This is a genomic window from Nonomuraea sp. NPDC049637, from assembly GCF_040675235.1.
In the GTDB taxonomy this organism is placed as follows: Bacteria; Actinomycetota; Actinomycetes; order Streptosporangiales; family Streptosporangiaceae; genus Nonomuraea.
Map to the genome: position 1 here is coordinate 1 of NZ_JBFAOM010000046.1, position 53,620 is coordinate 53,620.

The 53,620-nt window shown below is 72.9% G+C and carries 59 protein-coding genes and 3 tRNA genes; 32 read left to right on the top strand and 30 right to left on the bottom strand.

What is annotated here, in order from left to right; genetic code table 11:
- Window positions 1-125 precede the first annotated feature (125 nt).
- Window positions 126-755, bottom strand: a complete 630-nt coding sequence (locus AB0J71_RS40250) for a DUF305 domain-containing protein (protein ID WP_364419379.1) — start codon at window positions 753-755, stop codon at window positions 126-128.
- Between the two features lie 241 nt (window positions 756-996).
- Between AB0J71_RS40250 and AB0J71_RS40255 the strand changes: the two genes are divergently transcribed.
- Complete coding sequence (locus AB0J71_RS40255) at window positions 997-2,223, top strand: hypothetical protein (RefSeq protein ID WP_364419381.1); 1,227 nt, start codon at window positions 997-999, stop codon at window positions 2,221-2,223.
- Window positions 2,224-2,271: 48 nt separating this feature from the next.
- Here the strand turns inward: AB0J71_RS40255 and AB0J71_RS40260 are convergent, their stop codons facing one another.
- The 3 genes from AB0J71_RS40260 to AB0J71_RS40270 are packed head-to-tail and all read right to left on the bottom strand — an operon-like array spanning window position 2,272 to window position 4,996.
- Window positions 2,272-3,102, bottom strand: coding sequence for an aminotransferase class IV (locus AB0J71_RS40260; RefSeq protein WP_352329206.1), 831 nt, complete (start codon window positions 3,100-3,102; stop codon window positions 2,272-2,274).
- On the bottom strand, window positions 3,099-4,049 hold the full coding sequence (locus AB0J71_RS40265; protein ID WP_352329204.1) for a chorismate-binding protein: 951 nt from the start codon (window positions 4,047-4,049) through the stop codon (window positions 3,099-3,101). Before AB0J71_RS40265 ends, AB0J71_RS40260 begins: the two co-directional genes overlap by 4 nt.
- A 29-nt stretch (window positions 4,050-4,078) precedes the next feature.
- Window positions 4,079-4,996 (bottom strand): LysR family transcriptional regulator, encoded by a 918-nt coding sequence (locus AB0J71_RS40270; protein ID WP_352329202.1) that lies wholly within the window; start codon window positions 4,994-4,996, stop codon window positions 4,079-4,081.
- Between the two features lie 57 nt (window positions 4,997-5,053).
- Here AB0J71_RS40270 and AB0J71_RS40275 point away from each other — a divergent pair, with 57 nt between their 5' ends.
- Window positions 5,054-6,241: an NAD(P)-binding domain-containing protein gene (locus AB0J71_RS40275; protein WP_364419383.1), complete on the top strand. Its 1,188-nt coding sequence runs from the start codon at window positions 5,054-5,056 to the stop codon at window positions 6,239-6,241.
- 10 nt (window positions 6,242-6,251) lie between these two features.
- On the opposite strand, the gene hutH is transcribed toward AB0J71_RS40275, so the two are convergent.
- Genes hutH through AB0J71_RS40290 form a run of 3 tightly spaced genes read right to left on the bottom strand, consistent with a single transcriptional unit; the run spans window position 6,252 to window position 9,122 of the window.
- Complete coding sequence (gene hutH, locus AB0J71_RS40280; RefSeq protein ID WP_352329198.1) at window positions 6,252-7,802, bottom strand: histidine ammonia-lyase; 1,551 nt, start codon at window positions 7,800-7,802, stop codon at window positions 6,252-6,254.
- 16 nt (window positions 7,803-7,818) lie between these two features.
- A complete protein-coding gene (locus AB0J71_RS40285; RefSeq protein WP_364390102.1) occupies window positions 7,819-8,526 on the bottom strand; it encodes a helix-turn-helix transcriptional regulator in 708 nt (235 codons plus the stop codon).
- A 44-nt stretch (window positions 8,527-8,570) separates the two neighbouring features.
- The gene (locus AB0J71_RS40290) at window positions 8,571-9,122 is read right to left on the bottom strand and encodes a hemerythrin domain-containing protein (RefSeq protein WP_352331522.1); all 552 of its coding nucleotides are present in this window, start codon (window positions 9,120-9,122) and stop codon (window positions 8,571-8,573) included.
- Window positions 9,123-9,234: 112 nt separating this feature from the next.
- On the opposite strand from AB0J71_RS40290, the gene AB0J71_RS40295 reads away from it, so the two are divergent.
- From AB0J71_RS40295 to AB0J71_RS40315, 5 genes are all read left to right on the top strand, one after another.
- The gene (locus AB0J71_RS40295; RefSeq protein WP_364390100.1) at window positions 9,235-10,434 is read left to right on the top strand and encodes a hypothetical protein; all 1,200 of its coding nucleotides are present in this window, start codon (window positions 9,235-9,237) and stop codon (window positions 10,432-10,434) included.
- Between the two features lie 143 nt (window positions 10,435-10,577).
- Window positions 10,578-10,649 (top strand) — tRNA-Gly (locus AB0J71_RS40300).
- Between the two features lie 15 nt (window positions 10,650-10,664).
- A tRNA-Cys gene (locus tag AB0J71_RS40305) sits at window positions 10,665-10,735 on the top strand.
- Between the two features lie 7 nt (window positions 10,736-10,742).
- Window positions 10,743-10,817: transfer RNA gene (locus tag AB0J71_RS40310), tRNA-Val, on the top strand.
- Between the two features lie 146 nt (window positions 10,818-10,963).
- The gene (locus AB0J71_RS40315; protein ID WP_352326708.1) at window positions 10,964-11,395 is read left to right on the top strand and encodes a nuclear transport factor 2 family protein; all 432 of its coding nucleotides are present in this window, start codon (window positions 10,964-10,966) and stop codon (window positions 11,393-11,395) included.
- Window positions 11,396-11,443: 48 nt separating this feature from the next.
- On the opposite strand, the gene AB0J71_RS40320 is transcribed toward AB0J71_RS40315, so the two are convergent.
- From AB0J71_RS40320 to AB0J71_RS40330, 3 genes are all read right to left on the bottom strand, one after another.
- Window positions 11,444-12,277, bottom strand: coding sequence for an alpha/beta hydrolase (locus tag AB0J71_RS40320; protein WP_364419385.1), 834 nt, complete (start codon window positions 12,275-12,277; stop codon window positions 11,444-11,446).
- 67 nt (window positions 12,278-12,344) lie between these two features.
- Window positions 12,345-12,668: a hypothetical protein gene (locus tag AB0J71_RS40325; protein WP_364419387.1), complete on the bottom strand. Its 324-nt coding sequence runs from the start codon at window positions 12,666-12,668 to the stop codon at window positions 12,345-12,347.
- Window positions 12,669-12,971: 303 nt separating this feature from the next.
- Entirely contained in the window at window positions 12,972-13,580 is a 609-nt protein-coding gene (locus tag AB0J71_RS40330; protein ID WP_364419388.1) for a TetR/AcrR family transcriptional regulator, read from the bottom strand.
- 103 nt (window positions 13,581-13,683) lie between these two features.
- Between AB0J71_RS40330 and AB0J71_RS40335 the strand changes: the two genes are divergently transcribed.
- Window positions 13,684-15,057, top strand: a complete 1,374-nt coding sequence (locus tag AB0J71_RS40335; protein ID WP_364419390.1) for an APC family permease — start codon at window positions 13,684-13,686, stop codon at window positions 15,055-15,057.
- Entirely contained in the window at window positions 15,054-15,704 is a 651-nt protein-coding gene (locus AB0J71_RS40340; protein WP_364419392.1) for an NAD(P)H-binding protein, read from the top strand. Before AB0J71_RS40335 ends, AB0J71_RS40340 begins: the two co-directional genes overlap by 4 nt.
- On the opposite strand, the gene AB0J71_RS40345 is transcribed toward AB0J71_RS40340, so the two are convergent.
- On the bottom strand, window positions 15,691-16,935 hold the full coding sequence (locus tag AB0J71_RS40345) for an MFS transporter (protein WP_364419395.1): 1,245 nt from the start codon (window positions 16,933-16,935) through the stop codon (window positions 15,691-15,693). The two genes, AB0J71_RS40340 and AB0J71_RS40345, sit on opposite strands and share 14 nt — an antisense overlap.
- Before the next feature lie 85 nt (window positions 16,936-17,020).
- On the opposite strand from AB0J71_RS40345, the gene AB0J71_RS40350 reads away from it, so the two are divergent.
- From AB0J71_RS40350 to AB0J71_RS40390, 9 genes are all read left to right on the top strand, one after another.
- Window positions 17,021-17,557 (top strand): CGNR zinc finger domain-containing protein, encoded by a 537-nt coding sequence (locus tag AB0J71_RS40350; protein WP_364419397.1) that lies wholly within the window; start codon window positions 17,021-17,023, stop codon window positions 17,555-17,557.
- Between the two features lie 79 nt (window positions 17,558-17,636).
- On the top strand, window positions 17,637-18,728 hold the full coding sequence (locus AB0J71_RS40355) for an LLM class flavin-dependent oxidoreductase (protein ID WP_352326722.1): 1,092 nt from the start codon (window positions 17,637-17,639) through the stop codon (window positions 18,726-18,728).
- A 25-nt stretch (window positions 18,729-18,753) separates the two neighbouring features.
- Window positions 18,754-19,464 carry an FMN reductase gene (locus tag AB0J71_RS40360; protein WP_364419399.1) on the top strand — a complete coding sequence of 237 codons (711 nt, stop codon included), beginning with the start codon at window positions 18,754-18,756 and terminating at the stop codon, window positions 19,462-19,464.
- A gap of 9 nt (window positions 19,465-19,473) precedes the next feature.
- Entirely contained in the window at window positions 19,474-20,238 is a 765-nt protein-coding gene (locus tag AB0J71_RS40365) for a chitosanase (protein WP_352326725.1), read from the top strand.
- Window positions 20,239-20,288: 50 nt separating this feature from the next.
- Window positions 20,289-20,810 carry a hypothetical protein gene (locus tag AB0J71_RS40370; RefSeq protein ID WP_364419401.1) on the top strand — a complete coding sequence of 174 codons (522 nt, stop codon included), beginning with the start codon at window positions 20,289-20,291 and terminating at the stop codon, window positions 20,808-20,810.
- A gap of 28 nt (window positions 20,811-20,838) precedes the next feature.
- Window positions 20,839-21,444, top strand: coding sequence for a cyclodeaminase/cyclohydrolase family protein (locus AB0J71_RS40375; RefSeq protein WP_364419403.1), 606 nt, complete (start codon window positions 20,839-20,841; stop codon window positions 21,442-21,444).
- On the top strand, window positions 21,441-22,268 hold the full coding sequence (locus AB0J71_RS40380; RefSeq protein ID WP_364419406.1) for a bifunctional 5,10-methylenetetrahydrofolate dehydrogenase/5,10-methenyltetrahydrofolate cyclohydrolase: 828 nt from the start codon (window positions 21,441-21,443) through the stop codon (window positions 22,266-22,268). Before AB0J71_RS40375 ends, AB0J71_RS40380 begins: the two co-directional genes overlap by 4 nt.
- Window positions 22,269-22,297: 29 nt before the next feature.
- Complete coding sequence (locus AB0J71_RS40385) at window positions 22,298-22,984, top strand: type 1 glutamine amidotransferase (RefSeq protein ID WP_364419408.1); 687 nt, start codon at window positions 22,298-22,300, stop codon at window positions 22,982-22,984.
- A gap of 111 nt (window positions 22,985-23,095) precedes the next feature.
- A complete protein-coding gene (locus tag AB0J71_RS40390; RefSeq protein ID WP_364419410.1) occupies window positions 23,096-23,761 on the top strand; it encodes an endonuclease V in 666 nt (221 codons plus the stop codon).
- A gap of 42 nt (window positions 23,762-23,803) precedes the next feature.
- Here the strand turns inward: AB0J71_RS40390 and AB0J71_RS40395 are convergent, their stop codons facing one another.
- Both AB0J71_RS40395 and AB0J71_RS40400 read right to left on the bottom strand, forming a co-directional pair.
- A complete protein-coding gene (locus AB0J71_RS40395) occupies window positions 23,804-24,175 on the bottom strand; it encodes a hypothetical protein (RefSeq protein ID WP_364419412.1) in 372 nt (123 codons plus the stop codon).
- 105 nt (window positions 24,176-24,280) lie between these two features.
- Entirely contained in the window at window positions 24,281-24,934 is a 654-nt protein-coding gene (locus AB0J71_RS40400) for an NAD(P)-binding domain-containing protein (protein WP_352326736.1), read from the bottom strand.
- 89 nt (window positions 24,935-25,023) lie between these two features.
- Between AB0J71_RS40400 and AB0J71_RS40405 the strand changes: the two genes are divergently transcribed.
- The 4 genes from AB0J71_RS40405 to AB0J71_RS40420 all read left to right on the top strand — a co-directional run bounded on the left by AB0J71_RS40405 (window position 25,024) and on the right by AB0J71_RS40420 (window position 26,856).
- Window positions 25,024-25,380 carry a helix-turn-helix domain-containing protein gene (locus AB0J71_RS40405; protein ID WP_352326738.1) on the top strand — a complete coding sequence of 119 codons (357 nt, stop codon included), beginning with the start codon at window positions 25,024-25,026 and terminating at the stop codon, window positions 25,378-25,380.
- Window positions 25,381-25,461: 81 nt separating this feature from the next.
- A complete protein-coding gene (locus AB0J71_RS40410) occupies window positions 25,462-25,680 on the top strand; it encodes a hypothetical protein (RefSeq protein WP_352326739.1) in 219 nt (72 codons plus the stop codon).
- A gap of 325 nt (window positions 25,681-26,005) precedes the next feature.
- Complete coding sequence (locus AB0J71_RS40415) at window positions 26,006-26,614, top strand: TIGR00645 family protein (protein WP_352331531.1); 609 nt, start codon at window positions 26,006-26,008, stop codon at window positions 26,612-26,614.
- Window positions 26,615-26,652: 38 nt separating this feature from the next.
- Complete coding sequence (locus tag AB0J71_RS40420; protein ID WP_364390092.1) at window positions 26,653-26,856, top strand: hypothetical protein; 204 nt, start codon at window positions 26,653-26,655, stop codon at window positions 26,854-26,856.
- A 119-nt stretch (window positions 26,857-26,975) separates the two neighbouring features.
- Here the strand turns inward: AB0J71_RS40420 and AB0J71_RS40425 are convergent, their stop codons facing one another.
- A complete protein-coding gene (locus AB0J71_RS40425) occupies window positions 26,976-27,779 on the bottom strand; it encodes an HAD hydrolase family protein (protein ID WP_364419414.1) in 804 nt (267 codons plus the stop codon).
- Window positions 27,780-27,829: 50 nt separating this feature from the next.
- Between AB0J71_RS40425 and AB0J71_RS40430 the strand changes: the two genes are divergently transcribed.
- The gene (locus tag AB0J71_RS40430) at window positions 27,830-28,213 is read left to right on the top strand and encodes a hypothetical protein (RefSeq protein WP_352329808.1); all 384 of its coding nucleotides are present in this window, start codon (window positions 27,830-27,832) and stop codon (window positions 28,211-28,213) included.
- 81 nt (window positions 28,214-28,294) lie between these two features.
- Here the strand turns inward: AB0J71_RS40430 and AB0J71_RS40435 are convergent, their stop codons facing one another.
- A complete protein-coding gene (locus tag AB0J71_RS40435; protein WP_352329810.1) occupies window positions 28,295-28,771 on the bottom strand; it encodes a DUF2283 domain-containing protein in 477 nt (158 codons plus the stop codon).
- A 126-nt stretch (window positions 28,772-28,897) separates the two neighbouring features.
- Between AB0J71_RS40435 and pyrF the strand changes: the two genes are divergently transcribed.
- Complete coding sequence (pyrF, locus tag AB0J71_RS40440; RefSeq protein ID WP_352329812.1) at window positions 28,898-29,704, top strand: orotidine-5'-phosphate decarboxylase; 807 nt, start codon at window positions 28,898-28,900, stop codon at window positions 29,702-29,704.
- Here pyrF and AB0J71_RS40445 read toward each other — a convergent pair.
- On the bottom strand, window positions 29,685-31,361 hold the full coding sequence (locus AB0J71_RS40445; protein WP_364419449.1) for a 2-isopropylmalate synthase: 1,677 nt from the start codon (window positions 31,359-31,361) through the stop codon (window positions 29,685-29,687). The two genes, pyrF and AB0J71_RS40445, sit on opposite strands and share 20 nt — an antisense overlap.
- A 202-nt stretch (window positions 31,362-31,563) precedes the next feature.
- On the opposite strand from AB0J71_RS40445, the gene AB0J71_RS40450 reads away from it, so the two are divergent.
- The gene (locus tag AB0J71_RS40450; protein WP_364419416.1) at window positions 31,564-32,262 is read left to right on the top strand and encodes an FCD domain-containing protein; all 699 of its coding nucleotides are present in this window, start codon (window positions 31,564-31,566) and stop codon (window positions 32,260-32,262) included.
- Between the two features lie 111 nt (window positions 32,263-32,373).
- On the opposite strand, the gene AB0J71_RS40455 is transcribed toward AB0J71_RS40450, so the two are convergent.
- The 11 genes from AB0J71_RS40455 to AB0J71_RS40505 form a co-directional block, all read right to left on the bottom strand.
- On the bottom strand, window positions 32,374-32,592 hold the full coding sequence (locus AB0J71_RS40455; protein WP_364390089.1) for a hypothetical protein: 219 nt from the start codon (window positions 32,590-32,592) through the stop codon (window positions 32,374-32,376).
- A 58-nt stretch (window positions 32,593-32,650) separates the two neighbouring features.
- Window positions 32,651-33,544, bottom strand: coding sequence for a ribokinase (rbsK, locus tag AB0J71_RS40460; RefSeq protein WP_364390088.1), 894 nt, complete (start codon window positions 33,542-33,544; stop codon window positions 32,651-32,653).
- Entirely contained in the window at window positions 33,541-34,881 is a 1,341-nt protein-coding gene (locus AB0J71_RS40465) for an ADP-ribosylglycohydrolase family protein (RefSeq protein ID WP_364419418.1), read from the bottom strand. Before AB0J71_RS40465 ends, rbsK begins: the two co-directional genes overlap by 4 nt.
- Window positions 34,878-36,017, bottom strand: coding sequence for an ADP-ribosylglycohydrolase family protein (locus tag AB0J71_RS40470; protein WP_352328141.1), 1,140 nt, complete (start codon window positions 36,015-36,017; stop codon window positions 34,878-34,880). The genes AB0J71_RS40465 and AB0J71_RS40470 overlap by 4 nt, the downstream gene beginning before the upstream one ends.
- Window positions 36,014-36,973 carry an ADP-ribosylglycohydrolase family protein gene (locus tag AB0J71_RS40475; protein ID WP_364419420.1) on the bottom strand — a complete coding sequence of 320 codons (960 nt, stop codon included), beginning with the start codon at window positions 36,971-36,973 and terminating at the stop codon, window positions 36,014-36,016. The genes AB0J71_RS40470 and AB0J71_RS40475 overlap by 4 nt, the downstream gene beginning before the upstream one ends.
- A 6-nt stretch (window positions 36,974-36,979) precedes the next feature.
- Window positions 36,980-37,945, bottom strand: coding sequence for an ADP-ribosylglycohydrolase family protein (locus AB0J71_RS40480; protein WP_364419422.1), 966 nt, complete (start codon window positions 37,943-37,945; stop codon window positions 36,980-36,982).
- Window positions 37,942-39,252 carry a sugar ABC transporter substrate-binding protein gene (locus AB0J71_RS40485; RefSeq protein WP_352328138.1) on the bottom strand — a complete coding sequence of 437 codons (1,311 nt, stop codon included), beginning with the start codon at window positions 39,250-39,252 and terminating at the stop codon, window positions 37,942-37,944. Before AB0J71_RS40485 ends, AB0J71_RS40480 begins: the two co-directional genes overlap by 4 nt.
- A 12-nt stretch (window positions 39,253-39,264) precedes the next feature.
- On the bottom strand, window positions 39,265-40,083 hold the full coding sequence (locus tag AB0J71_RS40490) for a carbohydrate ABC transporter permease (RefSeq protein ID WP_352328137.1): 819 nt from the start codon (window positions 40,081-40,083) through the stop codon (window positions 39,265-39,267).
- Entirely contained in the window at window positions 40,080-40,994 is a 915-nt protein-coding gene (locus AB0J71_RS40495) for a sugar ABC transporter permease (protein ID WP_352328136.1), read from the bottom strand. Before AB0J71_RS40495 ends, AB0J71_RS40490 begins: the two co-directional genes overlap by 4 nt.
- The gene (locus AB0J71_RS40500; RefSeq protein ID WP_364419424.1) at window positions 40,991-42,022 is read right to left on the bottom strand and encodes a LacI family DNA-binding transcriptional regulator; all 1,032 of its coding nucleotides are present in this window, start codon (window positions 42,020-42,022) and stop codon (window positions 40,991-40,993) included. Before AB0J71_RS40500 ends, AB0J71_RS40495 begins: the two co-directional genes overlap by 4 nt.
- A 253-nt stretch (window positions 42,023-42,275) precedes the next feature.
- Window positions 42,276-43,502, bottom strand: a complete 1,227-nt coding sequence (locus AB0J71_RS40505; RefSeq protein ID WP_352325179.1) for an MFS transporter — start codon at window positions 43,500-43,502, stop codon at window positions 42,276-42,278.
- Window positions 43,503-43,525: 23 nt separating this feature from the next.
- Here AB0J71_RS40505 and AB0J71_RS40510 point away from each other — a divergent pair, with 23 nt between their 5' ends.
- From AB0J71_RS40510 to mihF, 3 genes are all read left to right on the top strand, one after another.
- Window positions 43,526-44,773 carry an ROK family protein gene (locus tag AB0J71_RS40510; protein WP_352325178.1) on the top strand — a complete coding sequence of 416 codons (1,248 nt, stop codon included), beginning with the start codon at window positions 43,526-43,528 and terminating at the stop codon, window positions 44,771-44,773.
- 108 nt (window positions 44,774-44,881) lie between these two features.
- Window positions 44,882-45,286, top strand: coding sequence for a heme-binding protein (locus tag AB0J71_RS40515; protein WP_352325177.1), 405 nt, complete (start codon window positions 44,882-44,884; stop codon window positions 45,284-45,286).
- A gap of 101 nt (window positions 45,287-45,387) precedes the next feature.
- Window positions 45,388-45,693, top strand: a complete 306-nt coding sequence (gene mihF, locus AB0J71_RS40520) for an integration host factor, actinobacterial type (RefSeq protein WP_043641121.1) — start codon at window positions 45,388-45,390, stop codon at window positions 45,691-45,693.
- Between the two features lie 182 nt (window positions 45,694-45,875).
- Here the strand turns inward: mihF and AB0J71_RS40525 are convergent, their stop codons facing one another.
- Together AB0J71_RS40525 and AB0J71_RS40530 are read right to left on the bottom strand one after the other, a co-directional pair.
- Entirely contained in the window at window positions 45,876-46,523 is a 648-nt protein-coding gene (locus AB0J71_RS40525) for a response regulator transcription factor (RefSeq protein WP_352325176.1), read from the bottom strand.
- Window positions 46,514-47,761, bottom strand: coding sequence for a sensor domain-containing protein (locus tag AB0J71_RS40530; RefSeq protein ID WP_364390085.1), 1,248 nt, complete (start codon window positions 47,759-47,761; stop codon window positions 46,514-46,516). The genes AB0J71_RS40525 and AB0J71_RS40530 overlap by 10 nt, the downstream gene beginning before the upstream one ends.
- A 187-nt stretch (window positions 47,762-47,948) precedes the next feature.
- Between AB0J71_RS40530 and AB0J71_RS40535 the strand changes: the two genes are divergently transcribed.
- The 3 genes from AB0J71_RS40535 to AB0J71_RS40545 are packed head-to-tail and all read left to right on the top strand — an operon-like array spanning window position 47,949 to window position 52,316.
- Window positions 47,949-49,202 (top strand): acyltransferase, encoded by a 1,254-nt coding sequence (locus AB0J71_RS40535; protein ID WP_364419426.1) that lies wholly within the window; start codon window positions 47,949-47,951, stop codon window positions 49,200-49,202.
- A gap of 36 nt (window positions 49,203-49,238) precedes the next feature.
- On the top strand, window positions 49,239-49,772 hold the full coding sequence (locus AB0J71_RS40540; protein WP_352325173.1) for an N-acetyltransferase family protein: 534 nt from the start codon (window positions 49,239-49,241) through the stop codon (window positions 49,770-49,772).
- 45 nt (window positions 49,773-49,817) lie between these two features.
- Window positions 49,818-52,316 (top strand): DUF3516 domain-containing protein, encoded by a 2,499-nt coding sequence (locus tag AB0J71_RS40545; protein WP_352325172.1) that lies wholly within the window; start codon window positions 49,818-49,820, stop codon window positions 52,314-52,316.
- Between the two features lie 131 nt (window positions 52,317-52,447).
- Here AB0J71_RS40545 and AB0J71_RS40550 read toward each other — a convergent pair whose 3' ends face one another.
- Entirely contained in the window at window positions 52,448-53,011 is a 564-nt protein-coding gene (locus AB0J71_RS40550) for a hypothetical protein (protein ID WP_364419428.1), read from the bottom strand.
- Window positions 53,012-53,019: 8 nt separating this feature from the next.
- Here AB0J71_RS40550 and AB0J71_RS40555 point away from each other — a divergent pair, with 8 nt between their 5' ends.
- Window positions 53,020-53,523 carry a DUF2087 domain-containing protein gene (locus AB0J71_RS40555; protein ID WP_352325170.1) on the top strand — a complete coding sequence of 168 codons (504 nt, stop codon included), beginning with the start codon at window positions 53,020-53,022 and terminating at the stop codon, window positions 53,521-53,523.
- Window positions 53,524-53,620: the final 97 nt, after the last annotated feature.

Sequence of the window (53,620 nt, forward strand, 5' to 3'; positions counted from 1 at the left end):
AACGCTCGGCTGGGAAACCCCAGCCGAGCGTCTCACCAAGCTCCTGGCAACAGCCAGTTGATCAATCAGTGTTGCGACGACCCCTTGACTTCACCCCCGACGCCGGGGCCTCGGCATGTGCGGCGTCAGGACGGGAGGGGCGGCAGGGGCGGGAGGGTGGTCGCGGCCTGGCGCATGCGTTCGATCTCGATGCTCTGACCGGAGTAGACGTCCCTGGCCAGCAGGCGCATGCGGTAGTCGCGGCCGCCGGCCAGCTCCTCCCCCGCCATCTTCACCGCGCCCTGGTGGTGCCGGGTCATCAGGCTCAGGAACAGCCGGTCGAAGGCGGCCCCCTTGGCCGCGCGCAGGGCGTTCAGCTGCTGTTCGGTGGCCATGCCGTAGCCGGCCGCCGCCCCGTGGTCGTGGCCGGCGGGGGCCAGGCGGCCGAGTTCGGCGAGCCAGACGGTCATGGACCTGATCTCGGGGGTCTGGGCGGCGGTGATCGAGCGGGCGAGCGCGCGGATGACCGGGGTGGTCGTACGGGCCTCGACCAGGGCGGTCATCTCCAGGGCCTGCCGGTGGTGGGGGATCATCGCCTCGGCGAAGCGCACGTCGGCGGCGACGGTGGGGGCGGGGCTCGGGCCGACGCGCTCCCCGGGGGTCGCCGTCCTGGCGGGGGCTCCGGGGCTGGCGGGCACCAGGACGGGGGCCTCCGTCCCGACGGCCGGGATGTCCGGGGCAGGCGGCTGAGAACAGGCCGAAAGCGCAAATGTCATCACAACTGTGATGGAGATCGTACGCGGCCACCAACGTGCTGGCATAACTTCCATAGTGGGCCACGAGCGATAAAGGGGACGCGTGTTGATCTTCGCCAAGTTGCGCGGAGCGGTGTTGTGTGCGGCGTTGTTGCTGACTTCGGCGGCGTGCGCGGCGGAACCGCCGCCGGCCGCTGATCCGCGGCCGCCCTCCTCTGAGGGAAGCGGCACGGCGTCGGGCACGGCGTCGGGCTCTGGCGAGGTGCTGACCAGCGCCAACGTCAAGCACGTGGCGAACGTCCCGCGCTCCGGCCCGTTCGCCGGGGACGACAACTTCAACACCGACCTGGCCTTTCAGGGCGATTACGCGTTCGTCGGGAACTTCGCCGGGTTCACGATCTATGACATCAGCGACCCGGCCAAGCCCAAGACGGTGAGCCAGGTGTCCTGCCCGGCGCAGCAGAACGACGTCAGCGTGCACGGCGACCTGCTGATCCTCTCGGTCGACGAGCCGCGCGACAGCGCGGGCTGCGACTCCAACGAGGAGACCCGCAACTGGGAGGGTCTGCGCCTGTTCGACATCAGCGACAAGAAGCGCCCGCGCTACGTCGGCGCGGTGCTGACGGACTGCGGCTCCCACACCCACACCATGGTCCCCACCGACGACAAGCTGTACGTCTACGTCTCCTCCCCCGGCCCCGAGCCGGACTCGCGGACCTGCTCGCCGCCGCACCAGAACATCCAGATCGTGGAGATCCCGCTGGACGACCCCAAGTCCGCCAAGGTCGTGGCGCAGCCGGACATCTTCCCCCAGCAGCAGAACACCGAGATGTTCGCGGGCTGCCACGACATCACCGCCTACCCGGAGAAGAAGCTCGCCGCGGCGGCCTGCTTCGGCGACGGCGTGCTGCTCGACATCTCCGACCCGGTCAAACCACGGGTGATCCAGCAGATCCGGGACACCGAGAACTTCCAGATCTGGCATTCGGCGACGTTCAACAACGACGCGACGAAGGTCGTGTTCGGGGACGAGCTGGGCGGCGGCAGCCAGGCGACCTGCGACGCCGGCACGCCGCGCACCAAGGGCGCCGACGCGGTGTACGACCTGGTGAACGGCAAGCTGGAGCGCCGCGGCTACTTCAAGATCCCGCGCAACCAGGAGCCGGACGAGAACTGCGTGGCCCACAACGGCTCGCTGATCCCGGTGAAGGGCAAGGACGTCATGGTCCAGTCGTGGTACCAGGGCGGGGTGTCGATCTGGGACTTCACCGACTCGGCCAACCCCAAGGAGATCGGCTTCTTCGAGCGGCGTCCGTACCCGGAGGGCGGCATCGCCGGCTCGTGGTCGGCCTACTACTACAACGGCTACATCTACTCCAGCGACATGCGCGAGGGCCTGGACGTGCTGCGCATCGACGACCCGATCACGGATCCGGCCAAGCAGGTGAAGATGGACGAGTTCAACGTCCAGACGCAGAAGTCGTACTGAGCGGATGAGGGGACAGGGCCCCAGAGGCGGGGCCCTGTCGCCGGCGGGTCAGGGGTTGAGGTCGGCGGCGGCGCGCTCGGCGAAGATCCGCATCGCCTTGGCGGTGATCGGGCCGGGCGCGGTGGGCAGCTCGGTCCGGTCGACCAGCCTGATCGGCTGGATGTCGCGGGTGGTGGAGGTGAGGAACGCCTCCTCGGCCTCGTACAGCGCCTGCAGCGGGACGTCGGTCTCCTCGCCGCCGCACCATTCGAGCACCAGCGCGCGGGTGACGCCGGCCAGGCAGCCGGAGGCGAGCGTGGGGGTGATCAGGCGGCCGTCGCGCACGATGAAGATGTTGGAGCCGGTGCCCTCGCACAGGTCGCCCGCGAGGTTGCCGAAGATCGCCTCCCCGGCGCCCTGGTTCTTGGCGTGCAGCAGGGCCTTGGCGTTGTCGCCGTAGGAGGTGCTCTTGACGCCGGACAGCGCGCCGCGCTCGTTGCGCGGCCACGGGACGACGGCCACGTGGGCGGTCTCGGGGAACGGCTTCTGCTCGTCGACGATGACGATCGAGGTGGTGCCCTGGTTGCCCCGGTCGGAGCCGAGCGGGCCAGGACCGCTGGTGTAGGTGATGCGGATGCGGCCGAGCGGCCAGGCGGGGGCGGCCGCCAGCAGCTTGCCGACGCCTTCGGCGATGGCCTCGACGTCGGGCTCGGGCAGGTCCATGCGCTGGGCCGAGAGGGTGAGCCGGTCGAGGTGCCGGGTGAGCGCGAACGACTCGCCGTCGACGATCTTGATCGTCTCGAAGACGCCGTCGCCGACCATGAGCCCGTGGTCGAACACGGAGACGGTGGCCTGCGCGGGGTCGATCAGTTCCCCGTTGACCCAGACAGGGATGTTCATGCGTTTCCTCCTGAGGATGCCAGTGAGATGAGCCTGGACGCCTTCAGCTCGGTCTCGGACCATTCACGCGCGGGGTCGCTGCCCCATGTGATGCCCGCGCCGGTGCCGAAGCGGATCTCGCCTGCTGAGATCCAGAATGTTCGGATGCCCACGGCCAGCGCCGCCCTGCCCCGGTCGGCGTCGACCCAGCCCACGGCACCACAGTAGGGCCCACGGGGGACCGGTTCGAGCTCATTGATGATGCGCAGAGCGGACGACTTGGGCGCGCCCGTGACAGATCCGGGCGGGAAAGTGGCGGCGAACAGCTCCGGCCAGCCGGCTCCGGGCGCGAGCCTGGCCCGCACGGTGGAGACGAGGTGGACGAGACCCGGATGCTCCTCGACCGCGCACAGGGAGGGCACCTCGACCGAGCCGACCGCCGCGACCCGGCCCAGGTCGTTGCGGACCAGGTCGACAATCATGACGTTCTCGGCGTAGTCCTTCTCCAGCAGGTCGGCGGCGGTGACGCCGGTGCCCTTGATGGGGCCGGACTCCACGACGTCGCCCTCGCGCGACAGGTAGAGCTCCGGCGAGGCCGACACCACGCTCAGCCCGGGCACGTCGACGACGGCGGCGTACGGGGCCGGGTTGCCCTCGGCCAGCCGCACGGCCAGCGCCAGCGGGTCGGCGCCGGGCGGGACGGGTGCGGACAGGACGCGGCAGAGGTTGGCCTGGTAGACCTCGCCCCGCTCGATGTGGTCGCGGATCGCGCGCACGCCGCGTTCGTAGGCGGCGCGGTCGAGCGAGGTACGCCACTGGCCCGGATGTGGACCGTGCCAAGGGCTCCTGGGCGAGGGCAGCGCGGACGGGCGCACGCGGTCGAAGCGGGCGCAGGTCGCCGTGCCCTCGTAGTCGACGACGACGGCCCACCAGCCCTCGCCGTCGAGGGCGGCGAGGTCGGTCGTCACGTCGCGGAGTCCGGTGGCGAGATGACCGTTTAAGTGGGCGAAACCGTCGTACACATCTCCCATTGTCCCAGCATTTCGACCAGTTCCAGCGCGGAGGGCAGGGGAACCTCGGGAAGGGCCGCGTACACCGTGCGGACGGGGGTGGCCTCGCGCAGCGGTTTGAGCACCAGGTTCGGCGGCACCGCCCGCGCGGCCAGCTCGGGCACCAGCGTCACGCCGAACCCGGCGGCGACGAACCCGAACTTGCCCGACCATTCGGCCACCCGCAGCCCGCCGCGCGGCGTGAACCCGGCGGCGGCGCACGCGGCCACCAGCGGCGTCGGCTGCCCGCGCGGCGCGGCCTCGATCCAGCTCTCCTCGGCCAGGTCGCGCAGGTCCACGTCGGGCTCGGCGGCCAGCGGGTGGCCGGCAGGCAGCGCGACGAGCAGCCGGTCCTGGCAGAGCCGGACGAGCCGGGCGTCCTCGGCGGGCAGCCCGGCCGGGTAGTCGCTGATCACGGCCACGTCGAGGGCCCCGGCGTGGAGGCGTTCCATGAGCCGCGGGGTCAGCGCCTCCGTCATCCGCAGCTCGACGCCGGGGTGGGCGGCCAGGAAGCGCTTCAGCGTGGAGGGCATGAGGTCGACGTTGGCGGTGGCGAACGCGCCCACGCGCAGGGTGCCGCCGCGCCCGGCGTGGATGGCGGCCAGTTCCTCGCCGGCGCGGGCCAGCCGGTCGAGCACGGCGACGGCGTGCCGGTGCAGGGCGGTGCCGGCGGGGGTCAGGCGCACGCCGCGCGCCAGGCGTTCGAACAGGGGGCCGCCGCCGGCCCGTTCCAGCGCGGCGATGCGCCGGGAGACCGCCGACTGGGTGTAGCCGAGCAGCTCGGCGGCGGCGGTGAAGGAGCCGCTCCTGGCCACCTCGTCGAAGAGGCGGAGGGCTTGGAGGTCGAAGGCATTCGTCTCATGCATGGCTGCCATGCAATCTAGTCGGTGGTGGAATACCTCGCATCCCTGTTGACTGTTCCCGTGATTGCATTTCTCGGACAGGGACGCATGGGCGTCCCCATGGCTCGGCGACTCGTGGAGGCCGGGCACAAGGTGACGACGTGGCGGCGTGGGACCGGCGTGACGGCCGCCGAGGCGGTGGACGGCGCCGAGCTGGTGATCACCATGCTCAGCGATCCGGCGGCGGTGCGCGAGGTGCTGACGGCCGCGCTGCCCGGCCTTCGGCCCGGTGCGACGGTGGTGGAGATGTCCACGATCGGCCCGGAGGCGGTGCGCGAGCTGCGCGAGCTGCTGCCGGCGTCGGTGGCGCTGGTGGACGCGCCGGTGCTGGGCAGCGTGGGCCCGGCGGCGGACGGCTCGCTGGTGGTGCTGGCCGGTGGCGACGTGTCGGGCTGCCGCGAGGTGTTGTCGGTCTTCGGCGGCGTGCGCGAGACCGGGCCGCTGGGGTCCGGCGCGGCGATGAAGATCGCCGTCATGAGCGCGATCGTGCCCGCGCAGGTGCTGGTCGCAGAGACGCTGGCGTACGGGGCGGCGCACGGCGTGGACCGTGACGCGCTGCTCGACGTGCTGGCCGGCACGCCGCTCGGCCAGGTCGCCGAACGGCTGCGCACGCCCGCCGCCGAGACCCGGTACTCGCTAGGCCTGGCCGCCAAGGACCTGGAGCTGGCCGCGTGGGAGGGCGCGTCGATGGCGACGGCCGCCCGGCGGCGCCTGCAGGAGGCGCGGGCGGCCGGACTGGGCGAGCGCGACCTGACGGCGGTGGCCGAGCACGTCGGCGGCGGCCCCGACACCGACACCGGCAGCGGCATCACGCCCGCCGCGCGCGCGGTGCCGCTGAACCTGTCCACGATCCCGGCCACGAACGGCGCGTACTCGCACGCCGTGCGGGTCGGCGACATGCTCTACGTGTCCGGCCAGGCCGCCTTCGACGAGCAGGGGCACGTGGTCGCCCCTGGCTCGCTGAAGGACCAGGCCGAGCACATCTTCGCGGTCACCACGCGCATCCTGGCCGACCAGGGCGCGACCTGGCAGGACGTCGCCTTCATCCGCACGTACCTGACGGACATGGACGACATCCTCCAGCTCAGGGACGTGCGCAGCCGGTACGTCACCGGCACTCCCCCGGCCAGCACGACCGTCGAGGTGTCGAAGTTGTTCCGGCCGGGGCTGGTGATGGAGATGGACCTGATCGTCGCACTCCCCCGCTGAGCGCGGGAGGCTAGTCGAGCGGCCCGGTGACCGACTCCACCGCGGCCACGACGCCGCCCTCGGCCACCAGCCGCACGGCGGACTCGATCTCCGGGGCGAGGAAGCGGTCGGGGCCCGGCGCGGGCACGTTCTCGCGCAGCGCCCTGACCACGGCCGCGGTCGCCGGCGCGGGCTCCAGGGGGGCGCGCAGGTCGAGCGCGCGGGCCGCGGTGAGCACCTCGACGGCCAGCACCCGCGTCAGCCCGTCGACCGACCTGCGCAGCTTGCGCGCCGCCGACCAGCCCATGGAGACGTGGTCCTCCTGCATGGCCGAGCTGGGGATGGAGTCGACGCTGGCGGGCACGGCCAGCCGCTTCAGCTCCGAGACGATCGCGGCCTGGGTGTACTGGGCGATCATGTGGCCGGAGTCGACGCCGGGGTCGTCGGCCAGGAACGCGGGCAGGCCGTGGTTGCGGGCCACGTCGAGGAAGCGGTCGGTGCGGCGTTCGGACATCGAGGCCAGGTCGGCGGCCACGACGGCGAGGAAGTCGAGCACGTAGCCCACGGGCGCGCCGTGGAAGTTGCCGTTGGACTCCACCCGGCCGTCGTCGAGCACGGCCGGGTTGTCCACGGCGCTGGCCAGCTCCCAGCCGGCCACGGTGGCGGCGTGCGCGATCGTGTCGCGGGCGGCGCCGGCGACCTGCGGGGCGCAGCGCAGCGAGTACGCGTCCTGGACGCGGGTGCACGCCTGCGGGTCGCGGTGGCTGGCCATGACGCCGGAGCCGGCCAGGATCCTGGTCATGTTGGCGGCGGACCTGGCCAGGCCGGGATGCGGGCGCAGGGCCTGGAGCTCCGGCATGAAGACGCGGTCGGTGCCGAGCAGCGCCTCCACGCTCATCGCCGCGCTGATGTCGGCGGTCCTGACCAGCCTGGTGAGGTCGGCGATGGCCAGGATGAGCATGCCGAGCATGCCGTCGGTGCCGTTGATCAGCGCCAGGCCCTCCTTGGCGGCCAGTTCGACCGGCTCGATGCCGGCCTGCTTGAGCGCCTCCCCGGCCGGCTGGAGCTGCCCCGCGGCGTCGCGGACGACGCCCTCGCCCATCAGCGTCAGGGCCACGTGGGCCAGCGGCGCGAGGTCGCCGGAGCAGCCGAGGCTGCCGTACTCGTGCACGACCGGCGTGATGCCGGCGGTCAGCAGCGCGGCCAGGGTCTTGGCGGTGCCCGGCCTGATGCCGGTGTGGCCGGTGGCCAAGGTGTGCAGGCGCAGCAGCATGAGCGCGCGCACCACCTCGGTCTCCACCTCCGGGCCGCTGCCCGCCGCGTGCGAGCGCACCAGCGAGCGCTGGAGCTGGGCGCGCAGCGCGGGGTCGATGTGCCGGGTGGCCAGGGCGCCGAACCCGGTGGAGACGCCGTAGGCGGGCACGGGGCTCTCGGCAAGTTCGTCCACCCGCTGGCGGGCGGCCGCCATGGCGGCCACCGCGTCGTCGGTGAGCTGCACGGCGGCGCCGTGGCGGGCCACCTTGATGACGTCGTCGAAGCTCAAAGGCTCGGGGCCGACGTTCACGACTCCGTTGTCGCGCATGATCGTCTCTCTCGCTTTAGGTAACCGGCGTACCCGATGTTAGCTCCTTACTCGGGAAGATCGCCGCCAGCCCCTCCCTGCCCTCGTCGGTGAGCACCACCGCGCGCGGCACCGATCCGCGCCGGTACCAGCCGCGTTCCAGCAGGACGTCGGTGATCGCGGCGCCGAGGGCGCCGCCGAGGTGCGACCGGCGCTCGGTCCAGTCGAGGCATTCCGGGGCGAAGCGCCGCCTGGCTCTGCGGGCGCCCTCGACGTCCACGCCCATGCCCGTCAGCAGCCGCTCGCCGTCGGAGGTGAGGTCCTGGCGGTCGTAGAAGCCGCCGTCCCTGAGCCGGTCGAGCAGGGCGACGCCGGCGCGTCCGGCCAGGTGGTCGTAGCAGGTGCGGGCCTCCTCCAGCAGGCGCGCCTGCCGGGACTGCCGCAGAGAGCGCACCGGCGGGCGGGCGCTCACCCTGGCCAGGGTCTCCAGCACCTCGGCGATCTCGTGCCCGGCCAGCCGGTAGTAGCGGTGACGGCCCTGCCGGACGACGTCGACCAGGCTTCCGTCGAGCAGCCGGGCCAGATGGGCGCTGGCGGTCGCGGCGCTCACCCCGGCGACCCTGGCCAGCTCGCCGGCGGCCAGGGCCCGGCCGCCGAGCAGCGCCGTGAGCATGGCGGCCCTGGTGGGGTCGGCGATGAGGGCGGCGACGGGCGCGATGTCGGCGTCACGGGCGATGTGCTCCATGCCCACGACGCTAACGCACCGACATTTCGCCCGGTGACGAAGTGTCAGCCGCTCCCCAGGGCCTTCCTGATGATCTCGCGGGCCCGGTCCATCAGCGCGAGGGGCGTGCCGATCAGCACGTTCTTCGTGGCCGACTCCACGCCGGGACGCGGCCGCAGCGGCCCGACCGCCTCGGCCGCCCGCACCGCCGCCGCCATGGCCCGGCGTTCCACGACGGAGGTGCTGTTGCGGAGCTGGGCGAACTCGTAGCGCTCCTCGCTGCGGGCGTGCATGGTGACCGCCGTGCGCAGCTCGGCCAGCTTCTCCCAGAACGCCGGGTCGTCCACGCCCGCCCGGTCGATCTCGACGAGCAGCCGCTTGGCCCGGTTCTCCTCGGCCAGCCGGTCGGCCACCACGCCGGGGCCGCCGTCCACCTTCCTGCGCGCGTAGGGGTGGACGATCTCCTCCTCGGCGGTCTCGTGCACGGCCAGCAGACGGATCAGCCGCTCGAACGCCTCCTCCACCCGTTCCGGCGGCGCCTGCTCCACCTCGTCGAACAGGTCCCTGATCTGGCCGTGCTGGGCCATCAGCACGTCGATGACATCGTGTTCAGCCACGTCCAGCGGCCTACCCGGGCGCCGGTCGGGCACGCTCCTCCTTACCGAACGCGGATCGTTCGGCGACGCAACGCGGAGGTTGCCCCACCAGGCCGCGGGTAGGCGCAGCGACATGGCCTTCGACCCACTTCAGGAGCGGGGCATCCCGCTGGACGAGCAGCTGCGCGACTGGCGGGAGCTCAACGTCTCGCCCATCGATCCCGACCACGCCGACCCGTACACCCGCTGCCGGATCATCACGATGAACGGCATCGAGACCGAGGCGGTCCTGTTCAGCCACCAGCTCGCCCGCCACTGCACCGACCTGGAGCTGAAGCGGCAGCTCGCCCGGGTGCGCTACATCGAGGCGCAGCAGCAGAAGGCGGTCAACTGGCTGCTGCCCGGCGTCTCGTCGGTGCTGGAGACCACCATCGCCTACGAGCAGGTCGCGGTGGACCTGACGGCGTGGGTGGCGCGCATGGAGCCGGACCCGTACCTGACGCAGGCGTACCAGTTCGGGGTGCTGGAGGACTTCGACCACCTCTACCGGTACGCCAACCTCTACGAGATGATCGAGCACCGCAAGGCCGAGAAGATCGTGGACGGGGTCACCGAGGTCATGCCGGGACGGCCGACGTACCTGCACCACCGGGACCCGGTCGACAACGTGCGCGAGCCGTACGACCGGCACCGCACCGAGCCGCTGTCGAAACTGCACGCCCTGACCGTCATGGCGGCCGAGCAGCAGACCATGAACTTCTACATGAACGTCGGGCCGCTGGCCATGGAGCCGATCGCCCGGCAGCTCTACCAGGAGATCGCCATGGTGGAGGAGGAGCATGTCACCCACTACGAGTCGCTGGTCGACCCGGGCGAGAGCTGGTGGGAGATGCTGCTCAACCACGAGTACAACGAGTGCTACCTCTACCACTCGTTCATGGAGACCGAGTCCGACCCCAGGGTGAAGGCCGTCTGGGAGCTGCACCTGAACATGGAGATCGAGCACCTGCGGCTGGCCTGCGAGCTGTTCAAGCGGTTCGACGGGCGTGATCCCGACCAGGTGCTGGCTCCCGAGCTGCCGCCGCCGGTGACGTTCGAGCCGAACAAGGCGTACCTGCGGGAGCTGCTGGCCACCCAGATCGACTGCACCACGCTGGGCACCGGGTACGTCCAGGAGGCCCACGAGCGGTTCACGCGCATGCAGGAGGCGGTCATGGGCGGGGAGAAGCCGCCGTCGGAGCGGGTCATCGACGACAACCGGGCGGTGTCGGGGCGGGAGTACCGGCTGGAGACGGAGGGGCCGCATCCCGCGGGCATGCAGCTGGGCCGCTGACCGGGGCGCCTGGCTCGTGCCCTGCTCCGGGGCGGGGCGCGGCTGGGCCGGACCCGGGACGACCTGCGCGGAAGCGGTCCGGTTTGGGGACTCGGCGATGATTCGCTAGAGTTCTCTCGTCGCCCGGCACGAGCGGGGCGCACGCGGAAGTGGCTCAGTGGTAGAGCATCACCTTGCCAAGGTGAGGGTCGCGGGTTCGAATCCCGTCTTCCGCTCGGAGCTTCCGGCTCGGTGGCGTGGCCGAGAGGCGAGGCAGCGGCCTGCAAAGCCGTCCACACGGGTTCAAATCCCGTCGCCACCTCTACGAAGGACGATTAGCTCAGCGGGAGAGCGCTTCCCTGACACGGAAGAGGTCACTGGTTCAATCCCAGTATCGTCCACCATCTCTCATCAGCCAGGTCGGCGGGTCGCCGACCTGGCTGTCGCTTTTTCACGGCCCTTCCCCGGCGCGAGGGCCTGGTGTTTTTTCGCGGCCCTCCTCCGGCGCGAGGGCCTGGCGCTTGTAGCAAGCGTTTGGTTCGATCAGGACATGGACGTTCAGGAGATCGCCGACCGCCTGGAGATCACCGGCCTGCTGGGCCGTTACTCGCTGGCCGTCGACTCCGGCGAGTGGGATCTGCTCGACGAGGTGTTCAGCCCGGAGGCGGTCATCGACTACCGGTCCGCGGGCGGGATCAGGGGCGGGCTGGCGGAGGTCAAGAGCTGGCTCGCCGAGGTGCTGCCGCACTGGCCGGGACGCCTGCACCTGATCGGAGCCGCACGGATCGTCCTGGCCGGGGACGAGGCGCGGGTCAGCGCGCCGTTCACCGACACCCTCGCCCCCACACGGGACATGGTCGCGGCCGACGCCAAGGGGTTCCTGCACGGCGGCGGCTGGTACCACCACCGCATGCGGCGCACCTCGGATGGCTGGCGCAGCCAGGAACTGGTGGAGGAACAGAGCTGGCGCACAGCCCGCTGACCCGCCCCGAGACGCCCAGCGCCGGGACGGCTTCCTTGCCCCACGGCGTCAGTGTGGCTGTTTGGTGTGGGTCGTGGTGAAGGCGAGGAGGGGGATGGCGGTCTGCTGGGGGTCCTCCAGGATGGGGGTGTGGCCGAGGCCGGGCAGGAACTCGATCTCGGCTCCCGGCACGACGCGGTAATCGGACGCGGACGAGGAGCGCCATCGTCGGTCGTCCGCGCCGAAGATCACCAGCAGCGGCTTGCCCAAAGGCGCCAGCCGGTCAGGGAGGGGCCGTTCGTGCAGGTATTCGCGGGTGCCCTGCATGGTGGCTGCGAGCGTGTGGAGGGTCATGCAACGCACCTCGTCCAGCAGCTCGTCCGGGGGGCGGTAGCCGGGACGGCTGAAGCCCGGGCTCGCGAACAGGCGGATCTGCTCGTCGGTCGGCGGCCACTGCGAGGGGGCGAACGCGGCCGACGCCGGGGCGATGAAGGCGTCCAGACCAGGGCCGGTGTTGATCAGAACGAGCGCCGTCACCAGGCCGGGACGCCGTTCGGCCAGGGCGGTGGCGACCGCGCCGCCGCTGGAGTGGCCCGCGACCACGGCCTCCCGCACGCCGAGCAGGTCCAGCGCCTCGCCGACCCGGCGTGCCTGGTCGGGGGTGGTGTAGCCGCGGTCGTCCGGTTTGGCGGAGCGGCCGTGGCCGAGCAGGTCGATCCGGATGACGCGATGCGAGCCCGTGAGCAGGGGGACCAACTGGTCCCAGGAGCGGGCCGAGGACGCCGAGCCGTGGATGAGGAGGAGGGCGGGGGCGTCGCGGGGGCCGTCCTGACAGACGTGGAGGTCGCCGTCGTCCAGGGAGAGGATCGTGCTGTCGGTGGTGTCGCCGTGGGAACTGGTCATGGGGCCACTGTGGCGGCCGTCCCTCGCCGGAGGATTGGACGAATGTTCCCCCGGGCCGCTGCCGGGGCTACACGCTCGCTGTCATCGAGAACCAGATGGAGCCGGCAGCGGCCAGCAGCAGGCACACCGCTCCGATCGCCGCGCCCGCCGAAACCGCGAAGATCCGTACGGGCCTGGGCTTCCGTGCCGTGAACGCGTACCCGAGGGCGAGGCCGGCGCCGGGGAACACCGCGGCCGCGATGCCGCATTTGACCAGGAGCTCTGTGGACGTCCAGTCCAACTGCCAGATGCTCCAGGCCACCAGCCCGTAGCCGGTGAGGGCTGCTGCGCATACCAGGGCCAGCCCGAGGGTGCCGTACTTGCGCGCACTGGGATCAAGGGGGGACGTCACGGTGTGATGATCGCACGGCGTCGCCGCCATCGGTCGACGCACGGGCGGGACCGGCGGGCGGATGGCGGGTGGTGCGTGGCCGGAGGACGATGGGAGGCCGAAGGCGCTGGGAGGCTCGTTAGGCCGGGTGCGGCGAGCGGGGGGCTCCGCGGGTGAGCGCTCGGGCCGGGGGCGGAGACGGCAGGTCCACACCCCCCGACACGGAGAAGGCCCAGGCGGAGGGGCGGGGTGGGTGGGACGTAACAGGGCCACGCACCTGCGATGCGGAGAAGGGCAACGCGGACGCGCCGGGTGGGGAAAGGGTCATGGGCGTGGCAGGGGGCAGTGGGTGGCGTCTGTGGCGTAGGCGAGGAGGAGGTCGCGGGCCGTTTCCGTGTCGAACGGCTGCACCGCGTCCAGCAGGTGCAGCCCCAGCCCGTCCTCCAGCGCCACCAGGTTCCGGGCGATCGTCATGGCGTCCCGGGTCAGCGTGAAGACGCCGGTCGCCGACCCCGCCTCCAGGATCGCGGCGTACAGGGCCACCTGCCGCTCGTACAGCCGGATGTGCTGGGCCGCGTACGCCGCGTCGCGCCGGGCGTGCGCCCCCAGCTCGTACAGCAGCACGCACAGCTCGTCGCCGGGACCGGCGGGCAGGCCGCTGCCGATGGTGATGACCAGGCGCCGCCGCAGGTCGGGCTCGCGGGCGGCGGCGGTCTCGCGGGCGGCGCAGAACCGGTCGACGGCCTCGCGCTGCACCTCCTGCAGCAGGCCGGCCATGCTCGGGAAGTAGTACAGCACCGACCCCGCCGACATGCCGGCGACCTCGGCGACGTCGCGCAGCCGCAGGTCGAGGATGCCGCGTTCGAGCACCGCCCGGCGGGCGGCGGAGACGAGTTCGGCCCGCTTCTCCCGGGCCCGGCTTGGTCGCGCCATGGCCGCGATTCTTCATAGACGCTTCAAAAAACGCAAGCCGTCCTTGACGAACGCCGCCGATAGTTCTTTGATACTCGCTCAAGGAACCCCCCAAGGAGGCGTCGTGGCATCAACGGCCGCCCATCCACACCTGCACCGGGGACTCAAGCTCCTCGGCACCCTCCTCCTCACCCTGTCCGCCATCACCCCCGCGTCCTCGGTCTTCATCATCGCCCCCGGCGTGATCTCCCAGGCCGGCAGCGGCGCGATCCTCAGCTACCTGGCCGGCGCCGTCGTGGGCGTGTTCATGGCCTTCGTCTACGCCGAGCTGGGCTCGGCGTTCCCGCTCACCGGCGGCGAGTACGCCATCACCGCCCGCACGCTCGGCCGGCTGCCCGGGTTCGTGGTGCTCGGGCTGATCCTCATCACGCAGCTGCTCATCATCGCCGTCATCGCGCTGGGCGTGGGCGCGTACCTGTCGGTCGTCCTCCCGGGGCTGGACGGGCCGCTGGTGGCGGCCGTGACGTGCCTGCTCACCACCGTCGTGGCGGTCTTCGACATCAAGCTGAACGCCTGGGTGACCGGGGTGTTCCTGGCCATCGAGATGATCGCGCTGCTGGTCGTGGCGGCGCTCGGCCTGTTCGGTCCGCAGCGTTCGCCGGTCGAGCTGATCACCCATCCGGTGGTCGCCGGGGACGGCGGCGCGCTGGTGCCCGCCTCGCTGGGCCTGATCGGCGCGGCGACCGCGGTGGCGATCTTCTCCTACAACGGGTACGGCTCGGCGGTCTACTTCGGCGAGGAGGTGCACGACGCGCCGAAGAGCATCGCGCGGACGGTGCTGTGGGCGCTGGGCGTCACCGTGGCGGCCGAGCTGGTGCCGGTGACGGCGGTGCTGGTGGGCGCGCCGTCGCTGGAGGGCCTGTTCGGCGCGGAGAACATGATGCAGTACTTCGTCACCACCCGCGCCGGTTCCGTGGCCAACACGGTGATCTCGCTGGCCGTCGCGCTGGCCATCCTCAACGCCGTGCTGGCCATCATCCTCATCACCTCGCGCATGTTGTTCAGCACCGGACGGGACCGCGCCTGGCCGGCGCCGGTCAGCCGCCTGCTGTCGTCGATCCACGCGCGGTACGGCTCGCCGTGGGTGGCCACGGTGCTGACCGGCGTGGTCAGTGCGGCCTGCTGCTTCATCGACGAGCGCTTCCTGCTGGTGGTGACCGGCACCTCGATCGTGGCCGTGTACGCGGCGCTGTGCCTGGGGGCGATCGCCGGGCGGCGCAACGGCACGACCGGCCACGCGGCGTACCGGATGCCGTGGTTCCCGCTCGCGCCGGTGCTGGCGCTGGCCGCGCTGGCGTACGTGATCTACTTGAACGCGCTGGACCCGGTGATCGGCCGGCCCAGCCTGTACGTCACCGCCGGGATCGCGGTGGTGTCGGCGGCGTACTATCTGGTGGTGCTGCGGCGGCGCGGCGGGTGGGATCTGGCTGAACCATGAGAGTGATCATCTTCGGGGCGACCGGCATGGTCGGGCGCGGCGTGCTCAGGGAGTGCCTGCTCGACGAGCGCGTGACGGCCGTGCTCACGGTCGGCCGGTCGCCCACGGGGACGGTCCACCCGAAGCTGCGCGAGCTCACCCACGCCGACCTGTCCGACCTGTCGGACATCGAGGACGAGTTGTCCGGCTACGACGCGTGCTTCTTCTGCCTCGGCGTGTCCTCGGCCGGCATGAGCGAGCGGGACTACCGGCGGGTCACCTACGACTACACGCTGGCGGCCGGCACCACGCTGGCCCGGCTCAGCCCGTCCTCGACCTTCGTCTACGTCTCCGGGGCCGGCACCGACGCGCACGGCCGCGCGATGTGGGCCAGGGTGAAGGGCGCGACCGAGAACGCGCTGCTCGCGCTGCCGTTCCAGGCCTACATGTTCCGTCCCGGCTACATCCAGCCGATGCACGGCGTGACCTCGCGCACCCGCTGGTACCGGCTGGCCTACGTCGTGGCCGCGCCGCTCTACCCGCTGCTGCGGCGGCTGTTCCCGGCGTCGGTGACGACGACCGAGCGCATCGGCCAGGCGATGATCACCGTGGCCGAGCGCGGCGCGCCCGAGCGCATCCTCGGCCCGGCGGCGATCAACGCCCTGTGACGGCGGCCCGCGGCGCCGGTCGCACGGCCCCCGGCATCAGCGGCACCGCCAGCAGCGAGGCGAGCGCGGCCAGCCCCCACACCGCCTCCCACGAGGCGAGGCCGAGCACCACCGGGACGAGCAGCGGGGTCAGGAAGCCCGAGGCGAAGCAGGCGGTGCCCTCCAGGCCCAGCGCGGTGCCCGCCCTGGCCGCGCCCGCCATGGCGGCGATCTCGGTGTAGGCGATGCCGTGCCAGGAGTTGGCCAGCAGGCCGCCGATCGCCAGGGCGGCGACCGTGAGCGGCGTGGGCGCCGAGGTGAGCACCGCGGCGGCGGCCATCGCGACCCCGGACAGCGTCCCGATGGCCCGGATCCAGGTGCGCCGACCGCCGCGGCGGTCGGTGCGCCGGCCGGTCCAGATGCGCGCCGCGCCGCCGCCGAGCTGGGCGAGGAGCACGGTGAGGGCGGCCAGGCCGGCGTCGGCGCCCTTGACGTCGTGCAGGAAGATCGCGGTGAAGGACAGCACGGCGAACTGCGGCACGGTGAGCAGCCCGCTGGCCAGCGCCACCCGCCACACGTCCCAGCGGCGCAGCGGCGAGGGGCCGGGCTCCGGGGCCGCGGCTGCCGCGGCGGGCGCCGGCTCGTGCAGCCAGCGCCAGGTGGCCGCCGCCGCCAGCAGGCAGAACACCGCCGGTACGGCGTAGACGGCGCGGAAGCCGTACCGCTCGGCGAGCCAGGGCAGCAGGGCGACCCCGAGCGCGCCGCCGACGGGGATGGCCGTCTGGCGGACGCTCATGGCCAGCCCCCGCTCGCCGTCGGCGAACCAGGTCATGACGGCCCGCCCGGAGGCGCCGTTCACGCTGCCGCCCAGCGCCCCGGCGGCCAGCAGGCACGCCGCCAGCAGGGCCACCCCGGCGTGCTCGGCCGGCGTGACGGCGGCGGCCATCACCGCCAGCAGCGCGCCCGTGGCGGTCAGCCCGGCGAGCAGCACCCGGCGGTCGCCCCACCGGTCGGTCAGCATGCCCCACGCGATGTCGGAGGCGGCCACGCCCAGCCCCAGGCAGGACAGGACCAGGCCGAGCGAGCCCAGCGACAGGTGGTAGCCCGAGCGCATGGAGACCGCGGTCAGCGGGATGCCGGAGAACATGGCCGAGAAGCTGGCCTGGGCCCCGACGCCCACGGACAGCACGACCCATCGGTGCCGCAGGCCGAACCGGCGCGTCCCGCCGCGGACGGTGACGAGTGTCGCCACGAATGCCTCCAAAGTAACCGGATTCAATGGTTAGCAACCTTGGCAGCGCCGAAAGTAACTTGTCAACGCGGTTACTATGGTTGCCGTGGACTTCACCTTCGTCAGCGGCAACCTCGGCCTCGACCTCGCCGGCACCATCGGCCACCGCCGGGGCGCGCGCATCGACCTGCTGCCCTCCCCCGCCGACCTGGCCCGCTGGACGGTCGCCGCCGGGCTCCTCGACGAGCCGCCCGAGACCGGCGACGACGACCTGGCGCGGGCGACGGCCCTGCGCGAGGCGATCTACCGGCTGGCCACGGCCGCCCGCGACGGCAGCCCGTACGGACAGGCCGACCGCGACCTGCTCAACGAGACCGCCCGGCGGCCGCCCCCGGACGTCGCGCTCGAAGAGCGCGGCCTGCGGCGCGGCGGCGGCCTGCCCGGCGCGCTGTCCACGACGGCGCGCGCGGCGATCGAGCTGCTCGGCGGCCCGCAGGCGGAGCTGATCCGCGAGTGCGAGGCCGCCCCCTGCACCCGCCTGTACGTCGACGCCTCCCACCGCCGCACCCGCCGCTGGTGCGACATGCGCGGCTGCGGCAACCGCGCCAAGGCGGCGGCCTTCCGCGCCCGCGCGGGCGCCTGACCGGGATGATGGAATAACGGCGGAGGCCGGGACGCTACGGTACCTGTCAAAGATTCAACAGTCATGGATGGTGACTAAAGTGCAGTTCGGAATCTTCAGCGTGGGCGACGTGACCACCGACCCCACCACCGGCAGGACCCCGACCGAGCACGAGCGGATCAAGGCGATGGTGGCGATCGCGCTCAAGGCCGAGGAGGTCGGCCTCGACGTGTTCGCGACGGGCGAGCACCACAACCCGCCGTTCGTGCCGTCCTCGCCGACCACCATGCTCGGCTACATCGCGGCAAGGACCGAGCGGCTGATCCTGTCCACCGCCACGACGTTGATCACGACCAACGACCCGGTCAAGATCGCCGAGGACTTCGCCATGCTCCAGCACCTGGCAGACGGCCGGGTGGACCTCATGCTGGGCCGTGGCAACACCGGGCCGGTCTACCCGTGGTTCGGGCAGGACATCCGCCAGGGCATCCCGCTGGCCGTGGAGAACTACGCGCTGCTGCACCAGCTGTGGCGCGAGGACGTCGTCGACTGGGAGGGCCGCTTCCGCACCCCGCTGCAGGGGTTCACCAGCACGCCGCGCCCGCTGGACGGGGTGCCGCCGTTCGTGTGGCACGGCTCGATCCGCAGCCCGGAGATCGCCGAGCAGGCCGCCTACTACGGTGACGGCTTCTTCGCCAACAACATCTTCTGGCCCAAGGAGCACTTCATCCGCCTGATCAACCTCTACCGCCGGCGCTACGCCCACTACGGGCACGGCACGCCCGAGCAGGCGATCGTCGGCCTGGGCGGCCAGGTGTTCATGCGCAAGAACTCCCAGGACGCGGTCCGCGAGTTCCGCCCCTACTTCGACAACGCCCCCGTGTACGGCCACGGGCCGTCGCTGGAGGAGTTCACCGCCGAGACCCCGCTCACCGTGGGCAGCCCGCAGCAGGTCATCGACCGCACGCTGGAGTTCCGCGAGTTCTTCGGCGACTACCAGCGCCAGCTGTTCCTCATGGACCACGCCGGCCTGCCGCTGAAGACCGTGCTGGAGCAGCTCGACATCCTGGGCGAGGAGGTCGTGCCGGTGCTGCGCAAGGAGATGGCCAAGGACCGCCCGGCCGGCGTCCCGGACGCGCCGGCGCACGCCGCGCTGGTCCAGGCCCGTACGTCCCAGGCCGTCGAGGTCTGACCCCTCCAGGGAAGGAGATCCCCCCATGAAGCTCGTCGTCGTCACGGCCGGCCTGACCCAGCCGTCCTCCACCCGCCTGCTCGCCGACCGGCTGGCCGAGGCCACCCGGCGGCGGCTGGACGGCGCGGCCGAGGTGCGCGCGGCCGAGGTGCGCGCGGCCGAGGTGCGCGCGGCCGAGGTGCGCGCGGCCGAGGTGCGCGCGGCCGAGGTGCGTGTGGTCGAGCTGCGCGACCTGGCCGTGGACATCGCCAACAACCTGGTGACCGGCTTCCCCGGCGCCCGGCTGCGCGAGGTCGTCGAGGCCGTGACGGAGGCCGACGGGCTCATCGCGGTCACGCCGACCTTCAGCGGCTCCTACAGCGGGCTGTTCAAGTCGTTCTTCGACGTCCTGGACAACACGGCCCTGGCGGGCACGCTCGTGCTGATCGCCGCCACGGGCGGCACCGCCCGCCACTCGCTCGTGCTGGAGCACGCGATGCGCCCGCTGTTCGCCTACCTGCGGGCCGTGGTCGTGCCGACCGCCGTCTACGCCGCCTCTGAGGACTGGGGCGGCGGCGGCGACTCCTTCACCGACGGGCTCGGCGAGCGCATCGACCGGGCCGCCGGTGAGCTGGCCGGCCTGCTGGCGGGCCGCGCGCCCCGCCCGGCCCCGGCCGAGGCCGCGGCCGAGGACGAAGACGAGGACGAGGTCGTCCCGTTCGCGGAGCAGCTCGCGGCTTTGCGCCCACTGCGCTAGTTTGCAGCGGTGCTGACCGCTATGTGCCTCTCGCTGTCCCTTGCCGTGACCTGCGTCTCCCCCGCAGACCTCAACAACCCTCACAAGAAGGACATCGCCATGCAGCTGGTGTCCAGCGCGGAGAACTCCTCGCTGGACTGGAAGGCCCAGTACGGCTACATCGAGGACATCAAGGACGAACGCGGCTACACCGCGGGCATCATCGGCTTCTGCTCCGGCACCGGCGACATGCTGGAGCTGGTCGAGCTCTACACCAGGCGCAAGCCCTCGAACGTGCTGGCCAAGTACCTGCCCGCGCTGCGCAAGGTCAACGGCACCGACTCCCACAAGGGCCTCGGCAGGCCGTTCGTCAAGGACTGGAAGAAGGCCGCGGCCGACCCCGTCTTCCGGCGGGCCCAGGACCACGAGCGCGACCGCGTCTACTTCGACCCGGCCGTCCGCCGGGCCAAGAAGGACGGCCTGCGGGCGCTCGGCCAGTTCGCCTACTACGACGCCATGGTCATGCACGGCCCCGGCTCCGACAAGCTGAGCTTCGGCGGCATCAGGAAGGCCGCGCTGGCCAAGGCCGCCTCCCCCGCCCGCGGCGGCGACGAGGTGGCCTACCTCAACGCGTTCCTCGACGCCAGGAAGGCGGCGATGAAGGCCGAGGACGCCCACGACGACACCACCCGGGTCGACACCATGCAGCGCGTCTTCCTCAGGAAGGGCAACCTCGACCTCAGGCCGCCGCTGACCTGGAAGGTGTACGGCGACAAGTACACGATCAAGCACTGATCCGGCGATCAGGGTAGGTTGGTGCACAAGCCGAACAAACGGGGTTAATCATGTCCAACGGTGCCCGTCATGGTCTGGGAGTGGTCGCCGGGCTGCTCCTTCCTCCGCTGATCGCGGCCTGCCTCATGTACGGCATCGGCGAGCTCGGCCTGACCATGGCCACGCGGTACACGGTCTCCTGGCTCGGGCTGGCCGTGATCGCGGTGGCCGGGGCCGGTCTGGCGGTCCTGGCCGGCTCGCGTCTGTCGCCGATCGCCTCGCTGCTCGGCGGCCTGGCCTACACCGCGCTGGGCCTGGTGCCCGCGGTGGAGCTGGGCGCCGGCATCCGCGTCATCCCCGGCGGGCTGGTCACCGGCAGCCTGGGGGCGGGCCTGCAGACCACGATCTACACCGGGGTCATGCTGTTCCTCGGCGTGGCGCTGCTGGGCGTGTCGGCCTTCCCGTCGCGGTGGCGGTCCCCGGCGCGGCCGTCTGCCTACACCGCCTACACCTCCGACTACGGCGCGGCGGGCTCGCCGTACCTGCCGCAGGGCACGCCGCACGACGTCACCAGGCCGATGCACCGCGAGTGAGCCCGGCCGGGCCTGGCAGAATGCGGCCATGCGCGACTCGAAGATCGTCGACTTCCTGGCCGAGCTGGCCGACAAGGTGCCCGCCCCGGGCGGCGGCGCCACCGCCGCCCTGCACGCGGCCCAGTCCGCGGCGCTGCTCGGCATGGTGGCCCGCTACACCACCGGCGAGCGGTACGCCGACCATGCCCAAGCCGTAGCCGCGGTGATCGAGGAGACCGACGCCCTGCGGGCGCGGGCGCTGCGGCTGGCCGAGGAGGACGCGGCCGCCTTCACCGCGGTCGCCGACGCCTACCGGCTGCCCAAGGGCGAGGAGCGCAGCGTCTCCATCGCCCGTGCCCTGGCCGGCGCGGCCGAGCCCCCGGCCCTGGTGGTGGCGGCCGCCATACGCCTGGTCGAGCTCTGCGAGCTGCTGCTGCCGATCGGCAACCGCAACGTCGTCACCGACGTCGCCGCCGCCGCCGAGGCCGCCCGCGCCGCGCTCACCACCGCCCGGGTGAACGTCGAGGTCAACCTGCGGGGCATCAAGGACGAGCAGGTCCGCGAGGAGCTGGCGGCCCGCCTGGCGGGCGTCGAGGCGGCCGTCGTCACGGCCGACCGGATCACCGCCGGGGTACGCGAGGAGATCGCCCGATGAGGACGCTGACCGGCCGCGACCTGGCCACCGCGATCAAGGCCCAGACGCAGGCCGAGGCCGCCGCCGGGCGGCAGCCCAGACTGGCCGTCGTGGTGGCCACGGCCGACGAGGCCAGCCTGTGGTACGTCCGCTCGATCGCCAAGGCCGCCGCGGGCGTCGGCGTCGCCTGCGACATCGTCGACCTCGGCGCCGAGGCCGACCCCGGCAGGATCCACGAGACGCTGGCCGGGCTCAGCGCCGACGACGCCGTCCACGGGGTCATGCTCCAGACGCCGCTGCCGGCCGGGGCCTCGGCGCAGGAGCTGGCCGCCGCCATCGACCCGCGCAAGGACGTCGACGGCGCGAACCCGCTCTCGCTCGGCCGCCTGGCCGCCGGGCTGCCCGCGTTCCCGCCCGCCACGGCGGCGGCCGTCATGGCCCTGCTCGACCACTACGAGGTGCCGCTCGAAGGGCGGCGGGCGGTGGTCGTCGGCCGCTCGACCGTGGTCGGCAAGCCGCTGGCCCACCTGCTGCTCGACCGGCACGCCACGGTCACCGTCTGCCATTCGCGCACCCGCGACCTGGCCGCCGTCACCGCCGGGGCCGAGATCCTCGTGGCCGCCGTCGGCCGCGCCGGGCTGATCGGCGCCGCGCACGTCGCGCCGGGCGCGGTGGTGATCGACGTGGGCACCAACCCGACCGACGACGGCGGGCTCACCGGCGACGTCGACTTCGCGGCGGTCTCGCGGGTGGCCGGCGCGCTGACCCCGGTGCCCGGCGGCGTCGGCCCGGTGACGACCGCGCTGCTGCTGCGCCACACCGCCCGCGCGGCGAACCTGCCCTGAGCCCCGACATCCGAGAGTGGAGACCATCGATGGGTGACGCCCTGATCGTGCAGAACAGCAGGAGCGGCGGCCCGAGCCGGCTCGGCGACTGGCTGGAGGAGGCCGGGCTGCGGCTCGACGTGGTGCTCGCGCACGAGGGCGCCCCGCTGCCCGACCGGCTGGACCGGCACGACGCCATGATCATGCTCGGCGGCGGCTACCTGCCCTCCGAGGACGACCGGGCCCCGTGGCTGGCCCCCGCCCGCCGGCTGATGGGCCAGGCGCTGGCGGACGGCGTGCCGCTGTTCGGCATCTGCCTGGGCGGCCAGATGCTGGCCGAGGTGGCCGGCGGCGAGGTGACCGGCGACACCGGCGCGCCGGAGAACGGCAGCCTGCCGGTCACCATCCGGCCCGAGGCGGCCGCGGACCCGCTGTTCCAGGGCCTGCCGCCGGTGGTGCCCGCGATCGAGCACCACAAGGACGCCGTCACCCGGCTGCCGGCCGGCGCGGTGTGGCTGGCCGAGACGCGCGCCTGCCCCTATCAGGCGTTCCGGGTGGGCGAGCGGGCGTGGGGGGTGCAGTTCCATCCCGAGGTGCTGCCCGCGCGCGTGCGCGAGTGGACGCCCGACGGCTTCGACCCCGAGCAGGTCTACGCGGGCGCGGTGGCCGACGAGCCCGTCTCCACGCCGATCTGGCGCGAGGTGGCGACGCGCTTCGCCAAGATCGTCCACGCCTGACCTACCGCCTTCGCAGTCTGAGGCGCTCTGCGGCCCGGCGTGCCCGACGGCCGGGGCGGGTGGGGCGGGCGGTGGCCGGGGCGTGGGAGGAATGGCCCTAATGTGGGGGGAATGCGGGTAGACAGACTTCACCCCTGGCCGGCCGACGCGGCCGAGGCGGAGGCCGTCCAGGACCGGCTGCGCGGCCGCGTCGAGCTCGCCGGGCCCACGGCCTTCCCCCTGGTGGCCGGCCTCGACGTGCACTACCACGGCGACGACGAGGTGACGGCGGCGGTGGTCGTCCTGGACGCGGCGAGCCTGGAACCGGTCGAGCGGGCGGTGGCCCACGGCCGGGCCGCCTTCCCGTACGTGCCCGGCCTGTTCGCCTTCCGCGAGCTGCCCACCCTGGTGGAGGCGCTCGAACGCCTCGTCGTCACCCCTGACCTGCTGGTCTGCGACGGCCACGGCCTGGCCCACCCGCGCGGTTTCGGCCTGGCCTGCCACCTGGGCGTGCTGACCGGCCTGCCCGCGCTCGGCGTGGCCAAGACGCCGTTCGTGGGCGAGCACGAGCCGCCCGGCCGGGAGCGCGGCGACTGGACGCCGATCGTCCACGAGGGCGTCACCGTGGGCAGGGCGCTGCGCACGCGGCGGGACACGAAACCGGTCTACGTCTCCCAGGGCCACCGCATCGGCCTGGACACCGCCACGTCCCAGACCCTGCTGCTCACGCCGCGCTACCGCCTCCCCGAGCCGGTGCGCCAGGCCGACCACCTGGCCCGTCACCCCGGCGGCGGCTGACCGCCCCGACAGCCGGGTCCCGCCGGAGAGCCGACGTAACGGTCAGCGCCGCCAGGCCCAGACGACGAGCCACACGCTGAGCCCGAAGATCGTCATGCCCAGCGGCACGTGCGCGGCCACCGCCCCCGACCCGCCGAGCATCGACTGCAGGAACCCGAGCAGCAGCACCCCCAGGCTGACCAGCGCGGGCCAGCCCGCGCCGCGCCCCGGCCGCCACACCAGCACGGCCGCGACGAGCTGGAGCAGCCCGAGCAGGTGGACGGCGCCCGCCCCGGCCCCGTGCAGGCCCGCGCCCGCCCCGCTCATCAGCTGCCCCGCCGTGACGGCCTGCAGCAGCACCGACAACATGCTGAGCGTGGCGAGGGCCTTGAACGCGGTCGCATACCCGCTCCCCTTGACGACCTGGGTGACCACTGGACTCTCCTTCGACCTCGGGTGGACGCCCTCAAGGATCGCGCCGCCGCCGGAGCCGGGCATCCGCCGCCCGTCGTCATCCGCACTACGCCTCACGGCGTACGCTCACGCCGGTTCGTGCGCTCCCGAGGAGGCCAGCGGGGGCAGGATCGCCTGGGCGTCCGCGCCGCCGAACCAGAGCCCGATGACGAACGCGGCCGTCGCCTCCAGCTGGACCGCCCGGTCGAGGCCGCCGCCGTCCAGCGGGGTGCAGCCCAGGTCGCGGACCAGGCCCCGGACCAGGTCGAGCGCCCGGGCGTCGTCGCCGCACAGGGGCACCGCCAGCGGGCGGCCGCCGAACACGGGCGGCGTCATCCGCCACACGTCCACGTGGCACAGGTTGAACGCCTTCACCACGTGCCCGCCCGTGAGGTCGGCGATCCGGCGGGCGAGCGGACGCGTGACGTCGTACCTGTCGGGGGCGGCGCCGTTCGTCACGTCGATGATCGGCTTGCCGCGCAGGGCCGGGCCGGCGGCGGCCAGCACGTCGTCCAGTCCCGCCTCCCGGACGCCCACCATCACGACCTCGCCGGACGCGGCCGCCTCCGCCCAGCTTCCCGACCGCGCCCCCGGGCGGCCGGCCTGGGCGTTCATGCTCTCCGCGCGGGCACGGGCGCGCTCGGGGTCGCGTCCGCTGACCGTCACCTCGTGCCCGGCCCTGATCCACTGCGTGCCGAGCGCGTCGGCCATGCCGCCGGCGCCCAGGATCCCGATCTTCATGTCGTCCTCCGTGTTGCGAAAGGGCTTTACTAGGACAAGGACTCTAGAAATCCCGTCACGCACCGATCGGTGCCTATCGGAGGCATTACGTGTTCCTCGCCGACTGCCAGGCCAGACTGGCCTTCGACCTGATCGCCAACACCTGGAACGCGGTCGTCGTCTGGTCGCTGCGCCACGGGCCGCGCCGTCCAGGTGAGCTGCGCGCGCAGATCGGCGGGATCAGCCCCAAGGTGCTCACCGAGACGCTGCGCCGCCTGGAGTTCAACGGGCTGGTCACCCGCCGGGCCTACGCCGAGGCCCCGCCCCGCGTCGAGTACGCCCTGACCGACCTGGGACGCTCCCTGCTCGGCCCGATCGAGGCGTTCGGCGCATGGGCCCACGACCACGCCGAGGACGTCATGGACGCCCAGGACCGGTGGACGGGCTCGCAGTCCCCCGCTTCATGAGGATTCTTTAACGCAGCGTTACTGAGTAATTACTCTGGGTAGCAAGTCGGTGGTTGATTCCACCATTCCCAGGAGGTACTCATGCCTGACGTCCAACGCCGCCGCGCCGCCGTCATCGCAGGCGCGCTCGCCGCGGCCCTCACCGCCACGCTGTTCGCGGCGCCCGCGTACGCCGTCGTCGATCCCGCCACCGCGGTTCCGTGCGCGGCCGAGGCCGCCGCGGGCCTGGCCGCACTGGTGGACCCGGCGGCCCCCCAGGCGCCGACCGAGATCCCCGCGGCGGGCTGCCTGCATCCCTGACCGGCCGGCCACCGCGCGGGCGGTGCGGCGAGCCACGCCGCACCCCCGCCACCGGCCCTCCCCCACCGACAGCTCCGACAGTGCCGACCTGCTCCGACCAGCTCCGACAGCGCAATCCCCGTGCCCGACCAGCAGCAGTCGAGGAGTCCCCATTGAAGTTCCGAATCCTGACCAGCGCAGCGGTCCTCGCTCTGGCGGCGGCGGCCGCCGTTCCCCCAATCGCCCTCGGGTCAGGGGGCCGAAACGATCCGGGGAACATCAATGTCCAGGCCATCGTCGACCGGGTCAACATCTTCACGTCGTAGTGAGGCCACCACAGTTGACCGTGGCCGAGTCCGAGTCCGCTCCCCGGCCACGGAGCACGCTGGAGCGCGTCGGCTACGTCATGTTCCTCAGCCGGTGGATACAGGCGCCGCTCTACCTCGGGCTGATCGTCGCCCAGGTCGTCTACGTGTGGCGGTTCATGGTCGAACTCGCCCACCTGGTCGAACTCGGGTTCGGCGGCAACCCTCCGGAGACCACGATCATGCTGATCGTCCTCGGGCTCGTCGACGTCGTGATGGTCTCGAACCTGCTGATCATGGTCATCATCGGCGGCTACGAGACCTTCGTCTCGCGGCTGCGCATCGACGGTCACCCCGATCAGCCGGAGTGGTTGTCCCATGTCAACGCAAACGTCCTCAAAGTCAAGCTGGCCATGGCGATCATCGGGATCTCGGGGGTGCACCTCCTGCAGATCTTCATCAACGCCGCCCGGCCGGCCATCACCGACAGGGAACTCGTATGGAAAACACTGATCCATCTCACCTTCGTGGTCTCGGCGCTGGCCCTGGCCGTGATGGATCGGATCATGGCGGGCGGGCGGCACGTCCAGCAGGCGCACCGGGACCGGCAGCCCGGCGGCGTCGCGCAGGAGCGGGTCGCCGCCGCCTAGCGATCGCCCTGGCGGCCGGCGCGGGGCTGCTGGCCGGCGTGTGCTGGGCTGCGCCGGCGGCGTACGCCTCGGCGCCTGCCCAGGGGCCGCGGCCGCTCATCGGCGACGTGGTCGTCTTCAACGACGAGATCGTCGAGCCGGTGTCGCTCCCGGTGAGCACCTGCGGCGGCCTGCTGCCGGTGCTCAGCGGCGCGCCCGCCGGGTGCGAGGGCACGTCCCGGGTGTCGGACGACGACGCCTGAGCCCCCCGGCGCCCGCCCGCTGGGGCGGGCGGGCGCCGGACCCCGGCCGGGTCAGCCATGGAGGCGTTCGAGAACCCCGGCCGGGTCAGCCATGGAGGCGTTCGAGAACGTCGGCCGGGTCAGCCGTACAGGCGTTCGAGCACCTCGGCCACGCCGTCCTCGTCGTTGGAGGACGTCCGGTGCCCGGCCGCGGCCAGCACCAGCGGGTGCGCGTTGGCCATCGCGTAACCGGCCCCGGCGAAGGCCAGCACGGCCAGGTCGTTGGGCATGTCGCCGAACGCCACCACCTCGGCGGGCTCGACCCCGCGTGCCAGGCACAGCTCGGCCAGCATGCCCGCCTTGGTCACGCCCAGGGCGCTGACCTCCAGGAGCCCCGGCACCCCGGAGTGGGTCACCTCGGCCAGCTCCCCCACGGCCGCCGCCGCGGCGGCCGACATCTCGTCGAGGGTGTGCGCGGGCGAGAGCACCAGCAGCTTGACGATCGGCTCGCCCGCCTCGCACGCCGAGACCACCTCCCGGTAGTGCTCCGCGTCGTGCTCGACCCGTCTGGTGTAGCCGGCCTCGGTGAGCACGCCCGTTCCGGTCTCGACGGCGAAGGCCGCCCCGGGCAGGGCCGCGGCCAGGCTGTCGGCGACCTCCCTGGCGGCCTGCGGCTCGATCGTGCGGCTGGCGACGATCTCCGCGGCGGCCAGGTCGTACAGCAGGGCGCCGTTGCTGCAGATCGCCAGGCCGGTCAGGCCCGCCTGGCCGGCGATGGCGCGGATGGAGCGCGGCGGGCGGGCCGTGACGAAGACGATCTCCGCTCCGGCGGAGCGGGCCAGGCCCAGGGCCCGCCGGGTACGCGGGGAGACGACCCCGGCGGAGGTCAGGAGGGTGCCGTCGAGGTCGGTGGCCACGATGCGGGGCGGGGTGGCGGAGGTCACGTCCCCACCGTAGATCCCGGCCGGGAGGGGCTCAGGGGTAGGGTGCCCTCGTGTCTACCAATTCGGGGCGTTTCGCCCGGTCCGGGCCGCGTCCGGACGACCGGGTCGCCTCCGCCTTCCGGTTCGCGTCGGAGCTGGTCGCCTGGGTCGCGACGCCGTGGGCGCTGCTTCCCGGTTCGGTGTGGCTGGCCGTGTTGTCGGTCGTGGTGCTGATCGGCCTGCCGACGGTGTTCGCCACGCCCGGCGACAAGCGGAGCGTGCTGGTCGCCGTGCCCGGGTTCGTGACGGTCGGGCTGGTCGCCCTCCAGCTCGTCGTGGGGGTGGCGGCGGCGTGGGTGGCCTGGCACGCGGTCGTGGCGGCGGCGGTCACGGTGCTGGCGGTGGTCACCGTGGTGCTGGAACTGCCGCGCTGGCGCTGGCTGCTGACGGGCTGAGCGGCCGCGCGGCCGGAGGGTCCCTAAAAAGGCGCATCTCGCCGGAGGGTCCCGCAGAGGCGCGTCTCGCCGGAGGGTTCCTCAGAGGCGCATCTCGGTGGGGAGGCGGGTGGCGGCGTGGAGGAGCTCCAGGCCGAGCAAGTCCCCCGAGGCGCCGTAGTCGAGGACGACGTCCTCCGAGACGGTCTGCCGTACCGCCTCACCTGGCACGATTTCGTGCTTCATCGCGATATAGGCGATGTCTTCTTCCTTGTTCCAGCTGACGTACACGGTCCGGGTGAGCTGGCGGTCCGGCGCGGCGTCGTCCGGCTGGAGCAGGCCCTCCTTGGCCTCGTGCGAGCCGGCCAGCGCCGCCCGTACCATGGCCAGCGCCACCTCGACCGCCTCCAGCGAGTCGCGTCCGGTCGCCCGGCGCTCGTGCTCCCACCCGGCCAGCCCGTCGATCCGGTACGGGCACGCCCACTCCCCCGCCTCCTCGTACGGCATGCCGACGGCGACGGTCACCTCGCGCGGCGGGACGGTCTCCAGCACCAGCACCCGCTGGGCGATCTCGTACATGCCGCATCATCTACCCAGACGCCCGCTTCCGGAAGACCCGCGGCACGAGCCATATCATCCGGGGCCGATGCGTTCCGGCTCCGGCGGCGGCGGGTTAGTGTGCGTTAGGGTCGCAAGGGGGCCTAGATGAACGAGTCGTTCGGCACACGCCTGCGTGCCAGGCTGGACAAATTCGGCCCGCTCTGTGTGGGCATCGATCCGAGCCCGGCGTTGCTCGACGCCTGGGGCCTCGACGACTCACCGGGCGGCCTCGAGCGCTTCAGCCGCACGGTGGCCGACACGATCAGCGACGTGGCCGCCGTGGTCAAGCCGCAGTCGGCCTTCTACGAGCGCTGGGGCAGCCGTGGCGTCGCCGTCCTGGAACGCACCATCGCCGATCTGCGCGAGGCCGGCACGCTGGTGCTGCTCGACGCCAAGCGCGGCGACGTCGACACCACGATGGCCGCCTACGCCGAGGCCTACCTCGACCGGGGCAGCCCGCTGGCCGCCGACGCGGTGACGCTCAGCCCCTACCTGGGGTTCGGCTCGCTGGAGGTGGCGATCACCTCGGCGGTGGCCAACGACGCCGGCGTGTTCGTGCTGGCCCGCACCTCCAACCCGGCGGCGGCCGGGCTGCAGCAGCGGGTGGCCGACCTGGTGATCGCCGGGGCCGCCGCGGCCAACGCGGGCCACGAGCCGTTCGGGCCGGTGGGAGTGGTCATGGGGGCCACGCTGCCCGCGCTCGACCACTCCCTGGCCGACCTCAACGGCCCGATCCTGGCACCGGGGCTCGGCGCGCAGGGCGCCTCCCCCGCCGACGTGGCCCGGCTGTTCGCCCCGGTACGCGGCTCCGTCGTGCCGTCGGTCTCCCGGGCCGTGCTGGCCGACCCGCGTCGGCTGCGGTCGAGGACCCTGCAGTACCGGGACGAGTGCGTCATGTACCTGACGTACTGAGCCGGTCGACGGCGGCCAGCACCGCCCGTACCGACGCGGTGAGCACGGAGGTGTCCTGGCCGGCGCCCCAGCCGATCACGCCACCCACGCGGGCCTCCACGTACGCGACGGCGCTGCTGCCCGTCCCCGCGTCCACGGCGTGCTCGGCGTAGTGCAGGACGTCTACCTCGACGCCGTCCGCGGCCAGCGCGGCGGTCAGCGCGGAAAGCGGCCCGTTGCCGGTGCCGCGCAGCACCCGCCCCGACTCCAGGACGCCCTCGAACTCGTGCGTGCCCGGCGCGGTCTCGGCCGTGCGCCAGGAGGCGAACCGGGCGCGCTCGCCGGGCGCGATGTAGGTGGCGTGGAACAGCGCCCACAACTCGTCGGCGGTGATCTCCTCGCCGCTGTCGTCCGTGGCCCGCTGCACCGTCGCGGCGAAGTCGATCTGCAGGCGGCGCGGCAGGTCGAGGCCGTGGCGGGCGCCCAGCAGGTAGGCGATGCCGCCCTTGCCCGACTGGCTGTTGACCCGGATGACCGCCTGGTAGCCGCGCCCCACGTCGGCCGGGTCGATGGGCAGGTACGGCACCTCCCAGGGCGCCTGCTCCGGCGGCATGCCCAGCTCGGCGGCCCGCGCGGCGTGGTGGGCCAGGCCCTTGCGGATGGCGTCCTGGTGGGTGCCGGAGAAGGCGGTGTGGACCAGGTCGCCGGCGTAGGGGTGGCGGTCGTGCACGGGCAGGCGGTTGCAGTGCTCGACGACGCGCCGGATCTCGTCGATGGCGGAGAAGTCGATCATCGGGTCGACGCCCTGGGAGTGCAGGTTGAGCGCGAGGGTCACCAGGTCGACGTTGCCGGTGCGCTCGCCGTTGCCGAACAGGCAGCCCTCCACCCGCTGCGCCCCGGCTAGCACGGCCAGCTCCGCGCAGGCCACGCCGGTGCCGCGGTCGTTGTGCGGGTGCACCGACAGGATCACCGCGTCGCGGCGGTCGAGGTGGCGGTGCATGTACTCGATCTGGTCGGCGTACACGTTGGGGGTGGCGATCTCGACGGTCGCGGGCAGGTTGTGGATCACCGGGCGGTCCGGGGAGGCGTCCCAGAGGGCGGTCAGGTCGTTGCAGACCTCCAGCACGTAGTCGGGCTCGGTGAGGTTGAACACCTCGGGCGAGAACTCGAAGCGCACCGGCAGCCCGTCGGCCAGGCGGGCGATCTGGCCGGCCGCGTCCAGCACGAGCTTGCGCAGGGCGTCGCGGTCGTGGCCGAGCACCACGTCCCGCCAGGTGGGCGCGGTCGCGGTGTAGAGGTGCACGACCACGTCGGGCAGGCCGCGGATCGACTCGAAGGTGCGCTCGATCAGGTCCTGCCGGGCGGCGGTGAAGGCCACCACGGTCACGTCCTCGGGCACCGCGCCGGGCTCGGCCAGCTCCCTGAGGAAGTCGAAGTCGAGCCTGCTGGCCGAGGGGTAGCCGACCTCGATCTCCTTGAAGCCCATGCGCACCTGGAGGTCGAACAGGCGGCGCTTGCGCGCCGGGTCCATCGGCTCGGCCAGCGCCTGGTTGCCGTCGCGCAGGTCGACCGGCACCCAGAGGGGAGCGGCGGTGATGCGGCGCGAGGGCCAGTCGCGCTCTCCCGTCACGGGCACCTCGACCCGCTCGTGGGCGGGCCGGTAGCGGTGGGAGGGCATCGCGCTGGGGCGCTGCCGGTTCCATTCGTACACGTCTTCGTTCCTTCTTCGGCGGTCGGACGACCGGCGGCACCTCGCACACCGCGGCGGGGTGCCGGTCCGGTCAGGCCCCGCCGCGGCGGCCGAGAAGAAGGAGACCATACGACGACATGGCGGCTACACTAACCACAACACAGGTCCTCAGACAACCTGAGAGGTACGCATGCCGCTCGGCGCCCTCCGCCGCAGCCCCCTGGTCGACCAGGCCGTCCAGCACCTGCGCGAGCAGATCACCGAAGGCCACTGGCCGGTCGGCACCCGGCTGCCCGGCGAGAATGCCCTGGCCAAGACACTCGTGGTGGGCCGGTCCACGGTCCGGGAGGCGCTGCGGGCGCTGGCCGGGGCGGGGCTGGTGCGGGCGCGTCAGGGCTCGGGGGTGTTCGTCATCGCCGCGGAGCCGGCCGAGGACTGGCCGGCGCGGCTGCGGCGGGCCGCGATCACCGACGTGTACGAGGTCCGCATGATGGTCGAGACGCAGGCGGCCAGGCTGGCGGCGGCCCGGCGTACCGACGAGGACGTCGCGGCGATGGAGGCGGCGCTGCGGGCCCGCGAACGGGCGGCGGGCGAGGACGACGCGGCGTTCGTCGACGCCGACATCGCGCTGCACGCGGCAGTCGTGGCGGCGGCGGGCAACCCGGTGCTCACGGACCTGTTCGCCGAGTTCGCGCCGGCGTTGCGGGAGGGGCTGATCGACATGGTGGGCCTGCTGGAGCTGCGCGGGCACGACCGCAACCCGGGGCACGACGCGCACACCGCGCTGGTGGCGGCGGTCCGCGACGGCGACGCGGCGGCGGCCGGCGACCTGCTGCAGGCCGAGCTGGAGCAGACCCTCGCCCGGCTGCACGGCAAACCCGGCGCCTGACGACCGCCGGGGCGGGCGGTCCTGGCGGCCGGTCCTGGCGGCCGGTCCTGGCGGGTGGTCCTGGTGGGTGGTCCTGGTGGGTGGGTCTGGGGGGCGGAGCGGCCGGGTGGGTCAGGCGGTGGGGCCGGCGTCGGGGCGGATGACGTCCTCGCCCTCCTCGTCCTCCTCGGGCGGCTCCTCCGGGACGGGCTCCTCCAGCTCGTCGGGCGGGTCCGCGGACAGGGGGCGGCGGGTCCTGGGCGATCCGGAGGCGGACCGCTCGGCGACCACGTCGCTCTCCCCCTCCACGCCTCCCACCGCCGCGGGCAGGTCGTCGGGCTTTCGGCTCATGGCCCCCACCTGCCCGTGACGGCGTCCCTTGACGCCCGGCCGGACGTCAAGGGACGGGCTAGGACAGCTCCCGCAACGCGTCCTCGATCTCGGCCCGGACCGGCATCGACGTGCTGGCCCCCGCCCGCTGCACCGACAGCGCCGCCGCCACCGAGGCGAAGCGCAGCGCCTCGGCCGGCGCCAGCCCCTCGGCCCGCGCGACCGCCAGCGCGCCGACGAACGTGTCACCGGCGGCCGTGGTGTCCACCGCCTTCACCTCGATCGCGGGCACCCGCAGCCGCTCGCCCGAGCGCGCGCCGTAGAGCGCGCCCCGCGAGCCCAGCGTGATGACGGCCTCCTCGACGCGTTCGAGGAGCGCGTCGAGGGCGGCGTCGGGGTCGGCCTGGCCGGTGATGTCGGCGGCCTCGTGCTCGTTCGGGACGATCATGGTGACCGCGTCGAGCAGCTCGTCGGGCAGCGGCTGCGCGGGCGCCGGCGTCAGGACGGCGGGCACCCCGGAGACCCGGGCCGCCTCCGCGGCGGCCACGACGGCCTCCATGGGCAGTTCGAGCTGCAGCAGCAGGGCCCGCGACCCGGCGATCGTGGCCAGATCACTGCCGGACGGCCCGGTCACGGTGCCGTTCGCGCCGGGCACGACGATGATCGAGTTGCCGCCGGCGTCGTCGACCACGATGTGCGCGATGCCGCTGGGGCCGGGCACCTGGCGCAGGCCGCGGACGTCCACGCCGGCCTCGGCCAGGGTGGAGCGCATCTCGGCCCCGAAGGCGTCGTCGCCGACCGCGCCGAGGAAGGCCACCTGCGCGCCGGCGCGGGCCGCGGCGATGGCCTGGTTGGCGCCCTTGCCGCCGGGCACGGTCCGGAACCGGTGACCGGTGACCGTCTCGCCCCGCTTGGGGGCCTGGGATACGTACGCGACGAGGTCCATGTTGGCGCTGCCGAAAACCGAGATCATGCGGCCATCATCTCCTGAGTACGTCGCGCCAGCTCGCCGAGCCCCACCCCGTCGAAGCCGGTCAGGCTGGTGGCCAGGCTGTCGCGCATGATCCAGCGGTCGGGTACGCCGCCGTTCAGCGCGCCCGCCACGGACCCCGCCGTGGCCCCGGCCGAGTCGGTGTCCCAGCCGCCGGCGACCGCGCCCGCGATCGTGGCGGTGAAGTCGCCCGCGCCGTGGATCAGCGTGGCGGCGACCAGCGCGGCGTTGTTGATCGTGTGCACCCAGTGCAGCGTGCCATGCCGCTGGTGCAGCAGGTCGATGACACGCTCGAAGTCCGGCTCGCGGGCGGCGTCGGCGACAGCCAGGCTGACCGCCGCGTGCAGGCGGGAGCCGCGCGGCACGACCGACAGGCCCGCCTCGACCACCTCCCGCGCCGATCCGGCGACCAGGGAGGCGGCGCACATGGCCGCCACGAACATCGCGCCGTAGATCCCGTTGGCGGTGTGGGTCAGCCGGGCGTCGCGCCAGGCCAGCTCGGCGGCCGTGGCGGGGTCGCCGGGGTTGGCCCAGCCGTAGACGTCCGTCCTGATGAAGGCACCGATCCACTCGCGGAACGGGTTGCGGCGGGTGGCCGTCTCAGGCGGCTCGAAGCCGTCGAGCAGGTTGCGGTAGGCGACCCGCTCGGCGGTGAACGTGCGGCCGGCCGGCAGCTCGTCCAGCCACAGCTTGGCGACGTCCTCGGTGGTGAAGCCGCGGCCGTGGCGCTCCAGGACGGACAGCGCCAGCAGCGGGTAGTTGAGGTCGTCGTCCTCGGGGATGCCGTCGATGTTCTCGGCCAGCGAGTTGACCGCGCTGCGCCGGTTCCACGGCCACCTGCGCGCGATCTCCTCCGGCAGGCCCTCGGCGGTGAACCAGCCGGTGATCGGCCAGTTGCCGGTGGCCTCGGCGATCTGCCTGATGCCCGCGCGCGGGATCTTCTCCACCGGCTTGCCCAGCACGCAGCCGGCCGCCCGGCCCTGCCAGGCGCCCAGCAGCCGCGCCGGGTCCTCCTTCGCCGCCGTCCCGGCCGACGGCCAGTCGGGGCAGGCGGCGACGATGGCGTCCAGCTCGGAGGGCTCGGCCAGCGGCGAGGGGATCGCGGCCAGCTCGTCCAGCAGGCTCTCGGCCAGGGGGCGCAGCCGGGCCGCGGCGGCCTCGGAGGCGCCGGCGCGCGGCGGCGCGTCGTGGCCGCCCGCCGCGTGCCACCGCGCGGCCAGCTCGCGCACCCGCGGCAGGTCGCCCCTGCCGTCCTCGACGGCCTGGCGCAGCTCGTGGCCGACGAGGTCCTCCGGCTGGACCCAGGTGAGCCTGATCATCGAGCGTCCAGCTCGGCGAAGGCGGCCTCGTGGGCGCGCCGCCGCGCCAGGTCGTCGGCGTGCACCCGGCGCGCCACCTCGGCGATCGCCAGGCCGGGCGCCACCAGGTCGGTACGGCTGGCCGCCCCCACCTGCTCCACCCACTGCGCGGGCACCGCGGACAGCCCCCCGAGGGCGCCCGCGATCGCTCCGCCCATGGAGGCGATCGAGTCGGCGTCGCGGCCGTAGTTCACGCCGCCGAGCACGGTGTCGCGGACGTCGCCCTTGGCCGCGACCAGGAAGCCCAGCGCCAGCGGCAGCTCCTCGATGCTGTGCACCCGGCTCGGCCGGCGCGCGCCGAGCCCCTGGTCGCGGTAGGTGTCGGCGACCGTGTCGAAGGGCCGTACGGCGGCGCGCAGCACCTCGAAGGAGCCGTCCCAGTGGCCGACGCCGGCCGCGGCCTCGCAGACCGCCTCGATGGCGGCGCGGGTGCCGTCCTTGGCCAGGCGCAGGCAGGCGGCGACCACGGAGTCGACCGTGGCGCCCGGCCGCATGGCCTCGGCGACGGCGGCGGCCATCACGCCGGCGGCCTCGCGTCCGTAGCTGGACTGGTGGGCCCCGGTCAGGTCGACGGCCTCGGCGTAGGCGGCGTCGGGGTCGGCGGCGTTGACGATGCCGACGGGCGCGACGTACATGGCCGCGCCGCAGTTGACGATGTTGCCGACGCCGGCCTCGCGCGGGTCGACGTGCCCGTAGTGCAGGCGGGCCACGATCCACTTCTCGGCCAGGAAGATCCGCTGCAGCGGCAGCGCCTCGGCCTCCAGCTCGGGGATCCACCGCCGCTCGCCCATCAGCTCCGGCACGAAGTGGTCGGCCATCGCGTACGCGCCCAGGTGCCCGCCGACCTTCTCGTACACGCGGATCAGGGCATGCGTCATCAGGGTGTCGTCGGTGATGTGCCCGTCGCCCTTGTGGTAGGGCGCGATCGGCCGGGCGTTGCGCCAGTCCTCGTTGTACGGCGGCACGATGCCCTCGACCCGGCCCCCGTACCGCTCCACGATCTGTTCGGGAGTCCAGCCCTCGGTGGCGCCGCCCAGCGCGTCACCGACCGCCGCCCCCGCCACGCAGCCAGTGGCCCTGTCCTCAAGCGGCGTCATGCGATTCCTTTCGTCAGTTCGATCAGATCCTTGCCCGCCAGCTCCGGCAGGCAGCAGCCCGCCAGCGTGCGGGCCGGCGCGAGCCACCCCTCCGGGATCGCGCCGTACCCACTGGCGGCCCCCGCCAGCGCGCCGGTCAGCGCGGGCGCCGAGTCGGCGAGCGCCGGCAGGCAGGCGGCGGCCGGGACGGCGCGGGCCAGGTCGCCCCCCGCCGCCTCGGCCAGCGCCAGGGCGACGGGCACCGTCTGTGCGGCGCCCACGCCGTAGCTGTAGACGTGGTCGAGCAGCGCGGCGTCCAGCGCGGGCACCGCGCCGAACGGGTCGCCCGCCTTCCGCGCCGCGGCCAGCGCCACCCGGGCGTTGTGCCCGATGGCGGTGTCGCCGGGCAGGACGGCGAGCGCCGCCTCCACGGCCTGACCCACCGAGCCCGACGCGACCGCCGCGGCCACGGCGGCGGCCATGGCCTGGGCGCCGAGCAGGCCGTCGCCGGCGTTGGTCACCTGGGCGTCCTCGGTCGGGTCCTGGCCCAGGGCGCCGAACGCGACCGCCCGTACGGCGGCGGCGTCGTCGAAGTGGTGGGGGTTGTCGTGCCCGGAGGCCGGCGGCTCGACGCCCCTGGCCAGGTTGTCCAGCGCGGTGGCCACCGAGATGCGCGCCCGGACGCCGGTCAGCTCCCGGAACGCCGCGGCCCGCGGCCGGTCGATCGTCAGCAGCGTCCAGGCCAGCCATTCGGCGTCGTCGGACGGCCCGACGGCCAGCGGCGCGATCGGCTGGTTGAGCGCGAACGGCACCGGCAGCGTGGTGACCCGGTGCTCCTCGGCGAAGGCGTCCAGCTCGCGGTGCAGGCGCCGGCTCCAGGGCGCGTGCAGGGCGGCGCGGTGCCTGGCCGCGGGCCAGCCGGCGGCGTCGCCCACGGCGAGCCCGATGAAGGCCCCCCTGATTCTGTCCCCCGACATGATGATCTACAGTCCTTCCGCCAGTTCGTCGGCGACGTCCAGCACGTGTCTTCCGGCCACGACGGGCAGGCATTTGCCGCTCACCGGGCCGATCCGGGCGGCCCATCGTCCGGGCACGCCCTGTTCTCCCTGGATCGCGCCGGCGACCGCGCCGGCGATGGCGCCGATCGTGTCGGCGTCCCGGCCCAGGCTGACCCCGAACGTCACCGTGGCCTCCACCTCGCCGCCGCCCGCCAGGACGGCGCCCAGCGCCAGCGCGACGGCCTCGGGCGCGAGGTCGGTCCAGGGGTAGTGCCGGACCACGACGGCCTCGTGCAGCGCCTCGATCAGGGCCAGGTCGTCGTCCGCGCCCGTGGCGAGCACGTCGCGCGCCCTGACGACCGCGCGGGCCGTCCAGGAGTCGGCGGGGATCACCGACAGCGCGGCGGCCACGGCCGCGGCGGGCGTGCCGCCCGCCATGGCGGCGGCCACGGCCGCGGCGACCGCGCGGCCGCCGAGTATGCCCTCGCCCGACCCGCTGACCAGCCCGTCCTGTTCGATCAGGCGGGCCGCCTCGGCCGGGTCGCCGGGGCAGAAGATCCCATACGGCGCCGCCCGCATGGCCAGCCCGTCGGACCAGCCGTGCTGGTGGACGCGCCCGGTCAGCGGCGGCTCCAGCCCCCGGCGGAGCGCTTCGATGGTGCCCAGCTCGGAGAAGCCGGCGCCGCGCATCGGCCCGGTCACCGACGGGATGATCTCCTGCCGGTACGCCCGCGCGACGTCGGCCGCGGTCAGGGCGTGCCCGTGCCGGACGAGCAGCGAGGCGGCGAAGATGGCGTACTCGGTGTCGTCGGTGCCGCCGCCCTCGATCTCGGTGAGCCGGCCCCACCGCCGCCGGATCTCCGACGGCGACAGGTTCTCGGCGGGGGCGCCGAGGGCGTCGCCGGCCGCCAGGCCGAGCAGGCACCCCCGGGCCCTCAGGCGATGAGTCACTGCTGGTACCGCTCCAAGACCTGGTTGCCGTCCTCGACGAGCCGCTTGGCCGCGTCGTCGATGGTGATCTTATTGGCGAAGTACTCCTGGAGGACCGGCGTGGCGACCTTGCTCTTCCACTCGTCGAAGCCGTTCACCTTCAGGAACGGGGCCACGACCAGGTTCTTGGCGGAGGCGGTGGCGACGTCCCAGCCGTTGTCCTGGGTGGTCATCGCCGGGTCGGCGGCGGCCGTCTGCGAGGTCGGCAGCAGCCAGTCGCCCTTGGCGAGCTTGGCCTGGTTGGCGCCGTTGAGGAAGAAGGAGATGAACTTCATGGCCTCGTCGGGGTGCTTGCTGTCCTGGGCGATCGACAGCGTCTGCGAGACCGCGCCCTGCTGGGCGCTGGTGCCCTTCGGCGCGGGCAGCGTCACCCAGTCGAAGTCGTCCGGGGCCTGCTCGGCGACCTGCTGGCGCAGGTAGACGCCGGCCGGCAGCAGCGCGAACTTGCCCTTGTAGAAGGCGGGCAGCGGGTCGGCGGTGCCCTGGCCGAGCGCGGCCGGGTCGGCGGACTTGTCCTTGTAGAGCTGGTCGTGGATGCGCTGGAGCACCTCGCGCTCCTCCGGCCCGACCTTGACCGTGGTCTTGCCGTCTGCGGTCTGGAAGAACGTGCCGCCGAAGTTGAGCGCCAGGTTGAGCGTCTTGTTGACCGGCGACTTCATCGGCCAGGCCACGCCGAACGTGCCGCCCTTGGTCATCTTCTTGGCGGCCTCGGAGAACTCGTCCCAGGTCCACGGGTTGTCCGCGGTGGGGACGCGCACCTTGGCGGCGTCCAGGAGCTTCTTGTTGGCGATGATGACCTGCGACTCCTGCAGGAACGGCACGCCGTAGATGCCCTGCTCGCCCTTGCCGCCGTTGAAGGTGACGGTGTCCCAGGCGGACTGCGGGATGTCGCTCTTGAGGTCGGCGGGCAGCTTGCTCGTCAGGTCGAGCAGGTAGCCGTCGGAGGCGAACCCGGCCAGCGCCGGCGAGTCGTTGTGGATCACGTCGGGCGCGGTGCCGCCGGCGAACTGGGTGACGAGCTGGTCGTTGACGTTGTCCCAGCTGCCCTGCACGTAGGTGACCTGGGTCTTGGGGTTGGCCTTGTTCCACTCCTCGACGAGCTGCTTGTTGGCCGCGACGGACTCCTTCTGCCAGGCCAGGCTGAGGAAGTTGAGCTTCACCGGCTCGCCGGAGGAGGCGGCCTCTCCGCCGCCCCCTCCTCCGCTGCCGCCACACGCGGCGGCGAACGCGACGACGGCCGCCGCCGCCAATGCGGACTTGATTCGCATATGAGCCTCCTACTAGCCCTTCACGGCGCCGGCCATCAGGCCGGACTTCAGTCGCCGCTGAATGATTGCGAAGAAGATCAGGCTCGGGATCGTCGCCATGAGCGACGCCGCGGCCAGCGGGCCGAGCCTGGCCACCCCCTCGGGGCCGGTGAACCGCACCAGCGTGAGCGGGAGTGTCATCACGTCGGGGTCCTGGAGGATCACGAGCGCGAACAGGAACTCGTTCCACGACGAGATGAACGAGAACAGCAGCGTGGCCACCACGCCGGGCGCGAGCAGCGGCGCCACCACGCTGGCGATCGAGCGCAGCCGCGTCGCGCCGTCGACGGCCGCGGCCTCCTCCAGCTCGCGCGGCACGGCCCGCACGTAGCCCTGGAGCATCCACAGCGCGAACGGCAGCGTGAACGTCACGTGCACGACGACGAGCCCCGGCAGGGTGTTCACCAGCTCCAGATCCCGCAGGATCATGAAGAGCGGGATGATGATCAGGATGAACGGGAAGACCTGGCTGACCAGCACCCACCCGATCGCGACCTTGTTGAGCAGGCTGCGGTAACGGGCCATGGCGTACGAGGCCGGCAGCGAGATCAGCACGGTGATCACGCTGCTGAACAGCGCCACGACCAGGCTGCGGCCGGCCGCGCCGATCAGGTCCTGCTCGCCGAAGGCGTCGGAGAAGTTGGACAGGGTCGGCTCGCGCGGGATCCACGTCGGGTCGGCCAGCGCCATCTCCTGGGGCGTCTTCAGCGCCGTCGACAGCAGCCAGAACAGCGGGAAGGCCAGGAAGACGATGTAGGCGACCAGCGCGAGGTACTGCGGGGCGCGTCTCATCGGGCCTCCCTCATCTGGCGCCACAGGTACAGGCCGAGCACGGCGAGCACGACGATCGCCATGGCCAGGCCGAGCATCGAGGCGTATCCGGCCATCCGGTAGCGGAAGGCCTCCTCGTAGGCGAACAACATCGGCAGCCGGGTCTGGCCGCCGGGCCCGCCCTGGGTGAGCACGTAGACCAGGCCGAACTGGTTGATGTTCCACACGAAGTCGAGCGAGGTGATCGACACGATGACCGGCCGCAGCTGCGGGAGCGTGATGCTCCAGAACCGCCGCCAGCGGCCCGCGCCGTCGACCTCGCCGGCCTCGTAGAGCTCCCTGGGGATGCCCTGGAGCCCGGCGAGCAGGACCACGGTGGTCTGCGGCATGCCGGTCCAGACGCCCACCACGATGATCGCGGGCAGCGCGAGCGAGAAGTCGGCCAGCCAGTTGACGTGCGTGCCGAGCAGGCTGTTCAGGATGCCCGCGTCGGGGTGGTAGACGAGCTTCCACATCAGGCCGATGACCACCGGCGGCATCGCCCACGGCACCACCGCGAGCACCCGGGCCAGGGTCCTGAAGCGCAGGTTCTGGTTGAGCAGCACCGCCAGGCCGAGCGCGGCCAGGAACTGCAGCACGGTCACCGAGACCGACCAGATCGCGCCGATCCGGAAGGAGGCCCAGAAGTCGTCGTCGGTGAGCAGCCGGCCGAAGTTCTCCAGGCCGACGAAGCTGGTCTCGTGGACGCGCGTGTTGCGGGCGTCGGTGAAGGCCAGGCCGATGCCGTACAGCAGCGGGCCGACGCTGAACAGCGCGACGGGCACCAGCGCGGGCAGCATGAGCAGCCACATCTCGCGGTTCCTGCGCGACTTGGGACGCCGCCGGGAAGGCGGGCGCCGGGGCGGTGCCGCCGTCGTCACGGTCGCGGTCACGTCCTGCCTCCCTCATGTCCGTAGGTCTCGCCCGCCGTCGAGGCCCGCACCACCAGGCGCGGCGGGACGGTGATCACGCGCGGCGCGGCGTCGTCGCCGTTCAGCCGGTCGAGCAGCAGCTCGGCGGCGACCTTGCCGCGTTCGGCCGAGCCGAGCGAGACGCTCGACAGCGACGGCCAGGACGCGGCGGCCAGGTCGGTGTCGTCCATGCCGACCACCGCCACGTCCTCGGGCACCCGGCGGCCGGCGGCGCGCAGCACGTCGAGGGCGCCGAGCGCGATCAGGTCGTTGGCGCACATCAGCGCGTCGACGTCGGGCGCCCGGTCCAGCAGCTCGGCCACCGCGCGGCCCCCCTGCGCGCGGTAGAAGTCGCCGATCTGGACCAGGTCGTCGTCGTAGGGCAGGCCGAGCTGCTCCAGCGCCTCGCGGTAGGCCGCGCCGCGCGAGGCGCCCGGCCAGGTGTCGGGCGGGCCGTTGACCAGCGCGATGCGCCGGCGGCCGAGCGCGTGCAGGTGGTCCACGGCGAGCTTGACGCCGGTGCGCGAGTCGGCCCGTACGTTGTCCACCGGCGTGCCCTCCGGCACCGTGCCGATGATCACGACGGGCGCCCTGGCCGCGGCCAGCATCTGCAGGTGGGCGTCGGTGACCCGGAGCGGGCTCATGATCAGCCCGTCCACGTACCGCTCGCCCAGGCTGTGCAGCACGTCGATCTCGTCGGCCACGACGGCGTCGGTCGAGTGCAGGACGAGCCGGTAGCCGGCCGCCTTGAGCACCGGCTGGATCTGGCGCAGCATCGCCAGGTAGGCGGGGTTGCCGACGTCGGCCATGGCGAAGGCGACCTGGTGGGTGCGCCGGGACTTGAGCGACCTGGCCACGGCGTTGCGCACGTAGCCCAGCTCGTCGGCGGCGGCCATCACCTTGCGCACGGTCTCCTGCCTGGTCGGCAGGCCGTTGAGGACCCGCGAGACGGAGGCGATCGAGACACCGGCGCGCTCGGCGATCGTGGTGATCGTGGGTCCGTCGGCCAAGGCTGTCCTTCCAAGAACGTAAACGTTTACGGGAAAGTGTCTGTAAACGTTTACCGTGTTTCGCACATGAAACCGGGCCCTCACTTCAGGGTCAAGTCACGATCCCATAACGCCAGGTCAGCGGGCATATGGGTGCAACAAGAGCGCCCGCTCCCCCGGATTCGGGAAGCGGGCGCGTCAGTGGCGGCTCAGGGCCCGGGGACACCCGAGCGGCCACACGGAACGTCCGGCCGCTACGCGGGACGTTCTGTCGCTACGCGGGACGTTCTGCCGGGACGGGGGCGGGCGGCGACTGCCGGGTGAGCAGGCGGATGCCCGGGGCGCCGCTGAGCGCGACGACGGCGGCCAGGACGGCCGGGATGATCAGGGCGACCGGCAGCGACTTCGTGGCCTCCGCCACGTACCCGAGGACCGCCGGGCCGAGCAGCAGCCCGCTGTAGCCGAAGGCCGTCACCATGGCCAGGGCGCGGCCCACTGGACCGCCCGCCGCGCCCACGGCGCTGAACAGCACCGGCACGACCGTGGCCAGCCCCACGCCGGCCAGCGCCCAGCCGGTCCACGCGCACACCACGCGCAGCGGCCCGCCGAGCGCCGGGGCGGCGAGCACCAGGACGTACCCGAGGGTGGCGAAGCCGCCGGCGAGCTGGATCGTGCGCACCGAGCCGAGCCTGGCCCTGATCGGGTCGCCGAGCAGGCGGACGGTCGTCATCGCGACCGAGAAGATCGTGTAGGCCAGCGGCGCGTCGGCCGGGTCGGTGTGCAGCACCCAGCGGGCGTGCAGGGCGGCCCAGTCGATGGCCGCGCCCTCGCTCAGGTGCCCGGCGAAGGCCGCCACCCCGAGCAGCGCGATCAGCGCCCACTTCAGCGTGCCGCCGCCCTCGCCGCCCTCCGCCTGCTCGCCGGCCTGCCGGGCGGCGTCGGGCAGCAGCAGGCGGCAGGCCAGCAGGTACAGGAACGGGACGACGAGCGCCCCCGCCACCAGCAGCGCCTGCGGGTCGACCGACGCCCGCAGCGCGAGGGACGTCAGCACGCCGCCGGCCGCCCCGCCCAGGCTCCACGTGCCGTGGAAGGCCGAGATGATGGGCCGTCCGTAGACCCGCTCGACCTCGACGGAGTGGGCGTTGATGGCGACCTCGACCACCCCCAGCCCCATCCCGAACGCCAGCGCGAGCGCCATCAGCGGCCCGTACGAGGGGGCCAGCGCGGGCCCGAGGAGCAGCACGGCCGACAGCGGCCCGCCGATCCAGGACACCCGCCGGCTCGACCACCTGTCCACCAGCCGCCCGGCCACCAGCATCGACACCAGCGCGCCGCCGGAGATCAGCAACAGGACGGTGCCCAGCCTGGCGGCGCCGAGGCCGAGGCGGTCGTTCAACGAGGGCAGGCCGGCCGCCCACAGGCCCATCACGAATCCACTGAGGGAAAAGAGACCGAAGACTCCGACACGTGCACGTCTGGCATCAATGAGGCTTTTGTTCACGCCTAGAGCATAAGCTGGGAGTTGTGAAAAGTGCTACGACGAGCGGCGAACTTCGCGCGCACAACCGGGTCCGGCTGCTGCGCGCGGTGCACGACTGCGCGGCGACCCGTACCAGGTCGCAGCTCACCCGGGACCTCAACCTGGCCAGGGGCACGGCGTCGGTGCTCGTCGCCGGCCTGGCCGAGGACGCCCTGCTGCACGAGGAGCCCGCCTCCGGGCACACCGCCGGGCACACCAGGGGACGCCCCACCCAGGTGCCCGGCCCCCACCCGCAGGGCCCGCTGGCCCTGGCCGCCGACGTGCGCGAGGACGCCTGGGAGCTGGCGGCGTGCGAGCTGGGCGGACGGGTGAGCGTGCTGGAGGTCCAGCCGCACGACGGCACCCCGGAGGGCGCCCTGGCCTCGCTCGGCCAGGCGGTGGCCGACCACCTGTCGCGGCGGGTGATCGGCCTCGGGGTGGCCCTCGCCGGCCCCGTCCGGCACGACGGGCTGGTGGACATCGCCCACCTGGGCTGGCGGTCGGTGGACGTGCCCCGGCTGCTGGGCCTCGCCTGGCGCCCGGCCGGCCCCGACCCCGTCCTGGTGGGCAACGACACGGGCCTGGCCGCCCTGGCCGAGGCCCGGCGCGGACGGCTGCGCGGCGTGCGGGTGGGCCTGCACCTGCACGTGGACTTCGACCTCGGCGGCGTCCTCGTCGTGGACGGCCGGCCGCTGGACGGCGCGAGCGGGCCGGGCGCCGAGTTCGGCCACATGCCGCTGGGCGGCGGCGACCGGCCGTGCGCGTGCGGCGCGACCGGCTGCTGGGGCCAGGAGGTGGGCGCGAACGCGCTGCTGCGCCACGTGGGCCTGGCCCACGGCGGCGGCCGGGGCCGCGCGCAGGCGGAGGAGGTGCTGGCCGGCAGCCCGGAGGCGGTCGAGGCCGGGGCCCGCGCGCTCGGGCTGGGCATCGCCGCCCTGGTCAACGCGCACGACCCCGAGGTCGTCACGCTCTCCGGGCACGGCGTCGCGCTGCTGGAGCGCGCGGGCGAGGCCCTGGCGGACTCCTGCCGGCCCGCGCTGATGGCCATCCGGCGGGAGCGTCCGCCCCGGATCGAGGCCGCCGCGCTGGGCTGGCGCGCCGCCCTGCTGGGGGCCATGGAGTCGGTGTTCGACGCCTTCCTGACCCCCGAAGGGCTGGAGAGATGGCGCGAAAGGGGCCCCGACCAGGGCGCCGACACGCCCGGATCACGAAATGTGACGCATTCCACCCTGAAGAGGAAAATCTTGCAATAACTTCCGGCAGCACGAGCCCCGACCAGGCGATCTTGCGCCCCCTCCCCCGGCGCTGTACGGATGGAAGGGCCCGGCGCGCTCACGATCATCGACGGGAGGTGGGAACGCGTGGATCTCGAACTCGCGCTCCGCATGACCGAGGCCGCTCTGAAGCAGGCCGTCCGGGAGGGCGCGCTGGTCTCGGTGGCGGTCGTGGACGCGGGCGGACATCTGGTGTCTTTCCAGCGTATGGCGGGTGCGGAGATCGCCGGGCCGGTGCTCGCGCCGGGCAAGGCGTACACGTCGGTGGCCCTTCGCGCGGCCACCGCGGACCTCGCCGCGCTGGTGGCGCCGGGCGGGGAGCTCTTCGGTCTGGCGGGTGAGCGATTCGTCTGTTTCGGGGGTGGCATCCCCCTCTGGGCGGACAACGGCGAAGGGGAACGGGTGGCCGGCGGCGTGGGGGTCAGCGGCGGCACGATCAGCCAGGACGTGGCGTGCGCCGAAGCGGCCGCCCTGGTGTGGCGGACTCGTTGAGCGGGCGCTTTCCGCAACACGAACCGCTGGTATCCGCCATGATTAGCCACTGCACCACGGGAAACAGTTTCCCGAACCCAACTCCCCGAGGAGAGAACGAGATGGCACTTCCCACTCTCACCCCCGAGCAGCGTCAGGCGGCTCTGGCGAAGGCGGCCGAGGCCCGCGCGGCCCGCACGGCCCTGCTCGCCAAGGTCAAGGCGGGAGAGCTGACCTTCGCCCAGCTCCTGGAGCGCGACGACGACATCGCCAAGAAGATCAAGGTGTCCCAGGCCCTGCGCGCCGTCAAGGGCGTCGGCCCGGCCAAGGCCACCGCGCTGATGGAGGAGGCCGGCGTCGACGAGAAGCGCCGTCTCGGCGGCCTCGGCGCCCAGCAGCGCAAGAAGCTGGTCGACGCGCTCGGCTAGGACCGGGCGGCCGGGTCCGCGCGCGCTGTCGCGCGGACCGGCCGGCGACCCCTCGTAGGGCCAGGAGGGGCCGGAGAGCGGCGCACGCTCCACGGCGGGCCCGGCCGAGGGGTCAACCTCAGGCAGCCGGCCTCAGGCAGTCGCAGGCGAGGGTCAGGACCTCGGGCAATGACAGGCGGAGGTCAGGACCTCAGGTAGGCCAGCACGGCGAGCACGCGGCGATGCTGGTCGCTGTCCTCGGCGTAGAGGCCCAGCTTGTTGAAGATGCTCCTGATGTGCTTCTCCACGGCGCCGTCGCTGATGACGAGCTGCCGCCCGATGGCCGGGTTGGACTTGCCCTCGGCCATCAGCCCGAGCACCTCGCGCTCGCGCGGCGTGAGCTGCGCCAGCGGGTCGTCCTTGCGTCTGCGGACCATCAACTGGGACACCACCTGCGGATCGAACACGGTGCCTCCCGCCGCCACCCGCCGCAGGCCCTCCAGGAACTCGTCGACGTCGACGACCCGGTCCTTCAGCAGGTAGCCCACCGCGCCACGGGCGTCGGCGAGCAGGTCGTCGGCGTAGGAGACCTCGACGTACTGCGACAGGATGAGCACCGGGGCGCCGGGCACCCGGCGCCGGGCCTCGACCGCCGCCCGCAGCCCCTCGTCCGTGAACGACGGCGGCATGCGCACGTCGACCACCGACACGTCGGGTCTGTGCTCGACGATCGCCTCCACGAGGGCGTCGCCGTCACCCACGGTGGCGACCACCTCGCAGCCGAACTCCTCCAGCAGCCTGACCAGGCCCTCCCTGATCAGGACCGCGTCATCGGCCACGACTACGCGCACGGCACCTCCGCCACGATCACCGTCGGCCCGCCGTCCGGCGACCTGACGGTGAGCTCCCCGTCGACGGCCCGGAGCCGGTCGGCCAGACCGGCCAGGCCGTGTCCCTTGGCGACGTGTGCGCCGCCGACACCATCATCCCCGATCGTGAGCATGAGGACGTCACCGATGCGGAGCAGCTGAACCGTGCAGATGGTCGCGCGGCTGTGTTTGGCCACGTTGGTCAGGGTTTCCGCGCAGACGAAGTAGATCGCGTTCTCGATCGCCGCCTGGAAGCGGCCCACGATCTGCACGTCGAGGTCGACCGGCACCGTGCAGCGGCCGGCGAGGGCGGCGAGGGCGGGCGCGAGGCCGCGGTCGGACAGGATGGGCGGCGCGATGCCGCGCGAGAGGGCACGCAGCTCGTCGAGCGTCTCGCGGGTGGCGCTGATCGCCGAGCTGATCGTGGCCGAGGCGGCCTCGGGGTCCTTGGCGAGCTGCCGCTGCGCCCTGGACAGCTCCATGGCCAGGGAGACCAGGCGCTGCTGCGGGCCGTCATGGATGTCGCGCTCCAGCTTGCGCAGCGCGTTGGCCTCGGCGGAGACGGCCGCCGCCCGGCCCTCGGCCAGGTCGTCGATGCGCTCCTGCAGCTCGGCGACCCCGGTCAGCAGCGCCCGGCCGAGCCCGGCCCGCACCAGCGCGGCCCCGCGCACCACGAACGGCAGGACGAACGTGAAGACCAGGCCGAGCGAGACGTAGAAGATCGTGTTCACCAGGTAGCCGGAGCCCAGCCCGAGCAGCTCGGGCAGCTCCGCGTTGCCGGGGATGCGCGAGGTGACCACGCCGTAGAGCGGATAGGTCAGCCCGAGGATCGGGATCGCCCAGAACACCACGGTCAGCACGAACGACAGGATGGCGAAGGGGAAGTTCAGGATGCCGTGCAGCAGGTCGAGCCACGACTGGCCGTTGGTCAGCGGGTTGACGATGCGGCGGAAGCGGCCCGCCCCCTCGGGCGCCGGACGGTAACGCGGCCGCACCGGCGGGCGCTTGAGCACGTCGGAGAGCCAGCCGCGCTCGGCGTCGGCGAAACCCCTCGCGACCAGGAGCGTGCCGGCCAGCAGCGGCACGCCGATCCACACGATCGCGGTGCCGACGCCCGCCGCGAAACCGGCGACCATGGTCACGAAGCCGATGACGGCCGTCGGGAAACCGACCAGCGTGTAGCGGGTGTCGAGAAGGACACGCCTCATCAGGGAGCGCATGCAATGAAGGCTAAGTCCCCTGGCGGGCCGGTACGAGCAGGTACGCAGGCGTCCGAGGGTAGGGCTGGCCCTACCCCCCATGGTGGTGTGATCTTGACCTGAAGACGGCGGTCCGCGGCAGTGTGCCCGAGCGTCCGGGACGGAAGCCTTGAGTCATCCGCTCCCCCGCTCGAAACGAGGCTCCCCCATGACCGTCCTGCTCGACCGTCCCGCCCCGGTACGGGCGCCGCGCGCGACGGCCAGGGACCCGTTCATCGACCTGCTGCGCGTGCTCGGCATGGCGCTCATCGTGCTGCAGCACTGGACGATCCCCGTCCTGTCCTACGAGGGCGGCCGGCTGACCACGGGCAACGCGCTGTCCACGCCGGGGGTGTGGGTGGTGACGTGGCTCAGCCAGGTCATGCCGCTGGTCTTCTTCGCCGGCGGCGCGGCCAACGCGATCAGCCGCGGCCTCTCGGCCAAGAGCGACCAGCAGTGGCTGGCCGGGCGGTTGCGCAGGCTCGCCTGGCCGTTGCTGCCGCTGGCGGCGGTGTGGATCCCGCTGCCCCACGTGCTGCTCACGCTGGGGGTGCCGGAGCAGCCGCTGGCGGTGGGCGCCAAGCTGACCGGGCAGCTGCTGTGGTTCCTGGCCGTGTACCTGATCGCGGTCACGGTCACGCCGTACGCGCTGCGCCTGCACCGCAGGTTCGGCGTGCTCGTCCCCGTCGCGCTGGCTGCCGGGGCGGCGCTGACGGACGTCGTGCGCTTCTCGACCGGCCTGGAGGCGGCCGGCTATGTGAACATCGTCTTCGTGTGGCTGGCCGTCCACCAGATCGGCTTCTTCTACGCGGAGGGCCGGGTGCGGATGGCCGCGTTGCTGGCGGCCGGCGGGTTCGGCGTGGCGGCGCTGCTGGTCGGGTTCGGCCCCTACCCCGGCAGCATGATCGGCCTGCCCGGCGCCGAGGTGTCCAACATGGCCCCGCCCACGCTGGCCATCATGGCCGTCGGCGTCGGCCAGATCGGCCTGGCCGTGCTGCTGCGCCCCTGGCTGGTCCGGCTGCCCCTGCGCCGCGTCCTGGACTGGGCCGGCCCGCGGATCATGACGGTCTACCTGTGGCACATGCCCGCGCTGTTCGCCGTGACCGGCGTGGTCGTGGTGCTGCTGGGCGTGGAGACGCCGGAGCCGGGCAGCCTGTTCTGGTTCGCCGGGTGGCCGGTGTGGTTCGGGATGTTGTGCCTGGTCATGTGGGGGCTGGTGCGGGCGTTCGCCAGGTTCGAGACGCCGCCGTCGCTGCCGTACGGGACCGCCGGCCGCGGGGTCATGCTGGTGGCCGCGGGGCTGGTCGGGGCCGGGATCCTGACGCTGACCGTGGGCGGCTTCGCGCCGGGCGGCGGCCCGTTCCTGGCGGCGCTCGCGGTGCTCGGCGGCCTGCTGCTGACGGCGCCGAAGGCCCGCGCGTAACACCGGCGAAACGCGTCCCGTCCACAATCGGGCGGCATGACGACGATCCGCGACCTGACCGAGGCCGACCTGCCCGCCGTGACCGCCATCTACGCCCATTACGTCACCGGCGGCGTGGCCACGTTCGACGAGACCCCGCCGGGGGCCGAGGAGTGGCGGGCCAAGGCGGCGGCGCTCGCGGCGGCGGGGCTGCCGTTCCTGGTGGCTCAGGACGACAGCGCGGACAGCGGGGCGGACGGCGGGCCGGTCTCCGGCGCGATCACCGGCTACGCCTACCTCAGCCAGTACCGGCCCAAGCCCGCCTACCGCCACAGCCTGGAGGACTCGATCTACCTCGCGCCCGGCTCCACCGGCCGCGGCCTCGGCCGCCTGCTGCTGGGCGAGCTGGTCCGGCGGGCCTCGGCGACCGACGCGCGCACCCTGATCGCGGTGATCGCCGACGGCGGCGACCCCGCCTCGCTGCGGCTGCACGCCGCCTTCGGGTTCCAGGAGGCGGGACGGCTGAGCAACGTGGGGTTCAAGCACGGCCGCTGGATCGACACCGTGCTGATGCAACTCGACCTCCGCTAGGGGCGGCGGGTTCGACCACCCGGCAAACTTCGGCAGGATAGATACGTGAGCCTTCTCGTTGACCGCCTGCCGGAAGACATCGACGCCGACCCCGACGTCATATTCGACGCGTTCGTCGCCTGGAACGCCGAACGGGGGCTCACGCTCTATCCCGCCCAGGAGGAGGCCCTCATCGAGGTCGTCTCCGGCAGCAACCTGATCCTGGCCACGCCGACCGGCTCGGGCAAGTCGCTGGTCGCCGCCGGGGCCCACTTCGCCGCGCTGACCAGAGACGTCCGCACGTTCTACACCGCGCCGATCAAGGCGCTGGTGTCGGAGAAGTTCTTCGACCTGTGCGCCGTCTTCGGCACCGCCAACGTCGGCATGATGACCGGCGACGCCAGCGTCAACCCGGGCGCGCCGATCATCTGCTGCACGGCCGAGATCCTGGCCAACGTGGCCCTGCGCGACGGCGCGGCGGCCGACATCGGCCAGGTCGTGATGGACGAGTTCCACTTCTACGCCGAGCCCGACCGCGGGTGGGCCTGGCAGGTGCCGCTGCTGGAGCTGCCCAACGTGCAGTTCGTGCTGATGTCGGCCACGCTCGGCGACGTGTCGATGTTCGAGCGCGACCTGACCAGGCGCACCGGGCGGCCCACGGCGGTGGTCAAGCACGCCGAGCGGCCGGTGCCGCTGGTGTACTCCTACCGGATGACGCCGCTGCACGAGACGCTGGAGGAGATGCTCACCACCGGGCAGGCCCCCGTCTACGTCGTGCACTTCACGCAGGCCGCGGCCATGGAACGGGCCCAGGCGCTCATGTCGATCAACATGGCGACCAAGGCCGAGAAGGAGGCCATCGCCGCGATGATCGGCGGCTTCCGGTTCACCACCCGGTTCGGCCGGGCGCTGTCGCGGCTGGTCAAGCACGGCATCGGCGTCCACCACGCCGGCATGCTGCCCAAGTACCGGCGGCTGGTGGAGCGGCTGGCCCAGGCCGGGCTGCTGAAGGTCATCTGCGGCACCGACACGCTCGGCGTCGGCGTCAACGTGCCCATCCGCACGGTCCTGTTCACCGCCCTGTCCAAGTACGACGGCAACAAGGTCCGCCGGCTGCGCGCCCGCGAGTTCCACCAGATCGCCGGGCGGGCCGGCCGCGCGGGCTTCGACACCATCGGCTACGTCGCCTGCCAGGCCCCCGAGCACGACATCGAGAACGCCAAGGCGCTGGCCAAGATCGGCGACGACCCCAAGCGCCGGCGCGGCTACGCGCGCAAGAAGCCGCCGGAGGGGTTCGTCGGCTGGAGCGAGGAGACGTTCGAGAAGTTGCAGCAGGCCGAGCCCGAGCCGCTCAACTCCCGCTTCAAGGTGAGCAACGCGATGCTGCTGGCCGTGATCAACCGGCCGGGCGACTGCTTCCAGGCGATGAGACACCTGCTCACCGACAACCACGAAGACCGCAAGTGGCAGCGGCGGCACATCAGCCAGGCCATCGCCATCTACCGCTCGTTGCTGGCCGGCGGCATCGTCGAGCAGTTCGCCGAGCCCGACGAGCAGGGCCGGCGGGCCCGGCTGACGATCGAGCTGCAGGAGGACTTCGCGCTCAACCAGGCGCTGTCCACCTTCGCGCTGGCCGCCTTCGACCTGCTCGACCGCGAGTCGCCCTCGTACGCGCTGGACATGGTCTCGATCGTCGAGTCCATCCTCGACGACCCCCGCCAGATCCTGTCGGCGCAGCTGAAGAAGGCGCGCGGCGAGGCGGTCGCCCAGATGAAGGCCGACGGCCTCGAGTACGAGGAGCGCATGGAGCAGCTCGCCGAGGTCATGTACCCGATGCCGCTCGACGACCTGCTGCTCGGGGCGTACGAGACCTACCGGCGCGGCCACCCGTGGGTCGGCGACTACACGGTCAGCCCGAAGTCGGTGGTGCGCGACATGTTCGAGCGCGCGATGACGTTCGGCGAGTACATCCAGTTCTACGAGCTGGCCCGCTCCGAGGGCACGGTGCTGCGCTACCTGGCCGACGCCTACCGCACGTTGTCGCGCACGGTCCCCGAGCACCTGAAGACCGAGGACCTGGTCGATCTCATCGAGTGGCTGGGCGAGCTGGTCCGCCAGGTCGACTCCTCGCTGATCGACGAGTGGGAGAAGCTGACCAACCCCGAGGAGGCGCTGGAGCGCCAGGCGCAGCTGGAGACCAAGGTGCGGCCGGTCACGGCCAACCCGCGGGCCTTCCGGGTGCTGGTGCGCAACGCCATGTTCCGGCTGGTCGAGCTGTGCGCCATCGAGAAGGAGGACGAGCTGGAGGAGCTCGCCCCCGACGTCGACTGGGGCGCGGCGCTCGACGCGTACTACGCCGACCACGAGGAGATCTTCACCGACGCCGACGCGCGCGGGCCCGCGCTGCTGCGGATCGAGGAGGAGAGCGGCCTGTGGCGGGTACGCCAGACGATCAAGGACCCGGCCGGCGACGGCGACTGGGGCATCGACGCCCAGGTCGACCTGACCGCCTCCGACGAGGAGGGCCGGGCCGTGCTGCACGTGCTCGGCCTCAACCGGCTCTGAGCAGCCGCGGACAGAGAACAAGCCGTGTGCCGGAACGGACTGGCAAGGGCGTTCCGGCACCGGCTTGTCGCTTCATTGTCGGACGGCGAAAGTAGGCGTCCGGTCATGGCGACGTCTCAAGATCGAGACATTCAGCACTCCGCGAGCGTGCAGATCTTGGCGAGCATCGTGCCCGCGTCCTTCCGCTGCCGGCTGAAGTCGGTCTTGGCGGGCTTGCCCCACTCGCCGCCGGCCGTGTAGACGATCAGGGCGTTGGCGCGGCGGGTCACGACGGCCCGCTCGCCGCCGACGGCCGGTTTGCCGTGGTCGTAGGCCTGGCCGGTGACCAGCAGGCCCTCGTCGCCGAGCGCGATCCTGGATGCGCCGTACCGGTACGCCGCGGTGCCGCAGGCCCGGACGGCCGCCCTGAGCTCGCCGACCGCCTTGCCCGCCGCCTCCGGCGAGGAGTAGAGGATCACCTGCTCGGACTTGGAGTAGTCGGGCACCGAGGTGTAGACGATCGTCCTGGCCGCTGTGCGACCGGTCTGGCCCAGCCCGGCCTTCTGGCACGGGTTCACGACGAGCTGGGCGTTCTTCTTGCCCGACACCGTCCAGCTGTGCTCGGGGTTGGGGTCCTTCTTGGCGGCGGCCTTCTCGTACAGCAGGAAGTTGCCCGGGATGGCCAGGCCGACGGCGACGAACAGTGCTGCGATCATGGGACAAAATGGTAGGGGTGAGCGACGAAGACCTCAGACGCGTGCTCGGGCTGCTCTGCCAGGAGGACACCCTGCGCGCACTCGCGTCCCTGGTGCTCGGTGACAGCGGCGACCTGCCCCCCAAGACCCTCGACCGCCTGGCCAGCGGCGGCCTGGCCGAGCGCGACGACGACGGCAAGTGGCGGGCGCGGCCGGAGCGCTTCCGCGAGCTGCTGCGGGAGCGGGCCGAGCCGCCCGCCGAGCTGAGCGCCGAGGAGCGGGTGCTGCGCACGTTCCTGGTCGACGGCCGGCTGACCACCATGGGCATGCGCCGCGACAAGCGGCTGATCGTGCTGCGTTACGTCTCGCGGGTGTTCGAGCCGGGCGTGCGCTACCCCGAGGCCGACGTCAACGTGGCGCTGCGGGCCTTCCACGACGACTTCGCGGCGCTGCGCCGCTACCTGGTGGACGAGGGGCTGCTGTCCAGGGAGGGCAACGTCTACTGGCGCAGCGGCGGCCCGGTCGAGGTCTGAGCCGGTCGAGGTCTGAGCCGGTCGAGGTCTGAGCCGGTCGAGGTCTGAGCCGGTCGAGGTCTGAGCCGGTCGAGGTCTGAGCCGGTCGAGGTCTGAG

Bases quoted from the DNA above. Each gene is read 5' to 3' on its own strand.
- AB0J71_RS40410 (WP_352326739.1), top strand. From the start codon at position 25,462: ATGCCTGACGTCCAACGCCGCCGCGCCGCCGTCATCGCAGGCGCGCTC.
- AB0J71_RS40250 (WP_364419379.1), bottom strand. From the start codon at position 755: ATGACATTTGCGCTTTCGGCCTGTTCTCAGCCGCCTGCCCCGGACATC.
- AB0J71_RS40400 (WP_352326736.1), bottom strand. From the start codon at position 24,934: ATGAAGATCGGGATCCTGGGCGCCGGCGGCATGGCCGACGCGCTCGGC.
- AB0J71_RS40260 (WP_352329206.1), bottom strand. From the start codon at position 3,102: ATGAACATCCCTGTCTGGGTCAACGGGGAACTGATCGACCCCGCGCAG.
- AB0J71_RS40295 (WP_364390100.1), top strand. From the start codon at position 9,235: ATGGCCTTCGACCCACTTCAGGAGCGGGGCATCCCGCTGGACGAGCAG.
- rbsK (WP_364390088.1), bottom strand. From the start codon at position 33,544: ATGATCTCGGTTTTCGGCAGCGCCAACATGGACCTCGTCGCGTACGTA.
- AB0J71_RS40540 (WP_352325173.1), top strand. From the start codon at position 49,239: ATGACGACGATCCGCGACCTGACCGAGGCCGACCTGCCCGCCGTGACC.
- AB0J71_RS40375 (WP_364419403.1), top strand. From the start codon at position 20,839: ATGCGCGACTCGAAGATCGTCGACTTCCTGGCCGAGCTGGCCGACAAG.
- AB0J71_RS40385 (WP_364419408.1), top strand. From the start codon at position 22,298: ATGGGTGACGCCCTGATCGTGCAGAACAGCAGGAGCGGCGGCCCGAGC.
- AB0J71_RS40340 (WP_364419392.1), top strand. From the start codon at position 15,054: ATGAGAGTGATCATCTTCGGGGCGACCGGCATGGTCGGGCGCGGCGTG.
- AB0J71_RS40485 (WP_352328138.1), bottom strand. From the start codon at position 39,252: ATGCGAATCAAGTCCGCATTGGCGGCGGCGGCCGTCGTCGCGTTCGCC.
- AB0J71_RS40555 (WP_352325170.1), top strand. From the start codon at position 53,020: ATGGTAGGGGTGAGCGACGAAGACCTCAGACGCGTGCTCGGGCTGCTC.
- AB0J71_RS40390 (WP_364419410.1), top strand. From the start codon at position 23,096: ATGCGGGTAGACAGACTTCACCCCTGGCCGGCCGACGCGGCCGAGGCG.
- AB0J71_RS40535 (WP_364419426.1), top strand. From the start codon at position 47,949: ATGACCGTCCTGCTCGACCGTCCCGCCCCGGTACGGGCGCCGCGCGCG.
- AB0J71_RS40455 (WP_364390089.1), bottom strand. From the start codon at position 32,592: ATGAGCCGAAAGCCCGACGACCTGCCCGCGGCGGTGGGAGGCGTGGAG.
- AB0J71_RS40475 (WP_364419420.1), bottom strand. From the start codon at position 36,973: ATGTCGGGGGACAGAATCAGGGGGGCCTTCATCGGGCTCGCCGTGGGC.
- AB0J71_RS40435 (WP_352329810.1), bottom strand. From the start codon at position 28,771: ATGTACGAGATCGCCCAGCGGGTGCTGGTGCTGGAGACCGTCCCGCCG.
- AB0J71_RS40445 (WP_364419449.1), bottom strand. From the start codon at position 31,361: ATGCCCTCCCACCGCTACCGGCCCGCCCACGAGCGGGTCGAGGTGCCC.
- AB0J71_RS40465 (WP_364419418.1), bottom strand. From the start codon at position 34,881: ATGATCAGGCTCACCTGGGTCCAGCCGGAGGACCTCGTCGGCCACGAG.
- AB0J71_RS40470 (WP_352328141.1), bottom strand. From the start codon at position 36,017: ATGACGCCGCTTGAGGACAGGGCCACTGGCTGCGTGGCGGGGGCGGCG.
- AB0J71_RS40360 (WP_364419399.1), top strand. From the start codon at position 18,754: ATGAAGCTCGTCGTCGTCACGGCCGGCCTGACCCAGCCGTCCTCCACC.
- AB0J71_RS40450 (WP_364419416.1), top strand. From the start codon at position 31,564: ATGCCGCTCGGCGCCCTCCGCCGCAGCCCCCTGGTCGACCAGGCCGTC.
- pyrF (WP_352329812.1), top strand. From the start codon at position 28,898: ATGAACGAGTCGTTCGGCACACGCCTGCGTGCCAGGCTGGACAAATTC.
- AB0J71_RS40315 (WP_352326708.1), top strand. From the start codon at position 10,964: ATGGACGTTCAGGAGATCGCCGACCGCCTGGAGATCACCGGCCTGCTG.
- AB0J71_RS40285 (WP_364390102.1), bottom strand. From the start codon at position 8,526: ATGGAGCACATCGCCCGTGACGCCGACATCGCGCCCGTCGCCGCCCTC.
- AB0J71_RS40320 (WP_364419385.1), bottom strand. From the start codon at position 12,277: ATGACCAGTTCCCACGGCGACACCACCGACAGCACGATCCTCTCCCTG.
- AB0J71_RS40490 (WP_352328137.1), bottom strand. From the start codon at position 40,083: ATGAGACGCGCCCCGCAGTACCTCGCGCTGGTCGCCTACATCGTCTTC.
- hutH (WP_352329198.1), bottom strand. From the start codon at position 7,802: ATGCGCGACAACGGAGTCGTGAACGTCGGCCCCGAGCCTTTGAGCTTC.
- AB0J71_RS40380 (WP_364419406.1), top strand. From the start codon at position 21,441: ATGAGGACGCTGACCGGCCGCGACCTGGCCACCGCGATCAAGGCCCAG.
- AB0J71_RS40270 (WP_352329202.1), bottom strand. From the start codon at position 4,996: ATGCATGAGACGAATGCCTTCGACCTCCAAGCCCTCCGCCTCTTCGAC.
- AB0J71_RS40530 (WP_364390085.1), bottom strand. From the start codon at position 47,761: ATGCGCTCCCTGATGAGGCGTGTCCTTCTCGACACCCGCTACACGCTG.
- AB0J71_RS40370 (WP_364419401.1), top strand. From the start codon at position 20,289: ATGTCCAACGGTGCCCGTCATGGTCTGGGAGTGGTCGCCGGGCTGCTC.
- AB0J71_RS40550 (WP_364419428.1), bottom strand. From the start codon at position 53,011: ATGATCGCAGCACTGTTCGTCGCCGTCGGCCTGGCCATCCCGGGCAAC.
- mihF (WP_043641121.1), top strand. From the start codon at position 45,388: ATGGCACTTCCCACTCTCACCCCCGAGCAGCGTCAGGCGGCTCTGGCG.
- AB0J71_RS40330 (WP_364419388.1), bottom strand. From the start codon at position 13,580: ATGGCGCGACCAAGCCGGGCCCGGGAGAAGCGGGCCGAACTCGTCTCC.